Raw genomic sequence first — 47,991 nt, forward strand, 5'->3', positions numbered from 1 at the left:
GCGCAGCGCGCGGCGGCCTCGCCTGCGGCCTGCGCGCCGGTGGTGGGCTGGGCGAGCGCGGGCGCGGCGCCCAGCAGCATGAACACAAGGGTGTATTTCATAGCGATGCCCTCCCGGTGGCCAGCCGTGCCAGCACATCGACATGCACGTCGAGCGCGTCGATCACCCTGTAGCCCGGATCGTCGGTGCCGTCGAAGGCGAGCCCCAGATCGGTGCCCGCCAGCACGATGGCGTCGGCCCCGTGCGCGTCGACCATGCGGCGCCCGGCGTCAAAGAAGACCCGCCTGTCGGCGTCACTGCAGTGCCCGGCGACCGCCATGTCCTGATAGCGCTGGCCGAGGTCCTCTGTGTCGTCGTCGAGTGCCACCGCTTCGGTGCGGGTCAGCTGGCCGTAAAGCCGCGTGCGCATGACCACGCGAGTGCCCAACAGGCCGACGCGGCGCAGCCCTTCGGCGGCAAAATATGCATCGAGTGGCGCCACAGCCGAGACCAGAGGCAGCGGCGAGAGCGCCGCGGTCTCGTCAAAGCAGAAGTGCCCGCCCAGCGAGGTGATCGCGGCGCAATCGCAGCCTGCATCCGCCAACCGCCGCAGCAGCCGCGCATAGCTTTGTGCCTGCGCGTCGCGGTCGTCGGCGAGGTTGTTGCGGATCAGTTCTTGAACGTCGGCATGCACGATGGTCAGCTCCAGCGGCGCGTCCATCGCCGCCACGGCGGCGGTCAGCCGCTGGTAGTAGACCAGCGTCGCAGCGACGCCAATGCCGCCGATCAGCCCTATGTGCAGGGGTTTCGACATTCGCTCCTCCCTTAATCGGCAGGGGCGCGAACCGATGATGATCCGCGCCCCGTGGCCTTCGTCTAGATAGAAATATCCCGGGGGAGTCCGCGGTCAGCGGACGGGGGCAGCGCCCCCGACGCCCGGGACCGTGCCGCGCGTGGTTACGCCAGCGACAGCGAGGCCGCGCTTTCCGGCAGTTCCTCGTCAAAGCAGCGCTGGTAGAACTCGGCCACGGTCTGACGCTCAAGCTCGTCGCATTTGTTGAGGAACGACAGGCGGAAGGCGTAGCCGACGTCGCGGAAGATCTCCGAGTTGGCGGCCCATGCGATCACCGTCCGCGGCGACATCACGGTCGACAGCTCGCCGTTCATGAAGGCGCGGCGGGTGAAGTCCGCGACGGTGACCATCTGGCGGATGGTCTTGCGGCCCTTCTCGTTGTTGTAATGCGGCGCCTTGCTCAGCACGATGTTCACCTCGGCGTCGATGCTGAGGTAGTTCAGCGTCGCCACAAGGCTCCAGCGGTCCATCTGGCCTTGGTTGATCTGCTGGGTGCCGTGATAGAGCCCGGTGGTATCGCCAAGGCCGACGGTGTTGGCAGTGGCGAAGATGCGGAAGTATTTGTGCGGCGTGATCACCTGGTTCTGGTCCAGAAGGGTGAGCTTGCCGTCAGCTTCCAGCACGCGCTGGATCACGAACATCACATCGGCGCGGCCCGCGTCGTATTCGTCAAAGACGATGGCGGTGGGGTTGCGCAGGGCCCAGGGCAGGATGCCTTCTTGGAACTGCGTCACCTGCTTGCCGTCCACCAGCTTGATCGCGTCCTTGCCGATCAGGTCGATGCGCGAGATGTGGCTGTCGAGGTTGACGCGCACGCAGGGCCAGTTGAGGCGGGCGGCGACCTGCTCGATATGGGTTGACTTGCCGGTGCCGTGGTAGCCCTGGATCATCACGCGCCGGTTGTTGCGGAAGCCCGCGAGGATCGCCAGCGTGGTATCGGGGTCGAACTTGTAGGTGCTGTCGACGTCGGGAACGCGGTCGCTGTTCTCGGGGAAGCCGTGCACCACCATGTCCGTGTCGATGCCGAACACCTCGCGGACCGAAATTTCCTCGGTGGGTTTCGCATTGATGTCGATCGTGCCATCCGCCATGGTTCTGCCCTTGTCCGGTCGTTAAGAAAACTTGCGCACCGTCGTGCCCCATATCGGTGCCAAGGGCAAGGGGGCGGCGCGGGCTTTGCGGGTCGCCATGAAAAAGCCCCGCGATAGTGTTTGCGTGAGCGGCATATCGGGCATTAGGCTGCCCTCAACAGGCAAAGCAGGCAGGCACGGTTCTTGGCGAGTTCACCGCATCCCGACATCGAGGATCTGATTGCGCGCGTCGCGATGGGCGATCGGGCGGCCTTTGCCGCGCTCTACGAGCGTACCTCGGCGAAACTCTTCGGCGTGAGCCTGCGTGTCTTGCAGGACAGGGCGCAAGCCGAAGAGGCGCTGCAGGACACCTATGTGAAGATCTGGACACATGCCGGCAAGTACCGGGTCAATGGCTATTCCCCGATGACCTGGCTGATCACGCTGGCGCGCAATGCCGCCGTGGACCGGCGCCGCCGTCGCGATGTCGGCAAGCCGGTAGAGCCGATGGAGCTTGACGAGCGGCTTGCGGATCCGGGGCCGGGCCCGGCGCAACAGGCCGAGGCGCGGGGCGAGGCGCAGGCGTTGGCGCTATGCATGGAAGAGCTTCCGCCCGACCGGGCCGAAATGGTGCGTCGCGCCTATCTCGAAGGGGCGACCTATGCCGAGCTATCCGCCGCCACCGGGGTGAAGCTCAATACCGTAAGAACATGGCTGCGCCGCAGCCTGTTGAGCCTGAGGGAGTGCCTGAGCCGATGACCGGGCCACAGCAGCCAGATCTGCCGGGGGGCAACGAAGCCTCTGCGGCGGAGTATGTTCTCGGGCTTCTGCCCGAGGACGAGCTGCGCGCGTTCGAAGGGCAGTTGGCGCAGGACCGCGATCTGCAGCAGGACGTGGCCACATGGCGCGAGTATTTCGCCGCGCTCACCGATCCGATCACCGAAGAGACGCCGCGGGCCGAGGTCTTTCGTCTTATCGAGGCGCGGCTCTATGGGGCTGCGGCGCCGGCCCGGCGCGGACTTTTGCGGCAGCTGATGCCCTATCTTCTGGGGGCTGTGGCGGCGGGCGCGATTGCGTGGGCGGCGATGGTCTCTGGACTGCTGACCATAGGCGAGCCGGAGCCGCATCTCTATGCGGATCTTGTCGCGGGCGAACAGGGGCTGCAACTGCTGGCGCATTACGCGCCGGACAGCGGCACCTTCATGGTGCGCCGCGACGCGGGGGATTATCCGGCGGACCGCAGCCTAGAGGTCTGGCTGCTGTCGGATGCAGAGCAGGCGCCGGTGTCGATCGGGCTTGTCGACCGCGAGGGCCTGACGGAGATCCCGCTTGATGCGGATTTCGCGGCGCAGCTCGGCGGGGCCACCATCGCGCTCTCTGAAGAGCCGGCTGGCGGCTCGCCCACGGGCCAGCCCACGGGCCCGGTGATCGCTCTGGGGCAACTCGCCGCGCGGTGAGCGCCAACCGAACGGCGGGGCCTCACGCCGACGTTATCCGATTTCTCGAAACTTTCGCGCGCCGGGCTGCGTGGCTTCCGATAACCCCGCCGGACGAGCGGTGGGGAAGGAGGAGGATAAGAGATGACAATCAAGACCCTTGCTGCCGCGCTTCTGGCCCTGCCGATGGCGATGCCAGCCTTTGCCGCAGACAACCCGATGGTCGGCGGTGCCGCGATGTACCCCGACAAGACCATCGTTGAGAACGCGGTGAACTCTGCCGACCATGAAACCTTGGTGGCCGCGGTGAAACAGGCCGGACTCGTCGAGACGCTGAGTTCGCAAGGGCCGTTCACCGTTTTCGCGCCCACCGATGCCGCCTTCGACAAGATCTCGGACGAGAGCCTGTCGCAGTTGATGATGGACCAGCACAAGGACCAGCTGGCGCAGATCCTGACCTGCCATGTGGTCGCCACCAACGCCATGTCCGACGCCATCGCCGGGATGATCGCCGATGATGGCGGCATGCATCCGGTGCCCACGGTCGGCGGCTGCACGCTGCAGGCGAAGATGGAGGGCGGCACGATCACCCTCACCGATGAACAGGGGCGCAGCGCCAATGTCACCATCGCCGACGTGCGCCAGTCGAACGGCGTCATCCATGTCATCGACCGGGTGCTTCTGCCGGCGATGTAAGCGAATCCCGTCCGGTCGCCAGCCCCACCGCGTCTGCGGGGCGGCTGGACGGGTCAGCGTCACCGCGGAGCGGAATTGTGTGAGTGTCTCCGTTGTTCCGTATCCGTCTCCCCGGCGGCGCGCTGCTCCCGGCTTGACCTTGGTTGGGCCGGGGGCACATGTTTTAGGGCAGGAGGAAAAGGAGGAAAGCCATGCGACGCAGGGGATTTCTGGCCGCGCTCGCCGCGGCGTTCGGCTCCGGTCAGGCCGCGCGTGCAGCCGCCGGGTTCGAGGTGTCGCGCAGCCCGGAGGCGTGGCGCGCCCGGCTCAGCGAGGCCGAGTACCGCGTGATGCGCGAGATGGGCACAGAGCGCGCCTACAGCTCGCCGCTGAACGACGAGAAACGCGCCGGCACCTATCAGTGCAAGGGCTGCGATCTGCCGCTCTACAGATCTGAGACCAAATTCGACAGCGGCACTGGCTGGCCCAGCTTCTACGAGGCGCTGCCCGGCGCCATCGGCACCAAGCCCGATCGCTCGCTTTTCATGTCTCGCACCGAGTGCCACTGCAGCCGGTGCGGCTCGCATATGGGGCATGTGTTTGACGATGGCCCACCGCCGACGGGCAAACGCCACTGCATCAATGGCATTGCACTGCGGTTCGTCGCAAGCTGACTGAAGAATAGAGGAGTGGGCCTGCACGACCGGGGGAGGGGCATGCAGGCCCTGTGGTGGTACGTGTGTGCCCACGACAGGGAGCTCGGGCCACAGCTGTGCCAGCGTCTAAATTCCGCTGACAAAGCGAAGGTGGCACAACCCTAAGAGTTGTGTCAAACGAAATACACCAATAAGTTGTCAATTCCCGCTGCCCGGGCCGGATGCCTTGTCTTCGTGGTGGAAAACCGCGCAGCCTGAAAAAGCAAACGCCCCTCGAAGCCGGCTTCGAGAGGCGTTTGACAAAAGCCAGCCGCGCTTACTTGAAGTTGCGGCTTTCCTTGATCTGATCCCACGCCCAGACCACTTCCTGCAGCTGCTCTTCCTGAGAGCGGTCGCCGCCGTTCATGTCGGGGTGCAGCACCTTGATCAGCTTCTTGTACGCCTTGCGCACTTCGGCCTTGGTCTCGGCCTTTTCGACCTCGAGGATTTCCAGCGCGCGCTTCTCGGTGGGGGGCAGACGGCGACCACCGCCCGGTGCCTTGCGGCCGGGGTTGCGGGTCGCGTTGTCGCCCAGAACCTGATGCGCGTCCTCGATCCCCAGCCGGGCCCAGGCCCGCTGCTCGGGATCGCGGTAATCCTTGGTCTTGCGCTCCCACACCTTGTCGGAGCTTTGCTGGGCGTTCATCTCGGCTTCGGTCTTGCCGTCGAAGAACGACCATTTCTGGTTGTACTCGCGCACGTGGTCCTTGCAGAACCAATAGAATTCGTCGAGCACATCCGGTGCCTTTGGAGCGCGGAACTTGCCCGGCTCCTGACAGCCCTCGTGTTCACACACGCGGGTAGAGGTTTCCTGTTCACCAGTCATGCTCCGCCGGCCGCGCGGATTCTTCTTCTTGGCCGACTTGATCGACATGTCGAAACCGAAGGGGTCGGGTCTGCTCATGGTCTCACCTTTTCGACTCGGACGAGGGAGTTTAGACAATCCTGACCGAACTTGAAGAGGCAGGAGCCAAAAATGTCGCGAGCGAATGAGATCGAAACCCGGCTGCGCGAGGCGTTCGACCCGGCCGAACTTGAGGTGCTGGACGAGAGCCAGAAACACATCGGTCACGCCGGCTATCAGGAGGGCGGCGAGAGCCATTTTCACGTGCGCATGCGGGCCGAGGGGCTTGGCGGAATGACGCGCATCCAGCGCCACCGCGCGGTGCACACGGCCCTTGGCGCTGATCTGGTCGGGCAAATTCACGCGCTGTCGCTCGACCTGCAGGGCTGAGGGTCGAGGGGGGTGGTCCCGGGCAAGGCCGCCCGCAAGGTGAGGTGCGCGGGATGAGCCCGGACACTCTGGATCGGGATGCGGAAGGTTACGTGGCGACAATTCTATAGGCCGATTTTACCCCGTGTCCCGCAAGCCCTCGGCCATCGTCTCTAGGGCAGATTTCTATGCGCGCCGTTCGAGTTGTGTTTGGCGGTCGTTTGATCTGCAGCCCATGGCCACTTTGTCGGGCCTATGGGTCTGACGTTTGGGCCGGGTCGGGCGTTTCCGGCGGCGTCAGCGCCGTGACCGTAGGCTCGTGTTTGAACGTGGCGGGACTCTCGCTGGCCGGAACAGGGCGGCGGAAGACGAGCACCGTGCGCCAGACGGTCTGGCTCGAGGTCAGGCCGCTGCGCTCTTCGCTGGGCAGCGTGTCGGCGCGAAGATACTCCCAGCCCTGCGCCGCCAACTCGTTGAGGAGGCGGTCCATTGCCGCCGCGAATTTCGCTTCGGCGCCTTTGATCGCCTTGGCCTTCTCGCCCTTGGTCGGCGCAGGGATCACCTTGTATTCGTGGGTTTTCATCGCGGCAGGATCCCTTCTGAAGAGTGTTAGTCAAGGGGTAAGGCCCGGGCGCAGGCAAGTAAAGCCGCGTCAGGTCGGGCCGACGCCGGACGTCGCAGCCGGCTCAGCCGCGCTTGGGCAGGCGCACAGCCAGAACGATGCCGCCGAGAACCAGCCCCCAGACCGCGGCACCAAGGCCCCAGAGGGTGATCCCCGAGGCGGTGACGAGGAAGGTGACCGCTGCCGCCTCGCGGCTGTCCTCGGCCTGCAGCGCGCCTTGCGCCGACGCGGCAAAGACCGGCAGCAGCGCGACCCCGGCCAGCACCTGAAGTGTCATCGCAGGCGCGAGGGCGGCGACAGCGGTCACCGCCACTGCAAAGAGCCCGAAGATCGCGTAGAACACGCCGCCCATCACCGCAGACCAGTACCGCCGGGCGGGGTCGGGGTGGCTGTCGGCGTTCGAGCACATGCTGGCGGTGATCGCCGCAAGGCAGGTGGCCGGGTTGCCCAAGGGGGCGGTGAGCAGCGAAATGCCTCCGACACCGGCCAGCAGCGGTCCCGGCGGCGGCGTGTAGCCAAAGCTGCGCAGCACGGCGACGGCGGGGATGTTCTGCGTTGCCATGGTGACGATGAAAAGCGGCAGGCCAAGGCCCAGCACCGCTTCGAGCGAAAACACCGGCGTCACCCAGACCGGGTGGCTCAGCCACGGCCCGCTCATCGGCAGCGCGAAATCATGCGCCCAGAGCGTCACCCCAAGCGCCGCGGCCACGGCGGCGGGCACGGCCAGAATGCGCTTGATCCGTCCCACCAAGAACCAACTCAGCAGGATCGGCAGCGCCACCTCGGGGGCGTCGACCAGCGCCCGGAACGGCGCCATGCACAGCCCTGCCAGAACCCCCGCCAGCATCGCCTGCGCCAGCGCCGTTGGCACTGATGTGACCAGACGCGCCAGTGCGGGCCAAAGCCCGGCGAGCGTGATGAGCCCGCCCGCGACGATGAAGGCGGCAACCGCGCCGGGGAACCCGTCTGCCAAGGGCTGCGACGCAGCCAGAAGAGCGACGGCGGGGGTCGACCACGCGCACGACACGGGCTCGCGCCGCCACCACGCAAGCACGATGCCAGCGATCGCCATGGAGATCGCCGCCGCGGCCAGCCCGGCACCGGCCTGATCGGGTGTCGCGCCCACGGCCGACAGCCCTTGCAGCACGATGGGGAAGGAACTGAACACGCCAACGATCGCCACCATTGCCCCGGTTGTCACGTTCTGCAGGTCGGGTCCGGGTCGGCGCATGGGAGGGTCCTTACGTTGGGGCGTCATTCGCCCATAGGCAGAGCAACCGGGAAGTGCAAGCGGGAGCGGCTTGCGTTTTCCCGCCAAGCAGCGCTATGAGATGTTATAACGTAATAACCCAGGAGGCCCGAGATGATCCTTTCCTTGCAAGCAGATGTCCCGGTTTCCCTGCGCTGTTTGTCTGAGGAGGCATGGTCATGAGGCCGGGGCGCGCGGCAAATCTCGGAGCGCCGGCACGCCGGCGGCGCGAGGGGGATCCGATGTCGGCCTTCGACCGGTTGCCGGCCGAGTTGCGCGCATGGCTGAGCACGGCGGCGCTGCCGTGGTCACCGCGCTCGGCGTTGCGGGCGTGGCGCAAGGCGCTGCGCGACACCGGCTGTGCAGAGGCGGCGGCGGCCCGGCTCAGCACCATCGAGGCCGGGCAGTTGGCACGGCAGGCGCCGCGGGTCTGGGGCGTGTCCTAGATCGCAGATAGTCAGCACGTCCCGTCGAGTTCTCGCAAGATGACCGGGCGCGTCGTACCGGCGCGCCCGGAGATCACGGCAGCCGACTTCAGGCCGCGGCGTCCTTGCTTTTCTCCCAAGCGAACTTCTGCATCACCGCATCCACCGGCGTTTCGGCCAGATGGTTGGTGTAGTTCGACATCACCTTCTGCGCCACGCCAAGGATCACCTCGAGGATCTGCTGCCGGGTGAAGCCGGCGTCGAGGAATGCCTCCACCTGCTCGGCGCTCAGATCGCCGCGTTGACGCACGACCTGCAACGTGAAGGTCCGCAGCGCTTCGAGCCGCGCGTTGGGCAGCGGCGTTTCGTTGCGCAGCGCCTCTGTGATCTTGTCGTCCACCTTCATCATCTTGGCGATGCCGGTGTGCGCGGGCACGCAGTAATGGCATGCGTGTTCGACGTTGATGGCCTGCCAGACCACTGTGATCTCGTCCTTGTCGAAGCTGGTGGCCTCGGCAAAGAGCTTGTGAAGATGCTTGTAGCCGTCGAGCAGGGCCGGCGCTTCGGCCATCACCGCATGCAGGCCCGGCACGCGGCCAAAGCTGTTTTTGGAATCCTCGAGCAGGGGGCGACTGGCCTCGGGGGCGCTGTCGAGCGTGTGAAGCGTGAAGTCGGTCATTGGGTCGGTCTCCGATTCTTGAGTGATTGCTCAAATTCACACCGCAGAGGTAGCTTTACCTGAACGATCACTCAAGATATATTTTGAGCAATCACTCAAATGAGCGGAAAGGAGCGCGCCCGCGGCATGGCAAGACAGGCACGGCACGATCGGCAGCAGGTGCTGGAGAAGGCGCTCGCCCTGTTCTGGGCGAAGGGGTATCACGCCACATCGCTGAAGGACCTCGAGGCGGCGCTCGACATGCGGCCGGGCTCGATCTATGCCGCCTTCGGCTCGAAGGAGGCGCTGTTCGCCGAGGCGCTGCGGCTCTACGCCGAAACCTCCAAGGCGCAGTTTCACGAGATGATCGGTCGCGGTCCGACACCGCTCGGCGCGCTGGCAAGCCACGTGCGCAGCCTTGGCTGCAGCGAGGCGCGGCAGGCACCCTCGCGCGCCTGCATGCTGGTCAAGACCCTGCTTGAAACGCCAGACGACGATCCGGGGCTGCGCGCGCAAACCGAGGACCTGATGCGGCGGATGGAGGCGGCCTTTGCCGAGGTCTACCGCGACGCGCAGCGGCGTGGCGACCTTGGCGCCGACGCCGATCCCGACCGTCTTGCGAGCCGCCTTCAAGCGGAGATTTTCGGCCTGCGCGCCTATGCGCAGCGCACCGACTCGCAGGCGCGGGTGGCGCAACTGGCCGAGGATATCGCGAAGGATATCGAGGCACTGGCAACGGGCTGACCTTCAGGCGGGCCGGGGCCGTGATCGGCGAAGCCTTGCCCATCTTGACGCCGGGGAATTGCTGCCGCGCAGAAACGTGCCACATAGCGATCACAGACATGCAGTTTCCGGAGCCTCCTATGTCCGCTGACACTCTCGATCGCCGCGCCTTCCTGACCTCCGCTCTTGGTGCAGGCGCATTCTGCCTGTTGCCGGAACTGGCCCGCGCCCAAAGTGGCGCCATTGCCTCGGGCATCGCGCTCGGCCCGCCCGAGAGTTTTTCCTTCGACGGTCTGAAGGAACTGGCGGGCAACCTCGCGAAAGAGAGCTTCACGCCGATGGCGGTGCCCGATCGCGAGATCCTGCAAGAGATCGACTACGATGCCCATGGCGCGATCCGCTTCCGCAAGGACAAGGCGCTCTGGGCCGATCAGGGGGATGCGCAGCCGGTCCGGTTCTTCTTTCCCGGGCGCTATTTCCCCGAGCCGGTGCATGTGTACGCGCTGGAAAACGGCACCGCGCGCGAGGTGCCGTTCTCGCGCGATCTGTTCGAGATCCCGGTGGGCAACCCGGCCAACCGACTGGAAAAGACCGAAGGGTTCGCTGGATTTGCGGTGCAGGATCCCGAAGAGCGGCTCGACTGGATGGCCTTCCTTGGTGCCTCCTACTGGCGCACGGCGGGCTATTCGGGGCAGTTCGGCCTGTCGGTGCGCGGGCTGGCGATGGACACCGCGATCCCCGATGGCCCCGAGGAGTTCCCGCGCTTCACCCGCTTCTGGCTGGAGCAGGGAGAGGGCGGCGCATTGACCACCCACGCCCTGCTCGAAAGCCCGCGGGCGACGGGGGCGTATCGCATCGCCTCGCACCGCGACAACGGGGTAATCCAAGACATCTCCGCCGAGATCTTCCTGCGCGGCGATGTCGAACGGCTGGGGCTGGCGCCGCTGACGTCGATGTATTGGTACGGCAAGCCCGACCGCCACATCGCCGCCGACTGGCGCCCCGAAGTGCACGACAGCGATGGGCTGGAAATTCACACCGGCAACGGCGAGCGCATCTGGCGGCCCTTGGGCAATCCGCCGCGGGTGATGGCCAACAGCTTCGCCACCACCGATCCAGAGGGCTTTGGCCTGATGCAGCGCGAGCGTGATTTTGCGCAGTATCAGGATGATGGCGTATTCTACGAGCGCCGCGCCTCGGCGTGGGTGGCACCCAAGGGCGGATGGGGCGAGGGGGCAGTGACGCTGATTGAACTGCCCACCGACGACGAGATCCACGACAATATCGTCGCTTTCTGGACGCCCTCCGAAGCAGCGGTGGCGGGGGGCTCGTTCAACGTCGAGTATCAGCTGACGTGGCTTGAGGATTGCCCGGTGCCACCGCGCAGCGCGCGGTTCCGCGCCGTGCGCATTGGCCGCGGCGGCATCCCCGGCCAGCCACGTCCGGCGGACACGGTAAAGATCGTCTGCGATTTCGAGCCCATGGGCATGGATGGCATCGAGCGCGGACCCGAAACCCTGCCGGTGGTCAGTGCCTCGCGCGGCGAGATCTCGGGCGAGGCGGCCTATCAGGTGGTCGACGCCGAGAACTGGCGCGCGATGTTCGATTTGGATTTCTCGGCGCTGGCAGAGGACGACGACGAGCCCATCGATCTGCGGGTCTATGTCGCGCACGCGGGCGAAGCGAAGACCGAGACGATGATCCTGCAACTCTTCCCCAGCCAGTTGCGGGCGCTGCTCGACGCCACCGGCTGACCCGGGTGCGACGTTAGGGAGAAGTTGCGGCGCGCGGCGTCTGGTCTAGGTTTCTCTGCGAGAGGAGGACCAAACGATGGATGCGTTTTGGATCACCGAGCAGGGCTCCGAAGGGGCGGGGCAGCCGGATCGTCTGTTTCCCTATTGGAGCTTCACCAAGACCGTTCTGGCCATCTGCGCGCTGCGGCTGACCGAGGATGGCGAGCTTGATCTGGATGCGCGGGTCGCGGATGCACCCTGCACCTTGCGGCAGCTTCTGGATCACAGCGGCGGTCTGCCTGATTACGGCCCGCTTCCGGCCTATCGTCACGCGGTTGCGGCGGATGAAGAGCCTTGGCCCGTCGAGACTTTGTTTCGTCGGACCATGGCGCAGGGCGTGCGGTTCCCGCCCGGACAGGGCTGGGCGTACTCCAACCTTGGTTACATGCTGGCGCGGCAGCACATTGAGGAGGCCGCCGGGCAGGGCTTCGGCGCGCTGTTTCGCGATGTGATCGCCGCGCCGCTTGGCCTGCGGCGCTGCACGCTGGCCGAAAACCGCGAAGATTTTGCGCAGGTGCACTGGCCCGCCGCGCGCGGCTATCATCCGGGCTGGGTGTATCATGGTTGCCTGATCGGCCCGGCGGATGCGGCGGCTGTGATCCTGCACGCCCTGTTCGATGGGCGGCTGCTGTCCGACCCCAGCCTTGCGCAGATGCTGCACCGGCACGATCTGGGCGGCGCTCTTGAGGGCAGGCCCTGGACGCGCTGCGGCTATGGACTTGGGGTGATGAGCGGCGAGCTTGGTCCAGCGGGGCGGGCCATTGGGCATTCGGGCGCGGGGCCGTTCAGCGTCAACGCGGTGTATCACTTTCCAGACCTGCCGCGGCCGGTGACGGTGGCCTGTTTCACCGATGGCCGCGATGAGGGCGTGGCCGAGGTTGAAGCCAAGCGCATCGCGCTGCGCGAAGGCGGCAAAGACGCCTGACGTGCCAGCGTGCCGGGCGCTCGGGCGTAGGCGCGCTGCGACCAGCATAGGGTGGTGGATAGAAAAAGGCCGCCCGGATCGGGCGGCCTTTGTTTTCTTTGCCGTGCGGTGCGCTCAGAGGCCCAGCTTGGCCGCGACTATCTCGTTGACCGCCTTGGGGTTGGCCTTGCCGCCGGTGGCTTTCATCACCTGACCGACGAACCAGCCCGCCAGCTTGGGATTCTGCTTGGCCTTTTCGACCTGCGCCGGGTTGGCCGCGATCACCTCGTCCACAGCGGTTTCGATCGCGCCGGTGTCGGTGACCTGCTTGAGGCCCTTTTCCTCGACGATCTGCGCCGGGTCGCCGCCTTCGGTGTAGACGATCTCGAAGACGTCCTTGCCGATCTTGCCCGAGATGTCGCCCTTCTTGATCAGCGCGATGATCCCCGCCAGCTGCGCCGGAGACACCGGGCTTTCGGTGATGTCGTGGCCCTCTTTCTTGAGGCGGCCGAAAAGCTCGTTGATCACCCAGTTGGCGGCCAGCTTGCCGTCGTTGCAGGCGGTGACCACCTCTTCGAAATAGGCCGAGTTCACCACTTCGGCGGTCAGCACGCCGGCGTCGTATTCCGACAGGCCGAACTCTTTGACGAAGCGCGTCTTCTTCTCGTCCGGCAGTTCCGGAAGCGAGGCGGCGATGTCGTCCACCCAGCCTTGTTCGATTTCCAGCGGCAGCAGGTCGGGGTCGGGGAAGTAGCGGTAGTCGTGCGCCTCTTCCTTCGAACGCATGGAGCGCGTTTCGCCCTTGTCGGGATCGTAAAGCCGGGTCTCCTGATCCACCGAGCCGCCGTTTTCGAGGATGGCGATCTGGCGCCGCGCCTCGTAGTCGATGGCCTGCTGGATGAAGCGCATGGAGTTCATGTTCTTGATCTCGCAGCGCGTGCCGAGGTGGCTGAAGTCCTGCGTTTCCTGATACTTCTCGTATTGGCCGGGGCGGCAGACCGAGACGTTCACATCGGCCCGCAGGTTGCCGTTCTGCATGTTGCCGTCGCAGGTGCCCAGATAGCGCAAAATCTGGCGCAGCTTGACCACATAGGCCGCCGCTTCCTCGGGGCCGCGGATGTCGGGGCGGCTGACGATCTCCATCAGCGCCACGCCGGTGCGGTTGAGGTCGACGAAAGACATCGACGGGTCCATGTCGTGGATCGATTTGCCGGCGTCCTGCTCGACGTGGATGCGTTCGATGCGCACCTTGCGGGCGATGCCCGGCTCCATGTCGACGATCACTTCGCCTTCGCCCACCAGCGGATGGTACAATTGCGAAATCTGATAGCCTTGCGGCAGGTCGGGGTAGAAGTAGTTCTTGCGGTCGAAGGCGGATTTCAGATTGATCTCGGCCTTCAGTCCCAGCCCGGTGCGCACAGCCTGTTCAATGCAGTACTCGTTGATCACCGGCAGCATGCCGGGCATCGCCGCGTCCACGAAGGACACGTTCGAGTTGGGTTCGGCGCCGAACTGGGTGGAGGCGCCGGAGAACAGCTTTGCCTCGGTGGAAATCTGGGCGTGAATCTCCATCCCGATCACCAGCTCCCAATCGTGTTTGGCGCCGGCAATGACCTTGGGTTTGGGGGGCTCGAAGCTCAGGTCAAGCATGGGGGGTCCTCGTCTCTCAGGTTGCGACGGGGATACGCCAGAGCGGGACAGGGGGCAAGGGTGCAGGCGCCGCCCGGGGCAGGCTTCAGGCGGATCCCGGATTCGGTGAAGATCACGCTGCGTCCGCGCGCCACGTCAGCGGCGAAATGTTCGGCCAGAGCCGAGCGGGCGCGGCTGGTTCCGATCTGTGCGGCGACGCCGGGATCGGGGCATCCGGGCAGGGGGCGGGCGGCGGCCCAGACCTCAGGATGAATCTCGCGCAGGTGGTCTTGAACGATCCAGTCGAAACAGCCGGTGATGCGCGCACGTGCCGAGCCGGGCGCCGCGGCTTTGGCGAGGACAAGACCGCAATAGGCGGCGAGCTTATTGGCCATGTGTTGACCCGGTTGTTGCTCCGGTTGTTGACCAGGTTTCTGGCTAGGCCGTGCCTGCATGATGTCGTGCAGCCCTGCGACGAAATATTCGGCATCCACATGCGCAAATCCGCCGGGCTGGCGTGCCAGCACATCCCACCACATCCAAGCGTAGGCGCCGCTGCCCCAATGGTCGGCGGTCAGCATCGCCATGCGCCGCGCCGCCCGGTCGAGCGCGGGCCATGTGCCGAACCGCGCGGGGGAGAGATCGACGCCGTAGGCGCGCAGATGCGGTGGGCAGGCGGGCTCGGCAGCGATAAGCGCTTCGTAGTCCGCAGCAAGTCGCACCGGGGTCGAGGGCAGAAGCTCCACCACCTTGCAGCGCGCCGCCGCCAGCGCCGCAGACCCGAGCGAAGGGGCATCGTGCGGGCGCAACGCCATCAGCGCGGCCTCCAGATGATCCAGCGCGGCGGCACGACGCAACGGGGCCGGATCGGCGGTGCATTCCGTGCCGCGCCAGAGTGCCGCGACCTCGATATGCGCGCTGGCCAGTAGCAGCGCCCGCCATGGCGCGTGCACGGTTGGTCCGAGGGCAGCGGCCCAATCAAGCAGGATGCGGCGGGTGGCCTCGGCATCGCCGCGCGCCGCGGACCTGCGCGCACAGGCGAGCCGGTCGGTCGCGGCACCTTCGCACAGCAGGCGCGCCACGGGCATGCCGCCGAGGGTGCGCGCGCGGCCGAGGTCGGCCTCGCGCAGCATGTCTGTCAACGCATCCCAACGCTCCTGACGGGCGAGGCGGCTGGCCTTTTGTCGGTACGCCTCGCGCGCGTGGGTTTCCGGCGCGGGGCTGCGCAGCGGCACCTCGATCGTCGGCGCAGCGGTTTTGCGCGCGGCGCAAGGCGGCGCGGCGTCGGGCTGCAAACCACCTGCCAGCCTGCCGAGACGGGCAAGCAAAGGTGCGCGCGTGGGCGCGGAGTTTGGCAGAGAGTGCGGCTGCGGAGCGGGCTGATCCTTGGGCATGGTGGTCATCATGCGGCGAGATTCGGGCGCAGCGGCGGCGTGCTTCCGCTCATGGAATGGCGAATTGTTCGACGTTTAGCCAGCGCTACCACCCTGCTGTGGGCAAAAATCCATCGAAGATTCAAACGGTTCCTCGGTTAATCGGCGATCCGTCGCGCATCGGGCGCCCGTGGGCTTGTCGGAAATGTCCGGGATGGGCAAGTTTCGCCGCATGCTGAACCGTTTCATTCCAGCCCTCGCGGCGCTCATGATCGTGCCATCGGTTGCATCGGTGGCTCAGGCCAACACCGGTCCCGCGCAGGCGGCGCTCGCCGTCGCGGAGCCGACGATGCCCCGGGTCTCGCCGCATGCGATGCCCGACGCTCCGGAGTCGCTGCAGGCGGTCTCCGTTTCGCCGCGTCCTCTGGCGCGCCGCGTGACAATCCCAAAGGCGCGCTGGGGCACCTCGGGCGGGCGCAGCACGTGGTCGCTGGCGGTGCTGTCGTCGCTGCGCGGCCCGGCCAACGCGCTGACCGACGTGGTGCCGGCGGATATCGACACGTGGTGCCCGGCCTATGAAAGCGGATCGCGCGAGCAGCGCGAGGCGTTCTGGCTCGGCCTCGTCTCGTCGCTGGTGAAGCACGAGAGCACGTTCCGCCCGACCGCTGTGGGTGGCGGCGGCAAATGGATCGGCCTGATGCAAATCCTGCCCTCGACAGCGCGGCTTTACGGCTGTCAGGCGACCAGCGTCTCGGCGCTGAAGAACCCGCGTGCCAACCTGTCGTGCGGCCTGCGGATCATGGCCCGCACCGTGGCGCGCGATGGCGTGGTCAGCCACAACATGCGCGGCGTCGCTGCCGACTGGGGCCCGTTTCATTCGCGCAAAAAGCGCGAGGACATGATCGCTTGGACGCGGTCGCAGGCATATTGCACCGGCATGGGCCGCTCGCTGCGCCCGGTCGAACGCCCGGTGAGCTTGCTGCCCGGGATCATGGCGGCGAACGAGCCCGGTCCGGCGACCAGCCCGCTGGAACATTCGCGCTCGCTGGATGCGAGCTACGCCCATGCGTTTTTCTCGACGCAGGGACGTTTGATTGACGGCAAAGACTGATCTGCTGAAGATCGCTTCAAGGTGCAAACGGGCGGGGCCGGAAATGGTTCCGCCCGTTTTGCGTTTGGGCCTTGCGGCCGTGCAGGGGCTCCTCAGGGCCTCCCGAAATTGACCGCGCGCAACGGGCGCATGCCACCGAGCGGGTATCCTTCGGCCCACCCTGTGTGACAGGGCAAGAGGAGGAAACCCCATGTGCAACTCCATGTGTAAATCCATCTTGATGGCGGGCGCGGCCTGCGCCAGCCTGACCATTGGCGCCGGTCCGGGGCTGAGTGCGGACATGAGCCTTGGCGAGTTCGAATATATGAACAGCTGCGCGGCCTGCCACGGTGCCAAAGGTCAAGGTGACGGCCCGATTGCAACCTTTCTGGACACGCAGACTTTGCCCGTGCTGACGATGCTGCAAAAGAACAATGACGGCGTCTTCCCGGTGCAGCGGGTTTACGAGGTCATAGAAGGCAGCGAGGACGTAAGCATCCACGGCGCGCGCGACATGCCTGTGTGGGGCCAGCGCTACCGGGCACGGGTGAACGACTCCGGCGAGGATTACGATTTCGGTCCAGCCCAGACGGAAGCCTACGTGCGGACCCGCATTCTGGCGTTGATCGAGTATCTCTCGACCATTCAGGAGGAATGACGCGCGGGGCGACGCCGCGACCGCGCTGTGCAGGTGTCACCGGCGGCATATCTCTGCCGCCGGCGTATCTGGCAGATCAGCGCCCGCCGCCCACGTCCAGCAGCGTGCGGGTGACATAGCCAGCGCGGTCCGACAGCAACCATAGTATGCTCTCGGCGACCTCGTCGGCGGTGCCCGCGCGGCCCAGCGGCGGCGTGTGGCCGATGCGTGTCAGCCGGTCCGGCTCGCCACCCTTGGCGTGGATCTCGGTCTCGATCAGGCCGGGCCGCACGGCGTTGACCCGGATGTTCTCGGGGGCCAGTTCATCTGCAAGGCCAAGCGTGAACGTGTCGATCGCGCCCTTGCTGGCGGCATAGTCCATATACTGCCGGGCCGATCCCAGACGCGCCGCCACAGAGCTGACGTTGACGATGCCGCCGCCGGCATGGGCGCGCATGTAAGAGACCGCCTGCCGCGCCACCTCGATGGCGCCTAGGACATTTACTTCGAACACCCGGCGCACCCGCTCTGGCGTGAGATCGGCAAGCGCGCCGGTGGGCGCGACGATCCCGGCGTTGTTGACCAGATCAAGCGGTCCCGGCGCCAGCGCGGTCAGCTCGGCAAAGAGCTGCGCCACCTGCGCGTGGTCCGAGACATCGGCGCCCACCACATGCGCCTCGGCACCCTGCGCGCGGACCTCTTCGGCGACGCGCTCGGCGCCGGCCTTGTCGCGGCCATAGTGGACGACGACACGCTCCCAGCCGCGCGCCGGGGCGAGGCGGCAGGTTGCCGCCCCGATGCCAGCGCTGCCGCCGGTGACCAGCAGCAGCCGGCTCATGAAAGCAGCCGCGTGACCATTTCGGTCACGTCCCGTGACAGGCCCGGTTTGGCGGCGATGCGTTCCAGCTGCGCTTTCATCAGGCCGCGGCGCGTCTCGTCATAGCGCTTCCATGTCTGGAAGGCCGAGCACATGCGTGCCGTGGTCTGCGGGTTCTTCTCGTCGAGCTTGATCAGCCAATCGGCCAGCAGCTGGTAGCCCGCGCCGTCGATCCGGTGGAACCCCGCGTGGTTCATTGCCAGCGCGCCCATCACTGCGCGGAAGCGGTTGGGGTTCTTCATGTCGAAGTCCGGATCCTCGGTCAGCGCCTTGGCGCGGTCGGCGGTTTCCGACGGGCCGGAGGCCGCGACCTGCAGGCCGAACCACTTGTCCATCACCAGCCGGTCGCCGTTCCACTGGGCGCGGAACTTCGCCAGCGCGTCCTCGCCCGCACCGGCCTGCACCAGACACGCCAGCGCCGAAAGTTGCAGCGTCATGTTGTCGGCGCTGTCGAACTGCGCTTTGGCCGCCTCGCCGCCGTCGAGCCGGCTGGTCAGCGCCAGAACGGCGGAGCCAAGCGCGCGCTTGCCGGACTGTTCGGCGTCGGGTTGGTAGGGGGCGGTGACCTTGGCCTCTTCGGCAAGCTGCGGCAGCAGCGCCGACCAGCGCTCGGCGCGGGTCTTCTTCAGCGTCTCGGTGGCGGTCCAGATCGCATCGGGATCGGGGGTCACGCCGCGCTGGTGCAGCACCTGCGCCAGTTCCGATTGCGTCGGCAGCCCCAGCATCAGCGCGCGATAGGCCGGGTCGAGCGCGCTGTCGCGGATCACCGCCTCCAGCCCGTCGAGCCATGCGGTGTCGGGCTCTGCGCCCTCGGTGATCATCGCCACGAGGCATTCGCGTGCCAGATCACGGCTCGCTTCCCAGCGGTTGAACGTGTCGGTGTCATGCGCCAGCAGGAAGGCGCGCTCGTCCTTCGAGGTTTCGCGCTCCAGCACCACAGGCGCCGAGAATCCGCGCAGGATCGAGGGCACCGGCTTGGCCGACAGCCCTTCGAAGGTGAAGCTCTGCTCGGCCTCGGTCAGTTCCAGCACCTTGGTCGGCACCACCTCGTCGCCATTCGGCGACAGCAGGCCGACCGCCACCGGGATCACCTGCGGCGCCTTGTCGGGCTGGCCGGGGGTGGGGGGCGTGTGCTGCTTGAGGGTCAGCGTGTAGGTGCCATCTTCGAAGGCCTCGGAGACAGCCACATGCGGCGTCCCGGCCTGCGAATACCACCGCTTGAACTGCGTCAGATCGCGCCCGGTGGCATCTTCAAAGACCTTCAGCCAGTCCTCGATGGTGGCGGCATCCCCGTCGTGCCGCTCGAAGTAGAGATCGAGCGCCTTGGCATAGGCATCGTCCCCGACCAGCGTCTTGAGCATGCCGATCACCTCGGCGCCTTTCTCGTAGACGGTGGCGGTGTAGAAGTTGTTGATCTCCTGAAAGCTCTCGGGGCGCACGGGGTGCGAAAGCGGGCCCTGATCCTCGGGGAACTGGCGACCGCGCAGGTCGATCACGTCGGAGATGCGTTTCACCTCTTCGCTGCGCATGTCGGAGGTGAACTGCGCATCGCGGAACACCGTCAGCCCTTCTTTCAGGCACAGCTGGAACCAGTCGCGGCAGGTGATGCGGTTGCCGGTCCAGTTGTGGAAATACTCATGCGCGATGATCGCCTCGATGCGCTCGAAGTTGGCGTCGGTCGAGGTTTCGGGCGAGGCGAGCACGGCGGAGGAGTTGAAGATGTTCAGCCCCTTGTTCTCCATCGCGCCCATGTTGAAATCATCGACCGCGACGATGTTGAAGATGTCGAGGTCGTACTCGCGACCATAGACCTCCTCGTCCCATTTCATCGACTTTTTCAGCGCTTCCATGCCGAAGGCGCATTTGCCCTCGTCGCCGGGGCGCACCCAGAGGTTCAATTCGACCTCGCGGCCGGACATGGTGGTGAAGCTGCCGGGGTGGTTGACCAGATCGCCCGCCACCAGCGCAAAGAGGTACGCGGGTTTGGGCCACGGGTCGTGCCACTCGGCCCAGCCTTCTCCCTTGCCCTGCGGGTTGCCGTTCGACAGTTTGACCGTCTCGTCGCCCTCGACGCGCACGGTGAACACCGACATCACGTCGGGGCGGTCGGGGTAGAAGGTGATCTTGCGGAAGCCCTCGGCCTCGCATTGCGTGCAATACATGCCGTTCGACATGTAGAGCCCTTCGAGCGCGAAGTTCTCCACTGGCGCGATCTCGACCTCGGACTCCCAAGTGAAGGCGCCCTCGGGCACGGCGCAGGTGAGGCCGGTGTCGGTGATCTCGGGGGTGACCGGCGCACCGTCGATGGCGAAGGAGATCGGTTTGAGCTGCTCACCGTGCAGGAAGAACTCTTGCTTCGGCGCGTCGGGGTTGGGGGCAAAGCGGATGCGCGAGCGGACGCGGGTGGCCTTGGGCGCAAGCACGAAGGTCAGATGCACCTCTTCGGCGGTCCAGCCGAAGGGGGTGTAGTCCTTGAGGTAGATGGTCTGGGGGCTTGCGTCCTTCATGGGCGTCTCCTGGCCTTTGGGGTGGAGGGCTGTCGCGGTTATGGAACCGGCGCTTTGGCCGGACGTTATGCCCATGAGAGAGGCGCGGCAACCGCCCGCCTCGCGGAAAGTCCGGATGGCACACCGGATTGATCCCGGCCGGCCCTTTCCCTCGGGCCGGCCGGGCCGCTTTGCAAAATCGGAGGAGAAAACCCATGTCCGCACCCGATACGAATGTCGAAAAACAGGAACGTCAGCACCGTGGCCCGCTGTGGGGCATGTGGGGTGGCCTTGCCGTCGTCGCGATCCTGCTGGTGTGGTGGCTGTCCTATGCGCTGAACGGCGAGGAGCCCGAGGCCGGGCAGGCCGCGGTCCCGGCGGCAGAGGCCGAGCAGGCCGAAGGCGCGCCCGCCGCCGACTGACCGAACGTCATGATTTCAGATTGCTGCCGCCGGAGGGGTCCTTCGGCGGCTTTTTTGTGCGGTAAGATCAGGGGGGCGCGGCTGTCGGCTCAGGGCCGGTCACTCGCAGCGGGTGATGCCATTCTTGTCCGTCGTACAGCTTTGATTGCCGCGCCGAGTGGTGCTGGGCGGACGCGTGGGGCTGATCGTGCCGCCTCGGTCGGCGGTGGGGTCGCCGGGGGCGATGAAATAGCCGCCGCCCATGTTGTCGCGCACAATGCCGTTCTTGTCGGTGGTCTGCGGTGCGGCGCGGCGCTCGCGGGTGATGCCCAGATGGTCGGTGGAAAAGGTCGACGGGCCGGGACAGCGGGTTATGCCGTTCTTGTCGGCAACACAGCCCTTCATCTGCGCGGCAAGCGGGCCGGGCAGGGTGGTGCCTGCAGCGGTAAGGGCGAGGGCGATCAGCAACGGCTTCAAGGTGCGGCTCCCGGTCATGGGCGGGCGCCGACGCGGCGCCCGCCGATTTATATAGGGGCTGCGCGCCCGCCTGCCATGGGCAAGGTCATTCTGCCGCACGCATGGAGCTTGCGGCGCCCGGCCCGTTGCCTGTCGCCTCTGGGTCGTCCCAGAGGATCAGCGGCGCCTTCACCTTGCGCGCCTCGCGCTGCAGCGCCCAGTCCCGCGCCGCCCGGCTGCCGCGCCCGAAAGAGGCGATGGCCAGCAGCCGTGCCAGCCAATGCGCGTAGGTCGAAAGCCAGACCCGCAGCGCCAGCATCGCGGGGGTGAACACCAGCGTCAGAATTGTCGCCACTGCCAGGCCGAACACCACCGCCGAGGCCAGCGGTTTCCACCACAGCGAGGTCGGCGCGTTGAGCGTGTAGCCGCCGCCAAAGAAGTCGAGGCTGAGGCCGATCATCATCGGGAAGAGGCCTGCGATCGTGGTGATCGTGGTCAGCAGCACCGGGCGGATGCGGTCCTCTGCGGTGCGCACGATCGCCTCGAGCCGCGGCATGTAGCGCGCGTAGTCCTGAAAGGTGTCGATCAGCACGATATTGTTGTTCACCACGATCCCGGCCAGCGCTACCACACCGGTGCCCGACATGATGATCGAGAAGGTTTGGTCCAGCACGATCATCCCGAGGAAGACACCCGCGGTCGACAGGATCACCGCCAGCAACACCAGCACCGAGTTGTAGAAGCTGTTGAACTGCGCCAGCAGGATGATGAACATCAGTCCCAGCGCGGCGGCGAAGGCTTGGGTGAGGAAGGCTTGGCTCTCGGCTTCCTCCTCCTGATCGCCGGTCCATTCCCAACTGATGCCATCGGGCAGGGGCGCCTGCTGCAACCATGCGGTCAGCGCAGCGATGCGCTCGTTTGCGGTGACCGGGACGGAGGTCAGCGTGCCCGCCTGCGCCGCTTCAGCGATGGCCGTCTGCGCCACACCCGGCTCGGTGCGGGTCACGTCATAGGCGGTGCCGCGCAGGGTCACCGCGCCTTCGGTGCCCGCGACCACCTCGCGCCCATAGCCCAGCACCTCGCCGCCGGACGAGAATTTCACCAGCCCCTCATCCACCCCGGCCTTCACGTCGAAGTGGCGCTTGCGGCCCTCGCGGTTGATCTCGGCCAGCTTCGGCACGGGCGTGCGGGTGATGAAATGCGACAGCGGGATCAGCCCCTCGGTGGTGCGCACACGCAGGTTGTCGAGGGTGGACAGCACGCGGTTCTCTTCGGGCAGGCGGACGCGGATGTCGATCTCTTCGTCCGAGCTGTCCACCGGCATTGTGTCGAGCGTGACGCCGCGGGTGACCAGTTGCACCATTGCGCCCACGGTCGCCACGTCGGCGCCGTAGCGCCCGGCCTCCTGCACGTCGACGTCGATCTGCCAGTCGATTCCGGGCAGCGGGCGTGTGTCTTCTATCAGGCGCAGCCCGGCGGCCTCGTCAAAGCGCGTGCGGGCGGTGCCGGCGGCGACCAGCAGGTCTTCCCAGTTGTCGCCCTTGAGCCGCAGGTGCACCGGCTTGGCCGAAGCTGGCCCCATGGCGAGGTTGAGGATTTCGGTCTCGATCCCGGGAATGGTGGCAAGCTGGTCGGTCAGCTCGGCCAGCACGATATCGCCATCCAGTTCGGGCAGGTTGCGGCGGTCTTCCCACGGCACGACTTCAAGCTGGATCTGCCCGATGGTGTCGGTAGGCGGCTGCGCGCCGCCGGTGTTGGATTCCAGCCCGCCGTCACCCGCAAAGGCAAAGGCCGTCTCGATGCCCGGGTGCTGCAGCACGATGGTTTCGGCGCGTTTGACCAGCGCATCCTTCTCGGCCAGCGAGAGGTTGCCGCGGGCACGCACGTAGACGATGGCCTGCTCGGGCTCGCTTTCGGTGAAGAACTCGGTGCCGTTGTTGTTCTGCCCGTAGTAGCCGAAGACCGAGACGACAAAGAAGATCACGCCGCCGATGGTCACCAGCGGCATCACCGGGTTGCCGGTGACAAAGGCGATCACCCGGCCAAAGAGGGTGCGGCGGTAGGTCTTGCGCACGCGGGTGCGCTTGCGCTCGATCTGCGCGGCGTCGAGGGTGATCGAGGCCATCACCGCGAAGATCAGGAACAGCACGATCCCCGGCATCCGCGCGCCGCGCCCTTCGATCAGCGTGAAGCCGAGCAGCGATGGGTTCAGCACCAGCAGCGCACCAAGCAGCATGCCCGCCAGAGCGACGGGCACCAGCGCGGCGCGCGCGGGCCATGTGCGCACCGTCTTGCGCAGCCCCAGAGAGGCGTTGTGCAGCATGCGCGAAAATCGCCCCGACACGCCGCCCATCACCGGCAGGTAGACCAGCGCCACGATCAGCGAGGCCGACAGCACGAAGATCAGCGTCACCGGCAGCATGCCCATGAACTCCCCCGCCACTCCGGGCCAGAACAGCATCGGAAGAAAGGCGCAGAGCGTGGTGGCGGTGGAACTGACCACCGGCCAGAACATGCGCTTGGCCGCCTCCACATAGGCGTGCATTGGGCCGACGCCCTCGGTGATGCGCTTGTCGGCGTATTCCACCACCACGATGGCGCCATCCACCAGCATGCCCACCGCAAGGATCAGCCCGAACATCACGATGTTGGAGATGGTGATGCCCATCACTGCCAGCAGCACGAAGCACAGCAGGAACGAGGTGGGGATGGCAAAGCCCACCAGCAGCGCGGCGCGGGTGCCGAGCGAGCCCAGCACCACGATCATCACCAGCGCGATGGCGGTCAGCACCGCGCCTTCAAGCTGGCTGACCATGGAATCCACGATGCGCGACTGGTCGTTGCTTTCCTCGACGACCACCGTGGCGCGCAGCTCGTCGGGCCAGCCCTCCTGCGCGTCGGCCACGGTCTGGCGCACCAATGCGGCGGTGTCGATCAGGTTGTAGCCCTTGCGTTTGACCACCTGCAGCGCCACCGCCGTGTCGCCGTTGAAACGCGCGGTGCCGGTGCGGTCCTCGAAGGTGAGCCGGATGTCCGCCAGATCGCCCAGCGTGACCACCCGGTCGCCGTTGACCTTGATCGGCAGATCGAAGATGTCCTGCGCCTCACGGAAGCTGGAGGGGATCTTCACCGAGAAGGTGCCCTGTTCGGTGCGCACTTCCCCGGCGGCGATCAGTTGGTTGTTGTTCTGGACGGTCTGGATCAGCTCGTTGGCGGTGACGTTGTAGCTTTCGAGCTTCAGCGGGTCGATCACCACCTCCAGCATCTCGTCCCGGTTGCCGGCGATGCCCGCCTCAAGCACCGAGTCGAGCGCCTCCACCCGGTCCTGCAGGTCCTTGGCGACCTGCGCCATGGTGCGCTCGGGCAGGGGGCCGGTCAGCGAGACGATGATGATCGGGAATTCCGAAAAGTTGATCTCGTTGATCGAATACTGCTCGGCGCCTTCCGGGAACTTCGCCTCGGCCTTGGTCATCGCGTCGCGCACTTCGGCCATGGTTTCCGAGCGGTTCCAGCCAAACTCGAACTCCATGGCGACCCCGGCATAGCCCTCCGACGCAACGCCGCTGATCTTGTCGAGCCCGTCGATGTCGGAAAGCTCGGTCTCCATCGGTTTGACCAGAAGCGTCTCGGAATCCTCGGCCGAGATGCCGGGGAAGGGCACCGAAACGAACAGCGCGGGGATCTCGATGTCGGGCTCGCCCTCTTTGGGCAGCGTGGCGTAAGCAAAGGCCCCGGCTGTGATCGACAGGAAAATGAACGCCAGCACCATCCGGGCGCGCTGCGCGGCCCAGTCGACGATGCCGGTCATTGGCTGATCTCCTCGGGGATGATCTCCTGATAGCTCGGAGCCACCGGCACGCCATCAGTGACATATTCCTGCCCGAGCGTGATGACATCCACCTCATCGGGCAGCCCAGCCACCCAGACCCCTTCGGGCGTGTCGCGCAGCACGCTGACAGGAACGAATTGTGCGGTCTGCTCGGCGCTTACGATGCGTAGCCCCATGCGGCCATCATCATTCAGCGTCAGCGCGCTCTGCGGCAGCAAATGCGCCATGGCACCATCGGCGGCGATCAGGATGCGCGCGGTCTGCCCGGCGCGCAGGATCAGATCGGGGTTGGGCAGGGTAACCTCGATGCGGAAGGTGCGGGTGGTCTCATCGGCCTGACGCGAGACGAAGGTGACCTCGCCCTGCCACATCTTTCCGGCGATCTGCGCCCCGGCGCGCGCGCCCAGCTTCACCCGCGTGATATCGGCCTCTGGCGCGTAGCCCACCAGCCGGATCGGGTCGAGTTGCAGGATATGCGCGCAGGTGGCATTGCCGGTGGTGCTCATCAGCAGGCCCAACTCGGCGGTATCGCTTTCCAGCACCCCGGCGAAGGGGGCGGTGATGGTCAGGTTCTGCACTGCCTTGCGGGCGCTGGCGACGGCGGCTTCGGCGCTTTGGATCAAGGCCTCGAGGCTGTCCGTTCCGGCGCGGGCCGCTTCCAGCCCGGCCTCGGCGCTGCGCACGCTGGCCTCGGCAGAGCGCATCTTGGCCTCGGCAGAGGCAACGGTGGTGCGTGAGGAATAGCCGCCCTGCGACAGTTCCTGCGCCGCGGTGAGGTTGATCTCGGCCTCGGCCACGGCGGCCTGCGCCTGCGCCAGAACCGCTTCAGCCTCGGGCAGCGCGGCCTCGACCTGCGGACGCTGCGCGCGCGCCTCTGCCAGCCGCGCCTCCGCCTCGATCAGCGCCGCGCCGGTGGTGCCGGGGTCAAGCTTGCACAGCACCTCGCCCGCCTCGACCATGGTGCCCTTGCGGATCGGTTCGGAAATCACCCGGCCACCGGCTTCGGCCAGCACCTCCACCTCGCGTGAGGCCTGCGTTTCGCCGCGCAGCAGCACCGCGTCATCGATCTCCTGCGCCTGAGAATGGCGGGCCATGACCGCCACAGCGCCGCTTTGCGCGGCTTCCGTATCGTCATCTTCGGGCTTGGCGGCGGTAGCCTCAGCCTCAGCGGTCGTTTGCTCATCGGCAGGCGCGCCGCCGCGCGCCCAGCCCATCAGCCGCTCGCGGTCGAGCACCAACGCATAAAGCGCTGCGGCAACCGCAAGGGCAGTGAGAATGGAGATAAGTCTCATACTGGGCTTCCCGTGTTCGCTGCCGCGCTAGAGCGTGGCAGGGCGGTTGCCCCATTTGCGCGGGGCCGCGCGAAGATGTGACTGAACTGACCAGTTCAGAATACGGAGAATTCGGAAACCGTTCAAGCGGCGTTCTGCCGCGCCTTCGGCGGGGTTGGGGAAGTGGCAATGGCTACGTGGGCTTGGCCTTGGCAGCCTGCGCCAGCCGCGTTAAGAGAGGGCAACATTCGAAAGACGAGGCAGCCCGTGAGCAATACCGACAGTTTCATCGATGAGGTGACCGAGGAGGTGCGTCGTGACCGGCTCTATGCGCTGCTCAAGCGCTATGGCTGGATCGGCGTGGTGGTGGTGCTGGCCATCGTCGGCGGCGCCGCGTACCGAGAATACAGCGCGGTGCAGCGCCAAGCGCAGGCCGAGGCCTTTGGCGACGCGCTGCGCAGCGCCATCGACGCCGAGGCTCCGGCAGACCGTGCCGACGCGCTGCAGGCGGTCACCGCCCCCAGCGCGGAAGCCGAGGCGGTGACCGACATGCTGGCCGCCAGCGAACTGGTCAACGCCGAAGACCCGGCCGCAGCGGCGGCGCTGCTCGAACAGGCGGCCTCAAGCGAGGGGCTCCCCGAGATTTACCGCGAGATCGCCGCCTTCAAGGCCGTCAGCCGCTCGGATTCGGGCCTGTCGGACGACGAGCGCCGCATCCGGCTGGAGGCGCTGGCGGTGCCCGGCAAGCCGCTGCGTCTGCTGGCCGAGGAACAGCTTGCGCTGCTCGACATCAAGGCCGGTGACAGCGCTGCCGCGCTGGAAAGGCTGCAGCGTATCACGCAGGATTCCGAGATCACCGCGGGCTTGCGCCAGCGCGCCACGCAGTTGATTGTGGCGCTCGGTGGCGAGCCCGATGCGGCCTGAGCCGCGCCGCGACGCGGCAGTGACAAAGTTTGACGGGAGCAGTGTTTTGCGCATCACCACGATTTCCGCCGCGCTTCTGGGGCTGACGGCGCTGAGCGCCTGCGAGCGGCCCGAAGCGGTGCTGACCGGCGAACGGCTGGGTGTCCACGAGGTGCTCGAGGGCGGCTCGGCAGAGACGACCCCCGCCAACCGCGCGCTGCCGATCTCGCTTGGCGCGGCGACCGGCGGGATCGCGGCGCAAAGCCCCGTGTCGCCTTTTGCGCGCAGCGACCACGCCGCGCTGAGCCTGCCGCTGCGCGAGGTCTTCGCCACGTCGATCGGGGCGGGTGACAGCAAGCGCGCGCGGCTCAACGTCGATCCGGTGGCCGCAGGCGGACGCATCTTCACCATGGATTCGGCGCATACGGTCAGCGCCGTGGGCACCGATGGCCGCATGCTGTGGCAAAAGAGCATGGTGCCGAGCCGCGATCAGGCGAAACAGGCACAGGGCGGCGGTCTCGCGGTCGAGGGCAACCGGCTTTACGTTGCGTCGGGTTTCGGCAAGGTGACCGCACTCGACGCCGCCACCGGCGCAGAGGTCTGGACCCAGCAACTGGGTGGCACCGCCACCGGCGCCCCCACGGTGCGGGGCGGGCTGGTCTATCTCACCTCGGGCGATTCCGTCGGCTGGGCGATCGAGGCCGACACCGGCCGCGTCCGCTGGCGCATCGATTACCCCGAGGATTACAACAATGTCGCGGGGGCACCGGCTCCGGCCACCGACGGCGAGATCGTGGTCTTTGCCTTCGGCTCGGGCGCGGTGCAGGCGGCATTCCGTCAGGGCGGTCTGCGGCGCTGGAGCGTCGACGTGGCGGGCAGCCGCACCGGCAGCGCGCTGGCGTCGATCACCGACATCACCGGCGACCCGCTGATCGCGGGCGGCAAGGTCTTTGTCGGCAACCACTCGGGCCGGCTGGTGGCGCTGGATCTGGCCAGCGGCGAGCGGCAGTGGACCGCGCGCATGGGCGCGCTTGATGCGGTCTGGCCGGTTGGCGACTCGGTCTTCCTCGTCTCGGATCAGAACCAACTGGTGCGGCTCGATGCCGACACTGGCGCGCAGGTCTGGGCGGTGGACATGCCGGGCTACGAGCCGGTCCGTCGCCCGCAGAAGCGCCGCGACAGCGCCTTCGTGCATCATGGCCCGATCCTTGCGGGCGGACGGCTGATCATCGCCTCGTCGGACGGGGTGCTACGCGCCTTCGATCCGGCGTCCGGGCAACTGGTGGGGACGACGCCGATCGAAGATGGCGCGACCACCCGTCCGATCGTCTCGGGCGGTACGCTCTATGTCGTGTCGGGCGACGGAATGCTGCACGCCTATCGTTGAGCGACACGGTCTTTGACCATGTGAAAAGGGCGGCGCTGGAAACGGCGCCGCCCTTTTGCATTTGATGGCGAAGCGGGATCTGGCTCAGGCGTGCGACGGTTTGGGGCGCGACGCCGCCGCCGCCTTGCGCCGACAGGCTTCAAGCAACGGCAGAAGTTCTTCGCGAAGCTCCTGTGCGTCGGGTGTGTGGCGGTATTCGAACGCGCTTTGCCCGGGGCGCAGATGCGCCGCGAGCGTTTCGGCACCGGTGGCATAGACAATCACATCGGCATTGAGGAGCCGGGCGCTCGCCGCATCGCTGGCATCGCCGCGCACCACCATATCGAGCCGCGTCAAATGCGGCGCATAGCGCGCCATATTGGCCTTCATCATCGATACATAGGTGGGGAAATACGAATACCCCACGACCATCGCATCCGGCGGGATCGCCGCCAGCGCCACGCGCGTGGCCTCGTTTGGCAGCAGGGTGATGCCCATCACTTCGGTGTCCGGGAACAGGGCCCGCGCCTGCGGCAGCAGCGTGCGCGGGGTCAGAACCAGATCGTAGGCCCGCGGCGGCGCCTTGCCGATATCGTCGAGGAGCGCGGTTTCAATGCTGTCGCCAAGCGGCAGGTAGGGGCGCACCTCGGCGGCATAGTCGCGGGTGGCGGCGGTGAAATTGCCCAGCATCAGCAGCCGCAGGGCGTTGTCGCCGCTTGGCTTGTCCATGCCGATCCGCGTGGCAAGATCGGCGCGGCTGATGCCGCAGTCACGGGCGAGGGCGACGAGATCGCTGATCGCCTGTTCAAGCGCTTGGAACTTCTCGGGGTCGGCCACCGGCGCGTTGCGACTGACATAGGTGCCAGAGCCCACGCGCCCTTCGAGGTGGCCAGCGTCCTGCAGCGCCACATAGACGTTGCTGACGGTGACCGGCGACAGGCTGAGTTTGCGCGCCATACTGCGCACCGAGGGCAGGCGGGCGCCAATCGGAAGCTGGCCGGAGGCGATGCCGAATTCCAGCGCGCCGCGCAGTTGCTGCGGCACCGGAACGCTGGAGTCGCGGTCGATGGCGGCGGCAATGCGGGTCAAAGCCGCATCAAGTTGGGCCTGTTTACTGGTCATCGGAGGTCATTGGTCGAGGAGAATGAAATGAGCAAGTGATCCATCGGAATGTATGTTTTAAATTGAATGCGTAATAGAGCGAATGACACAGCTTAACATGTCTTCCGGCCAATTCTTGTCGCAATTTCGACCGGAGATGCCAAGCTTAGGGTGCTGGCGGCGGTGCACGCCGACAATAAGCCAACAAAAAGGGCGCCAAGAAGGCGCCCTTTGATCGCTTTCTAAGGTGCGAGTCGGTGCGTGGCGACGCGATGCAACCCCGCGCCGACCTGCTGTGTCAGACCAGACCTTCGGCCTGCACCCAGTCCCAACCGCGGTCCAGCGCCTTGCCGAGCCGTGCGAGGATCCGGTCGATGTCGTCTTCGGAGAGGATCAGCGGCGGGCAGAGCGCCACGGTCTCGTAGACGGCGCGCAGGATCAGACCCTCTTCGGCGCAGAATTTCACCACCTGAGGCGCCACCTTGCCGGCGGGCTCGAAGCTCTGGCGCTTCTCTTTGTCCTTGGCCAGTTCAAGACCGGCGATCAGCCCGACGCCACGCACTTCGCCCACCAGCGGGTGATCGGCGAACTTGCGCAGACCTTCTTGGAACTTGGCTTCAAGGCGGGCGGCATTGCCCATCAGGTCCTGCTCTTCGATGATCTTGAGGTTCTCAAGACCCACGGCGCAGGCGACAGGGTGGCCGGAGGCGGTGAAGCCGTGGCCAAAGGTGCCCAGTTTGGCGGTGTGATCGGCGATGGCGTTGTAGACCTTGTCGTTCACGATGATCGCGGCAAGCGGCATGTAGGACGAGGTGAGCTGTTTGGAGGTCACCATGATGTCGGGGGTGAAGCCGTATTTCTCGCAGCCGAAGGGCGTGCCGCAGCGACCGAAACCGTTGATCACCTCGTCCGAGACCAGCAGGATATCGTATTTGTCGCAGAGCGCGCGGATGCCCGGCCAGTAGCCCTCGGGCGGGGTCATCACGCCGCCAGCGCCCATCACCGGCTCGCCGATGAAACCGGCGATGGTTTCGGGGCCTTCGGCAAGGATGGTGTCCTCGGCTTCTTTCAGCAGGCGCGCGGTGAACTCGGCCTCGGTCTCGCCGTCCTCGGCCCACTTCCAGTAGTGCGGGCAGGTCAGATGGGTCACCGGGATCGCCGGCAGGTCGAAATCCTTGTGGTTCGCCGGCAGGCCGGTCAGCGAGCCCGAGGCGATGGTGATGCCGTGATACGCCTTGTTGCGGGCGAGGAATTTCTTCTTCTCCGGGCGGCCAAGGGCGTTGTTGTAGAACCAGACCATCTTGATGACGGTGTCGTTCGCTTCGGAGCCGGAGTTGGTGAAGAACACGCGGTCCAGGCCCTCGGGGGTCATTTCGGCCAGTTTCTCGGCCAGGCGGATCGACGGCTCATGCGCCTTATGCGCGAAGCTGTGGTAGTAGGGCAGCTCGGCCATCTGCTTGGTGGCCGCTTCGACAAGGCGCGGCTGCGAGAAGCCGACGGCGACCGACCACAGACCGGCGAGCCCTTCGATGTATTCATTGCCTTCGGAATCGTAGACGTGGACGCCATCGCCACGCGTGATGATCATCGGCCCCTGTTCCTCATGCAGACGCATGTTGGTGTAGGGATGCATGCTGTGCGCGATGTCCGAAGCGTGCAGCGAGTTGGGGATCTTGTTCATATCTTCTGTCTCCGAATTCCAGATGCGTGCTGTCAGGCCGCGCGCGGGTCCTTGCCGAGAAAGCCGCCCATGAAGGCGGCGAGGGAGGTTGGCAGGTCCGGCGAGAGGTAGCCGCCTTCCTGCACGATCACCGTTGGCAGCCCCGCCGCGGCAACCCGGCGTCCGGCTTCGGCGAAACCATCGAAGCTGACCTTCATCCCGTCAAGGGGGTCGTTCTCATGCGCGTCCAGCCCGAGGCTGAGCACCAGCGCGCCCGGGGCATAGGCTTTGATCCGCGCGATCGCATCGTCCACGGCGGCGAGCCAGCCGGGCGTGGTGGTGGTGCGGGGCAGGGGCAGGTTGAGGTTGAAGCCCTGACCTTCGCCGGTGCCCGTTTCATGTGCGTAGCCGGTGTAGAACGGATAGTAGTTCGACGTCTCGGCGTGCACCGACACCATCAGCACATCCGAGCGGTCGTAGAAGATCGCCTGCGTGCCGTTGCCGTGGTGCACGTCGATATCGAGCACCGCCACATGCTCATGCGCCGTGCGCAGCCGCTGCGCGGCGATGGCGGTGACGTTCATCAGGCAATGGCCGCCCGCGACATCGGCGGTGGTGTGGTGGCCCGGCGGGCGGCAGAGCGCATAGGCCGCCGGCGCGCCGTCGATCACCGCGTCGGCGGCGGCCACGGCGCAATCGGCGGACCGGCGGGTTGCCTCCCAGCTTTTCGGCCCGATCGGCGCAGAGGTGTCGGACATGTGCCAGCCGGCGCGGGCGACGATGGTCTCGGGGTAGGTGGTGACCTCGCCGCGCGGAAAGACATTGGGCACCACCTCGGGGCCGGCGCCCGGCAGCTTTTGCCACTCGTCCCAGCCGGTTTCCAGAAAGCGCAGGAATTCGGACGTGTGCACCGCCTCGTAGGCGGCGCGCGGGGCTTCCGGCGGGGCTTCGGCGGCCAGCTCGACCCGCGCCAGCCCTTCCAGCAGCAACTTGGCGCGCTCGGCGCGCTCGGCATTGCGCACGACGGTGCCATTGGTCAGGCGGAACTGCGGGTCATGACCTTCGGTCTCGGGAGCGTAGAAACATCTCATGGGCTGGCGGGACCTCCGGTCTTGCAGTGTCATTCTGCCCCACGTGGTAGCGAGTCGGTTTTGCCTTGTCGATGGAACCGGTCCGGGTGCCGCCACGAAAGCACACCATTGCCTGCTTCTCGGGCATCGGGAAAGCTCTTCACGCTCAGACCTTTCCTTGACCTTCGCGCGGCTCTAGATTGGGCGCATGAGCCTCGCCGATGTGGTTGCTGAAGAACTGCCGCCGGAGATCAATCCGGCCCTGCCGCCGCCCGCCTTCACCGCGGAGCAGGCTGAGCATCTTATTGCCTGCCCCCTGTGCGACACGCTGCACGAAGAGCGCGACATCGCCCCCGGCGAGACCGCGCGCTGCATGCGCTGCCACGAGGTGCTGGAGGCGCCGCGCAATTCGGCGATGACCCGGATCATCATGCTGGCGCTTTCGGCGCTGGTGCTGATGGTGGCGGCAATCTTCTTTCCGTTTCTAGAGCTTAGCGTGGCGGGGCGGGTGCAGCGCAGCTCGTTGCTTGATGCGATCCTCGCCTTTTCGAACGGTATGACCGCGCCGCTGACCATCGCCATGGCGGCGCTGGTGGTGATCCTGCCGTCGATCCGCTTTGTGTCGCTGGTCTATGTCTTGGCGCCGATGGCCTTTGGGCATCGCCCGGCGCGCCACGCCGAGTTCTTTTTCCGCCTCGCCGATCATCTGCGGCCATGGGCGATGGCCGAGGTGTTCATCGTCGGCGTCGCGGTGGCGCTGGTGAAAGTGGCCGGGCTGGCGCATCTGTCGATTGGGCCGGCCTTCTGGGCCTTCGTGGCATTGGTTCTTGTGACCGTGCTGAAAGATACATTCATGTGCAGGGTGACCCTATGGAAGACGCTGGAAGCGCGCCGCGAGTCCTGACGGCGCGCGCCGCGGGCATGATCGCCTGCACCGAATGCGGCAAGGTGCACGTGCCGGGCCCCGAGCGTTGCGAGCGCTGCGGCTCACAGCTGTCGAGCCGTGACGACACGTCGCTGCAGCGGGTCTGGGCGTGGCTGGGCGCGGGGCTCGTGGTCTATGTGCCGGCCAATGTCTACCCGATGCTGAAGACCACGATGCTGGGCAAGACCACCAACAGCACGATCTTTGGAGGCGTGGTCGACCTCATCCACCACGGCAGCTACGGCATCGCGGGGATCGTGTTCTTTGCCTCGATCATGATCCCCGTCGCCAAGTTCATCGCCATCGCCTATCTGGCGCTGAGCGTGACCCACCGGGTGAAACTTTCGCCCGGGGCGCGCCAGCATCTTTACGAGGTGGTGGAATTCGTCGGCCGCTGGTCGATGATCGACGTCTTTGTGGTGGCCATTCTGACAGCGCTTGTGCAGTTGGATTTCGCCGCCGCCATCAATCCCGGCATAGCCGCCATCAGCTTTGCGCTTTCCGTTGCATTTACAATGCTTTCGGCGCAGAGCTTCGACCCGAGGCTGATCTGGGACGCGAGTGAGAGAAACACAGAATGAGTGATCCGAAACCGGCGCAGATGTCGGTCGAGTCCAAGCGCCGGTCTGTCTGGCGCAACCTTTCGCTGGTCTGGCTGGTGCCGCTGGCGGCCATCGCGGTGACGCTGTTCATCGCGTGGCAAAGCTTTGCAGAGCGCGGCGCGCTGATCGAGATCACCTTCGAGAATGCCGCCGGTATCACTGCCGAGGAAACCACCATCCGCTACCGCGACGTGATCATCGGTACGGTCGAGGAGGTGGAGTTCTCCGGCGACCTTGAGACCGTCGAGGTCAGCGCGCGCATTGATCGCAATGTCGCCGACTCGCTGCCGTCTGACGCCGAATTCTGGGTGGTGCGTCCCGAGGTGTCGGCCTCGGGCATTTCTGGCCTCTCGACGGTGCTCTCGGGCGTCTACATCGAGGCCGGGTTCACCCCGCAGGCCGAGGCGTCGGGCGCCAGTTCGTTCCGCGGTCTTGATGAGACGCCGCTTGTGCGCCCCGGGGTGCGGGGCACGCGCATCACCATCCGCGCCGAGGATGGCACGCAGCTTTCGCCCGGCGCGCCGATCTTCTTTCAGGGCATCGAAGTGGGCCGGATCGAAACGCCGCGCCTGCTCGAACGCGGCAACGGCGTGGCGGTGGATGCCTTCATCGAGGCGCCCAACGACCGCCGCATCACCACGGCAACCCGGTTTTGGGACACCTCCGGTTTCTCGGTCAACTTCGGTCCCGGCGGGCTTAACCTGTCGGTCGGCTCGGTGGCGGCGCTGATCCGGGGTGGCATCGCCTTCGATACGGTGGTGTCGGGCGGCAACCCGGTGCCGGCGGGCTATGCGTTCGATCTGTATGACGACGAAGAGTCGGCGCGCGACAGCCTGTTTTCCGAGACCATCTCGAACGCTGTGGAGCTTACCGCCGAGTTTGACGAGTCGGTGCGTGGCCTCGAGGTCGGCTCGGCGGTCAGCTATCGCGGCCTGCGCATTGGCCGGGTGACCGACATCGGTGCCTTCATCGACGGCGAGGGCGATCAGCAGACCGTGCGTCTGCGCACCACGCTGTCGATCGACCCGCGTGCGCTCGGCCTCGACGAAGAGGCGCCGCAGGCCGAGACCATCGCCTTCCTGTCGAACGCGGTGAACAACGGGCTGCGGGCGCGGCTTGCGGCGCAGAACCTGTTCAACCAATCGCTGGTGGTGGAACTGGCCGAGATCCCCGACGCAGAGCCCGCCACCTTTGGCATCTTCGCGCAGGACGCGCCGCTGATCCCCTCGGTGGCCTCCGATCTGCCCGACGTCACCGCCACCGCCGAAGGCCTGTTCCAGCGCATCAATGACCTGCCGGTCGAAGAATTGATGGATCAGGCGATCGAAACGCTGTCGTCGATCGAGGGCTTCGCCGGTGACCCGCGCCTGCGCGATGCGCCGGACGCTGTCATTGGCCTTGTGGAAGACGCGCGCGGCCTGCTGGGCAGCGACGAGATGCAGGCGATCCCGGGCGAGCTGCGCGGCGCTGTCGCCGATCTGCGCGGGGTGGTCGAGGACATGCGCAACGCCGGCGCGATCACCCAGCTTGTCTCGGCACTCGAAGCGGCCGAGGCCGCCGCCGAAGAGGTCACCTCCGTGGCCGGATCGGTGGAAGAGAGCGCCGCGGGTGTGCCGGGGCTGATCGAGGATCTGCGGGCGCTGACCCAGAAGGCCACGGCGCTCGATCTCGAAAGCTTCGTGGCCGAGGCCGAGCAATTCCTCGACGGTGCGGGCAGGTTCGTCGATCAGGACAGCACGCGCCAGTTGCCCTCTGACCTGTCGGCGATGCTTCAGGAGGCGCAGGGCGCGCTGGCCGAACTGCGCGCTGGTGGGGTGGTCGAAAACACCAACGCCACGCTGGCCTCGGCGCGCGATGCCGCCGCGGCGGTCGAAGAGGCGGTGGCCACGCTGCCTGACCTGTCGGCCCGCATCCAGCGCCTCGTGGCCGAGGCGGAGTCGGTGATCTCGGGCTACGACGGTCAATCGGCCTTCAACCGCCAGACCGTGTCGGCGCTGCGCGAAGTGCAAAGCGCCGCCGAGGCACTCAACCGGCTCGCCCGCTCGATCGAACGTAATCCCAATTCGCTGCTGTTCGGCCGCTGAGAGGAGACAAAACCATGACCCTGAAATACCTGCCGCTTCTCCTGCTGCCGCTGCTTGCCGCCTGTGGCACCGAGCCGCGCTATCGCATCGACAGCGCCGCGCCCGTGGCCAGCCAGCGCCTAGCGGTCTCGACGCTGGAGGTGCGCGAAGTGTCGCTGCCCACCTATGCCGAGGCCTCCGAGATCCTTATCGAGGATGAGACCGGCGCGCTGACGCAAGTGGAAAGCGCGCTTTGGGCCGACGATCCGCGTCGGGCGATGACCCAAAGCCTTGCCGAGCGTCTGGGCCGCATCAGCAATGCCACTGTCGCCGCCGAACCGTGGCCGCTCGAAGAGCCGTCGCAGGCGGCGGTGCACGTGCGTGTCTCGTCCATGGTGGCGCGGGTCAACGGCACGTTCGAATTGTCGGGGCAATACGCCTTATCGTCCTACGACAAGATCATCCGCGAGCGGGTGATCCGTTTCGACATCACCGTGCCGCTGGCGTCGGCTGGGGCGGCTGGCGTGGCCGCCGCCGCGGGCGCAGCGACCAACGAGCTTGCCGATCGCATTGCCGGTGACCTCGCGCGCTGAACCCGCTGATCGGTTCTACATCACCGCTGCGCCTGACACCGGGCGCGGCGTTTTGCGTTGTCGGAAAGAGTGGTCTCGCTCAAGAGGGAAAGCCAAAGGCGGACAAGCGGGCCGTCAGACCACCGTGGCGCGCCTCAGGGTTGAACTGCCCAGCGGCAAAAGTGTGGCATAGTTGCTTAGGTGCATGACCTTGCGGCAGGAGGGGGGCCTATCCGTCTTGTGAAAAGGTTAACAAGACATTACCGCGTTGATCATAAGAGGTGATTTTTCTTCGGGCCGGGATGTATGGCCGTCGAACCTCCCCATTTTTTCGTGGCGCATGGGCGTTCGCGCCGCCTTCCTGCCACGCGAGAAAAGGTTGGCTGGACGATCCTGCAATATTTCCGCACCGCCATGAAACGTCATTCAGCACTTGGTTAAAATAACAGGCGCGAGAGTAGAGGCAGTATGCTCAGAGACAAACGGAAATACCGACGCGAAGTGCCGGACACTTGGGTGGAAGTTCCTTCGGACTATACCGACTCGGCAAAATGGTCGCCTCGGATCGGCGAGTTCTTCCCGAATTTCTCGGGACCTTCGACCACGGGCACGCTCACCTTCCACCCCTATATCGACGGCAACTGGACGATCTTCTTCAGCATCGCCGATCCGTTCTCGCGCACTTGCACGAAGGAACTGGCGCGGATGGCCTCGATCCAGCCCAGCCTGCGCAGCGCCGGGGTGAAGACCGTCGGGATCGCGCGCAACACGGTGCCCGATCTGCAACGCTGGTGCGACACGGTCGCCGATCGCAGCGGCAAGGAGATCTCTTTTCCGATCATCTCCGATCCCGATGGCATGCTGTCGAACACGTTCGGCATGATCCATCCCCAAGAGGACGCCGATACGACGATCCGCAAGACGATCATCATCAATCCGCGCCTCAAGGTCAGCATGCTGTTCGAGTATCCGCTCTATATCAGCAGATCGACCAAGGAACTGTTGCGCACGCTGGCCGCCGCGCGCAGCCACAACCGTGATTTCGAGGCGCAGGGTGCGGCGATCTGAGCCCCGTGATCTGAGCCCAGCGTCCCGCGCTGACACACTGAGATGAAGCATGGCGCCGGGCGGAGAGGCCCGGCGCCATTGCACCTTGCCCCTGCTTGGGCTTATGTCCGGACATGACGTTTTCCTCCCTGTCGTTGCGCATGATCTTCACCACCGGATGCCTGCTGGCCGCCGGCGGTGTTGGCGGCGTCTTGGCGCAATGGGCGCACCTGCCCATGCCCTTCATGCTTGGCTCGCTGTTCACCTCCGGCCTCGCCGTGGCGCTGTTCCAGAACAGTGCGCTGGCCGACTACGGCTTTCCGATGAAATTCCGCACGGTGTTCATCGGGCTGATCGGCGTGATGATCGGCACGCAGGTGACGCCGCAGATCCTTGCGCTGCTGCCGGAACTGCCGCTGACCCTTGGGGCGCTGGCCGTCTTCGTGGTGCTCTGCCACAGCGGCAATTTCCTGATCTTCCGCAAGCTGGGCGGCTATGACCGGGCAACGGCCTTCTACGCGGGCACGCCCGGCGGGCTGATGGAAAGCCTCGTGCTGGGCGAGAAGGCAGGGGCCGACCTGCGCCTGCTCACCGCGCAGCAGTTCCTGCGGATCATTCTGGTGATCTCGATACTGCCCTCGGCGCTGTCGCTCTGGGTCGGTCATCCGGTCGGCAGCGCGGCGGGGCAGAGCGTCATGTCCGCAGGGCCGGTGAGCGCACGCGAACTGGGGCTGATCCTTCTGGCGGCAGTGGCGGGGCTGCTCATCGCCTCGCGCATCAAGCTGCCTGCGGGGCAGATTACCGGACCGCTGTTGTTGTCGGCGGGGCTGACGCTGACCGACGTGGTGGACATGCATCTGCCGTTCTGGCTGATCGCCGTGGCGCAGGTGGTGGTAGGCAGTTCACTGGGCGTGCGTTTCAGCGGCATGACCGCCGCAATGCTGCGCCGCTCGGCGTGGCTGAGCCTCGTGTCCGTGCTGTGGATGCTGGCGCTGGGGGGCAGTTTTGCGCTGGCGCTGACGGCGGCGACCGACATTCCCTTCCTGCACCTGATGATCTCTTATGCGCCGGGCGGCGTGACCGAGATGTCGATCATCGCGCTGTCTCTTGCGGCGAACCCGGCGCTGGTCAGCCTGCACCACGTGGTGCGCATTCTGTTGACCGTCGGCTTCATGGTGATCGCCGAAAAGCGCGTGCCGCTGGGCCAGCCGGGCGAGTAGGGCGAGAAGGGCGCAAGAGCCTGCGCAGGCTCTTGCAGGTTTCAGGGTCTCGCGGAGACGCGCGCCTTACGAGGCCTCTTCGGCCTTCTCCGCAAGTTCCAGCCATTCCTCCTCGGCGGCGGCGAGCTTTTGCTGCCGCTCGTCCAGCGCCTCGGTGGCCTTCTTGAACTTCACCGGCTCGCGGGTGAACAGATCGGGGTCGGCCATAAGTTCCTCGAGCTTGCCGATCTCGGCGGTCAGCCGGTCGATCAGCCCCGGCAGTTCTTCCAGCCGGTGCTTGTCCTTGAAGCTCATGCCCTTTTGCTGCGCCTTGGGTTTCGGCGCGGAGGCGCCATCCTTGGCGGGCTTGGCGGCGGGCTTCTCCTTGGGTGCGGCCTCTGCCTCGGCCTCGGCCTTCTGCGCCTGATAGTCGCTCCAGCCGCCGGCGTAGGTCACCGCGCGGCCGTCGCCTTCCATCGCGATGGTGGTGCTGGCCACCCGGTCGAGGAAGTCACGGTCGTGGCTGATCAGCAGCACGGTGCCGTCATACTCGCCCAGCAGATCCTGCAGCAGGTCGAGCGTTTCCACGTCAAGATCGTTGGTCGGTTCGTCGAGCACCAGCATGTTGCTCTCGCTGGCCATGATCTTGGCCAGCAGCAGCCGCGCCTTCTCGCCGCCCGAGAGGGAGCGCACGGGCGCGCGAGCCTGCCGTTCGTCGAAGAGGAACTCCTTGAGATAACCCACCACGTGTTTCGGCTGGCCGCGCACCAGCACCTGATCGGCCTTGCCCGAGACGCGCATCTCGGGGTCGCCGGTGAGGCTTTCCCACAGGCTCATATCCGGATCGAGACGGGCGCGGCTCTGGTCAAAGATGGCGGGCATCAGGTTGGTGCCCAGTTTGACATGGCCGGCATCGGGCGCGATCTCGCCCATCAGCATGCGGATGAGGGTGGTCTTGCCCACGCCGTTGGGGCCCACGAAGGCCACCCGGTCGCCGCGCATGACGGTCAGCGAGAAATCCTTGACGATCTGCTTGTCGCCAAAGCCCTTGGTCAGCGCCGTCGCCTCGATCACCTTCTTGCCCGAGGTCGGGCCGGACGACAGTTCCATCGCGGCGGTGCCCTGACGGCGAATTTGCGACGAACGTTCGGCACGCAGCGCCTGCAGCGCCCGCACCCGGCCTTGGTTGCGGGTGCGGCGGGCCGAGATGCCCTCGACGGCCCATTTCGCCTCGGCCTTGATCTTGCGGTCGAGCTTGTGGCGGGCCTCGTCCTCTTCGGCCCACGTCTTGTCGCGCCATTCCTCGAAACCGGCGAAGCCCTGTTCCTGACGGCGCACCGCACCGCGGTCGATCCACAGCGTGGCGCGGGTGAGGTTTTCGAGGAACCGCCGGTCGTGCGAGATCAGCACGAAGGCCTTGCGGGTGCGCTTGAGTTCCGCCTCGAGCCACGCGATGGCGGTGATGTCGAGGTGGTTGGTCGGCTCGTCGAGCAGCATGACGTCCGGATCCTCGGCCATCAGCTTGGCCAGCGCGGCGCGGCGGCGCTCACCGCCCGAGGCGGTGGCGACAGGGCGCTCGGGATCGAAGCCGAGCCCTTCGCCCGCGGCTTCGACCTTGTACATCTCCGCCGGGCCAAGGCCTTCGGAGGCGTACTCGCCCAGCGTCTCAAAGCCCGAAAGATCAGGCTCCTGCTCCATGTAGCCCACCGAGATGCCCGGCGGTACGATGCGCTCGCCGGTGTCGGGCTCGACGAGGCCCGCCATGACTTTCATCAGGGTGGATTTGCCCGAGCCGTTGCGACCGACCAGCGCGACGCGGTCGCCGGGCTGGACGTTGAGCGAGAGGCCGGAGAAGACCGGCTCGCCGCCGAAGGTGAGCGAGATATCGGAAAGCTGGAGAAGGGGTGCTTGTGCCATGCGCAGAGCGCTAGGGCCGTGCCGCGCAAAGGTCAAGTGGGCGCGTGTTTCCGTGGCACGAGACGTGGCGCGGCAAAGCCGCTGCATGGCGCCGCGCTGTCACCCTCGGGCAGCGTTCGGCGGGGGGAGCGCTGCGGCGTGGCGCCACACACGCAGCGTGCGACCGGGGCGCTGACGTCTCAGTTCAGGTCTTCCAGAAGCCTGCCATGCTGCCGCGTCTGTTCCACCACCGCGCCGAAGGTGGTCATCCCGCGCGCCTCCAGCATCGGCAGCATCCTGACCAGCACCTCGGCCGTGGCCTGCGCGTCGCCAAGCGCCGTGTGCCGCAATTCGGGCGGGATGGTGACGTCGAGCCGCTCGCACAGCGCGTCGAGCGTGTGGGTTTCCGTTGTGCCAAACAGCACCGCCGACAGCAGCACGGTGTCGAGGATCGGATTGCTCCAGTCGACCCCCATGCGCGCCTGATGACGGCGCAGGAAGGCCATGTCGAAGGGCGCATTATGCGCCACGATCACCGCGCCGCGGGCGAAATGATGAAACCGGCGACCGGCCTCGGTGATGTCCGGTTTGCCCTGCACCATGGCGTCGGTCACGCGGTGCACCTTGGTCGAGGAGGGCGGAATCGGGGTTCCGGGATCGACAAGCTGATCGATGCGCTCGCCCGGCACGATACGACCGCCCACGACACGGACCGCGCCGATCTGTACCACCTCGTCCTTGTGCGGCAGCAGCCCCGTCGTTTCGGTGTCGAACACCACATAGGTCAGTGCGCGCAGGGGCGTGTCCTCGATCGCCTCGGGCGCGGGGGCGGTGAGCAGCGAGAAATCAAACACCAGCGGGCGCTCGGCGTCCGGCGCGATGCTGGCGTGCGCACCTTCGATGATCAGCAGGTAGCCGCCGCCATCGAGCGGCTTCATCCGCCCATCGTAGCTTTGCGCCTCGTCGACCGAGCGCAGGGTGAGTGCCACCTCGCGCCCGGTGCGGTGCAGCTCGCGTACGGCGGCCTTGATCCCCGAGGCGAGGAAGTAATCGGTGATCGCCGCGTTGAGGCGGGGCACGTGAATTTGGCTCAGCACCTCGGCAGCCTGACCGTCATAGAGCACGATCTGCCCCTTGGGGCTGACCATGATCGTCGCCACGGGAATCTCGGTGAGCAGGGCGGTCAGCCGCGCCTTGTCGGCGGCGAGTTGCGCGGTCTCATCCGCCACCCGTTGCGCGCTTTGCAGCGCCGTCTCGCCCAGCTTGGCCGAGACCGCCTGCGCCGCGTGGGCCAGATCGCCGAGGTAGCGCGCGCCATGGGTGTCGACCTGCTTGTCGATGCCTGCATGGGCGCGTATGCGCATTTCGGCGGCGAGGCCTTCCACCGGCTTGGCGATATTCTCGTCGAACAGCAGCCAGATGCCGGTGCACAGCGCGACAAGGCCGAAGGTCGCGAGGATGCCCGCGAAGACAAAGCCATTGCCCGGCGACGTTTCCAGCGCCCGTCCGTACCCGAGCCAGAGCGACAGCGCCACAATCCCCGCGCCGCCCAAGGCGAGCCCCGCGAAGAACAGGAAGACGCGGAAGCGCAGGCTCAGCTTGGTCATGCGGCGCGCTCCGAGCAGACCGCCGAGAGGATCGCATCCTCGGCCCCGACGTCGCGCCAGCGCGGGCTGCCGCCGTCGCCGCCCATCGGGTCGGCCCGGCGCTGGCCGGGGCAGTCGACCATCACCTCGACCACCTGCGTCGGCTCCCAGCGGGCAAAGAAGTAGAGATCGGCGAGATAGAGCCCCGGCGTCTGCGTGTTCTCGCGCGCGCCTGCGGCATCGACCGCGATGAAACGGTCGGTCATTGGCCAGGCGTAGGTCCAGGGGCGCCAAGCGGCGCTTGAGGCGTGTGTTTCGACCACCTCGACGCCGCCCGGCAGGGCGCGCGCCGTGGCACCGTACCAGCCGTACTCGCTGGCGATGGAGGCGGCCAGCATTGCCAGCCCGGCGCCCACCGGGATGGCCCAGCGGGGCAGGCGTCCGCGCGTCGCCTTGTTCAGCAGCAGCACCACACCAGCACCGGCCACGCCTGCCACCAGCACCGCGATCAATTCGTAGAACATCTCTCCCCCCTCAGAACGGCGTCAGCTCAGCATGCCGCGCCCGTGGCCAATGGCCGATTGCATCGATTTGACCACCACGAAGGCGTCGCGCAGGTGGCTGCGCTCGAAATCCGACAGCGTGGTCGGCGCGAGGTAGTTGTCGGGCTTTTCCCCGCGTTTGACCAGACCCGCCTGATGCTCGAGCCGGGTTTCCGCAATCAGATCATAGGCATCCAGAAGATCCTGCCCGCCCGACCCAGACACCGCGCCAGCGGCGATCGCCGCCTCGATCCGGGCGCGTGTGCCAACCTCGGGCAGCCGCGCCTGCAGCGCGTAGACCCGCGCCAGATCGACCACCGGCACCACGCCGTTGTGCTTGAGATCGACGGTGTTCTTGTGCTCGCCCGAGCGGATCGTGGCAAAGCCGCGCAGCAGCCCCAGCGGTGGCGTGTGCTTGAGCGAGTTGGAGATCATATGCGCGGTGAAGATCGAGTTCTTCGAGGCCGCCTGCAGCGTCTCGTCCTGCAGGTCCTCGTAGAGCGATTTGGTGCCGCCGATGGGGCGCAGGTCGAACATCACCGAGGCCAGCATTTGCGCCTCGGGGTCGGGCGTGCTGATCCAGCCGCGGAAATACTCGCGCCATGTCGAGACCGTCTGCAGCCAGCGCGGATTGGTCGCCATCATGTCGCCGGGGCAGTAGTAATATCCCGCTTTATCAAGACCATCGCAGACGAACTTCGCCATCTCCGCGAAGTATTCCATGTCGCGCTCGGTGGCGCTGTCGTCAAGGATCATGCAGTTGTCCTGATCCGAAACGCCGGTCTGTTCCTGCCGTCCCTGAGAGCCGCAGGCCAGCCACAGCCACGGCACCGGCGCGGTGCCGAGGTCTTCTTCGGCCATTGCCAGAAGGCGGCGGGTCACCGTGTCGGCGATGTCGGTGATCAGCCGGGTGGTCACCTCGTGACGGTTGCCGCCCGCCACCAGCTGCGCCAGCAGCTGCGGGATGCGGGCGGTGGTTTCGGCCATCTCTTCGGCGCTGCGGGCGCGCGAAATCGCGGCCACCAGTTCGGCGGAGCTGACCGCCTGAAAGCGGGTGAGGTCGGTCTGGGTGACGATGCCCACCAATTGCCCGGCCTCGGTGACCGGGACGTGGCCGATGCGCCGCTCGACCATCATGTGCAGCACGTCCGAGCCGATGGCAGAGGGCGGCAGGGTGACTGGCTCATAGGTCATGATCTCGGACACCGGCGTGTTGGTGTCGAGCCCGCCGGCAACCACCTTGTTGGAGATATCGCGGATGGTGACGATGCCAATGAGGTCGCGCCCATTGGTCACGCACAGCGATGAGACGCCTTCCTCGCGCATCAACAGCGCGGCCTCCTGCGCCGGTGTCTCGGGCGGCACGGTCAGCGGCGCGCGGGCCATCAGCGTCTCGACCCGGCTGTGCGCCAGATCGGTCTTTTGCGGACGCGCGGCGCGCGAGCGGTCAAAGAAGCGCCGGGCAGCGGTGTGCTCGGCGATCAGTTCGCGAAAGGCGTAGGCGGGCAGCAGCAGCAGCGTGGTGTCGTCCAGCGCACTGGCGGTGGTGGCGGCGGTGCCGTCGCGCATCAGTCCGCGTTCGCCGAAAGAGTTGCGCTGGCCCAGCAGCGAGACGGCGACGCCGTTCTCGTCGCGGATTTCCACCTGACCCGAAAGCACCAGATACAGGCCTTCAAGCTGCGCACCGGCGGCGTAGATTTCCTCGCCGGGCTTGTAATGCCGCGTCAGGAACTGCGGCACCAAAACGTCGAGCGCATCAGGATCCAGCGCGTCATAAGGGTGCACCGAGGTCAGGAAGCGGCGCAGGTCGTCGGGCTGAAGGGGCATGGAAAGCTCCGCAGGTGCCTATGGTTAAGAAAACTCCCGCCTCGGCATAGCGCGGGGCGGGAGCTTTGCATAGGGCATGGGCGCCGCGGCGCCCATGCTTTGATCGCTCAAGGATCAGTGATCCTGGGATCAGTGATCCTGGGCGGCACCCGCGCCGCGCGGCACGCGGACGCTTTCCACCAGCTCCGAGATTTCCTGCGGGATCGGCTTGGTCATCGCCGAAACGATGAAGGCCACCGCGAAGTTCACCATCGCCCCCACAGCGCCGAAAGAGGTCGACTTGATCGTGCCAAGCAGCGGATCGGCGTCGGTGAAGCTGTTGGTGTCGGGGATGAAGAACCAGCCCTTGTGCAGGAAGATATAGACCAGCGTGACCACAAGCCCGGTGACCATGCCTGCCACGGCGCCCTTGTTGTTCACCTTGGTGAAGATGCCCATCATCAGCGCCGGGAAGATCGAGGCTGCGGCAAGGCCGAAGGCCAGCGCCACGGTCTGCGCCGCGAAGCCCGGAGGGTTGAGCCCCAGCCACGTGGCGATGGCGATGGCAACCGCCATGGCGATCCGGGCCGACAGCAGTTCGCCTTTTTCCGAGATGCCCGGGTTCAGCTGCCCTTTGATCAGGTCGTGGCTGACTGCCGAGGAAATGGCGAGCAGAAGACCGGCGGCGGTCGACAGCGCGGCAGCAAGGCCACCGGCGGCGACAAGGCCGATCACCCAGCCCGGCAGGTTGGCGATCTCGGGGTTGGCAAGAACGAGGATGTCACGGTTGAAGTTGGTCAGCTCGTTGCCGGCCCAGCCTTCCGCCGCGGCGCGCTCTTCCATCGCCGGGTTGGCGTCGTTGTAGTACTGGATGCGGCCGTCGCCGTTCTTGTCGTCCCAGCCCAGAAGGCCGGTCTGCTGCCACGTCGCCATCCAGTCGTAGGCGGGATCGCTCTCGATGGTTTCCACCGACACCGCCTGACCCGCAGCGCCTTCCGGCCAGAACTGCTGGGTGATGTTGAGGCGAGCCATGGCGCCCACGGCCGGAGCCGTCAGGTAGAGCAGGGCGATGAACACCAGCGCCCAACCTGCCGACCAGCGTGCGTCGGCCACTTTCGGCACGGTAAAGAAGCGCATGATCACGTGCGGCAGACCGGCGGTGCCGATCATCAGCGACAGGGTGAACAGCACCATGTTGAAGGTGTCGCCATTGTGCGCCGTGTATTCGCCGAAGCCAAGATCGGTGACGATCTGGTCCAGCGTCTGCAGCAGCGGCGTGCCCGAGGTCTGCTCGGTGCCGAAGAGGCCAAGCGCCGGGATGGGGTTGCCGGTAAGCTGCAGCGAGATGAAGATCGCCGGGATCGTGTAGGCGAGGATCAGCACGCAGTATTGTGCCACCTGCGTGTAGGTCACGCCCTTCATGCCGCCGAACACCGCGTAGGCAAACACGATCACCGCGCCGATCAGCAGACCGGTGGTGCTCGACACCTCGAGGAAGCGGCCGAAGGCCACGCCGACGCCGGTCATCTGGCCGATCACATAGGTGGTCGAGGCGATGATCAGGCAGATCACGGCCACCAGACGCGCGGTGGGCGAGTAGAAGCGGTCGCCGATGAACTCGGAGACGGTGAATTTGCCGAACTTGCGCAGGTAGGGCGCCAGCAGCAGCGCCAGCAGCACGTAGCCACCGGTCCAGCCCATCAGATAGGTCGAGTTGTCGTAGCCGGTGAAGGCGATGAGACCCGCCATCGAGATGAACGAGGCCGCCGACATCCAGTCGGCCGCCGTGGCCATACCATTGGTGACCGGGTGCACGCCGCGTCCGGCGGCGTAAAACTCCGATGTAGAGCCCGCACGGGCCCAGATCGCGATGCCGATATAGAGCGCAAAGGAGGCGCCCACGAACAGCAGGTTGATGGTAAACTGATCCATTGCGCCTTACTCCTCGTCCACGCCGAATTCACGGTCGAGCTTGTTCATCCGCCAGGCGTAGAAGAAGATCAGCGCCAGAAAGACGATGATGCTGCCTTGCTGGGCGAACCAGAACCCAAGGTCCGAGCCGCCGACCGAAATGCCCGACAGCATCGGGCGCAGCAGGATGCCGAAGCCGAAGCTGCAGATTGCCCATATGATCAGGCTGATGATGATGAGCCGCAGGTTGGCAGACCAATAGGCCTTGCCGGACTCTGCTGCGCTGTGCGCGTGATGCGTCGATTGATCCGCCATGAGCGGGGTCCTCCTCCTCTGAAACTCCGCCGTCCCCGTGGAACCTCCCCACGAGGACGCGCGGGTGACGGTCAGCCCGTCGCCTTCTTTACGATCGCGCCGAGCCCGGCGGCGACCTCCTCGATCGCGCCCATCGCATCGATGCGGCTGAGCGCGCCCTGTTCTTCATAGTATCCGATGAGCGGCGCAGTCTGGGCATGATATGCCTCAAGTCGCGACGCGACCGTCTCGGCTTTGTCGTCGGAGCGCCGTTTCATCTCGGTGCCGCCGCATTGGTCGCAGACGCCGTCCTCCTTGGGTGTCTTGAACCTGTCGTGATAGCCCTCGCCGCAGGCGGCGCAGGTGTAGCGGCCCGAGATCCGGGTCACCATGGCCGCGTCATCGACCTCGAGGCTGATCGCCGCGTTGATGCGCTGGCCACGCGCACCCAGCAGGGTATCGAGAGCCTCGGCCTGCACGGTGGTGCGCGGGAAGCCGTCGAGGATCACCCCCTGCGCGCAATCGGGTTCGTCCAGCCGGTCGCGCAGGATCGCGATGACAATCTCGTCGCTGACCAGTCCGCCGGCCTCCATCACGGCCTTGGCCTGCTTGCCGGCCTCGGTGCCCTGCGCCACAGCGGCGCGCAGCAGGTCGCCCGTGGAAAGCTGTACCAGCCCGTATTTGTCTTCGAGCTTGCGCGCCTGGGTGCCTTTCCCGGCCCCCGGAGGGCCAAGAAGAATGAGCACGGGGGCGCGGGTCACGGTCTGTGCGTCCATCTCGCTCACCCCTTGTTGGCGCGGTTTTCGATGAGCTCGTCGACCACGGAAGGATCGGCGAGGGTCGAGGTGTCGCCAAGCGCGCCATAGTCGTTTTCGGCGATCTTGCGCAGGATGCGGCGCATGATCTTGCCGGAACGGGTCTTCGGCAGGCCGGGAGCCCATTGGATCAGGTCGGGGCTGGCGATCGGGCCGATCTCGGTGCGCACCCAGGTGCGCAGCTCTTTCTTCAGCTCATCGCTGGGCTCGATGTCGTTCATCAGGGTGATGTAGCAGTAGATGCCCTGACCCTTGACGCTGTGCGGGTAGCCGACCACTGCCGCCTCGG

The 47,991-nt window shown here is 66.3% G+C and carries 44 protein-coding genes; 20 read left to right on the top strand and 24 right to left on the bottom strand.

All coding sequences use genetic code 11. The features are described 5' to 3' along the window. Positions 1 to 97: 97 nt before the first annotated feature. A complete protein-coding gene (locus tag ACXAJT_RS25085; RefSeq protein WP_475240965.1) occupies positions 98 to 793 on the bottom strand; it encodes an aspartate/glutamate racemase family protein in 696 nt (231 codons plus the stop codon). Between the two features lie 143 nt (positions 794 to 936). Next, positions 937 to 1,923 carry a cobaltochelatase subunit CobS gene (gene cobS, locus ACXAJT_RS25090; RefSeq protein WP_475240967.1) on the bottom strand — a complete coding sequence of 329 codons (987 nt, stop codon included), beginning with the start codon at positions 1,921 to 1,923 and terminating at the stop codon, positions 937 to 939. Positions 1,924 to 2,157: 234 nt separating this feature from the next. Between cobS and ACXAJT_RS25095 the strand changes: the two genes are divergently transcribed. The 4 genes from ACXAJT_RS25095 (at position 2,158) to msrB (ending at position 4,687) form a co-directional block, all read left to right on the top strand. Beyond that, on the top strand, positions 2,158 to 2,661 hold the full coding sequence (locus ACXAJT_RS25095) for a sigma-70 family RNA polymerase sigma factor (RefSeq protein WP_475241089.1): 504 nt from the start codon (positions 2,158 to 2,160) through the stop codon (positions 2,659 to 2,661). Further along, entirely contained in the window at positions 2,658 to 3,359 is a 702-nt protein-coding gene (locus ACXAJT_RS25100) for an anti-sigma factor (protein ID WP_475240969.1), read from the top strand. The genes ACXAJT_RS25095 and ACXAJT_RS25100 overlap by 4 nt, the downstream gene beginning before the upstream one ends. A gap of 123 nt (positions 3,360 to 3,482) precedes the next feature. Further along, the gene (locus tag ACXAJT_RS25105) at positions 3,483 to 4,034 is read left to right on the top strand and encodes a fasciclin domain-containing protein (protein ID WP_475240973.1); all 552 of its coding nucleotides are present in this window, start codon (positions 3,483 to 3,485) and stop codon (positions 4,032 to 4,034) included. 191 nt (positions 4,035 to 4,225) lie between these two features. After that, positions 4,226 to 4,687, top strand: a complete 462-nt coding sequence (msrB, locus tag ACXAJT_RS25110; protein ID WP_475240977.1) for a peptide-methionine (R)-S-oxide reductase MsrB — start codon at positions 4,226 to 4,228, stop codon at positions 4,685 to 4,687. Positions 4,688 to 4,985: 298 nt separating this feature from the next. Here the strand turns inward: msrB and ACXAJT_RS25115 are convergent, their stop codons facing one another. Further along, positions 4,986 to 5,612: a DnaJ domain-containing protein gene (locus ACXAJT_RS25115; RefSeq protein WP_475240982.1), complete on the bottom strand. Its 627-nt coding sequence runs from the start codon at positions 5,610 to 5,612 to the stop codon at positions 4,986 to 4,988. A gap of 72 nt (positions 5,613 to 5,684) precedes the next feature. Here ACXAJT_RS25115 and ACXAJT_RS25120 point away from each other — a divergent pair, with 72 nt between their 5' ends. Further along, positions 5,685 to 5,942 (top strand): BolA family protein, encoded by a 258-nt coding sequence (locus ACXAJT_RS25120; protein ID WP_475240984.1) that lies wholly within the window; start codon positions 5,685 to 5,687, stop codon positions 5,940 to 5,942. Positions 5,943 to 6,174: 232 nt separating this feature from the next. Here ACXAJT_RS25120 and ACXAJT_RS25125 read toward each other — a convergent pair whose 3' ends face one another. Both ACXAJT_RS25125 and ACXAJT_RS25130 read right to left on the bottom strand, forming a co-directional pair. Next, positions 6,175 to 6,504: a DUF4177 domain-containing protein gene (locus ACXAJT_RS25125; RefSeq protein WP_475240986.1), complete on the bottom strand. Its 330-nt coding sequence runs from the start codon at positions 6,502 to 6,504 to the stop codon at positions 6,175 to 6,177. A 103-nt stretch (positions 6,505 to 6,607) separates the two neighbouring features. Further along, positions 6,608 to 7,774: a benzoate/H(+) symporter BenE family transporter gene (locus ACXAJT_RS25130; protein ID WP_475240988.1), complete on the bottom strand. Its 1,167-nt coding sequence runs from the start codon at positions 7,772 to 7,774 to the stop codon at positions 6,608 to 6,610. 197 nt (positions 7,775 to 7,971) lie between these two features. On the opposite strand from ACXAJT_RS25130, the gene ACXAJT_RS25135 reads away from it, so the two are divergent. Beyond that, positions 7,972 to 8,238 carry a DUF6525 family protein gene (locus tag ACXAJT_RS25135; protein WP_475240992.1) on the top strand — a complete coding sequence of 89 codons (267 nt, stop codon included), beginning with the start codon at positions 7,972 to 7,974 and terminating at the stop codon, positions 8,236 to 8,238. An 88-nt stretch (positions 8,239 to 8,326) separates the two neighbouring features. On the opposite strand, the gene ACXAJT_RS25140 is transcribed toward ACXAJT_RS25135, so the two are convergent. After that, positions 8,327 to 8,896 carry a carboxymuconolactone decarboxylase family protein gene (locus ACXAJT_RS25140; RefSeq protein WP_475240996.1) on the bottom strand — a complete coding sequence of 190 codons (570 nt, stop codon included), beginning with the start codon at positions 8,894 to 8,896 and terminating at the stop codon, positions 8,327 to 8,329. A gap of 126 nt (positions 8,897 to 9,022) precedes the next feature. Here ACXAJT_RS25140 and ACXAJT_RS25145 point away from each other — a divergent pair, with 126 nt between their 5' ends. From ACXAJT_RS25145 to ACXAJT_RS25155, 3 genes are all read left to right on the top strand, one after another. After that, complete coding sequence (locus ACXAJT_RS25145) at positions 9,023 to 9,619, top strand: TetR/AcrR family transcriptional regulator (RefSeq protein ID WP_475240998.1); 597 nt, start codon at positions 9,023 to 9,025, stop codon at positions 9,617 to 9,619. 119 nt (positions 9,620 to 9,738) lie between these two features. Beyond that, the gene (locus ACXAJT_RS25150) at positions 9,739 to 11,352 is read left to right on the top strand and encodes an OpgD/OpgG family glucan biosynthesis protein (protein WP_475241000.1); all 1,614 of its coding nucleotides are present in this window, start codon (positions 9,739 to 9,741) and stop codon (positions 11,350 to 11,352) included. A 76-nt stretch (positions 11,353 to 11,428) separates the two neighbouring features. Then, complete coding sequence (locus ACXAJT_RS25155; protein ID WP_475241002.1) at positions 11,429 to 12,316, top strand: serine hydrolase domain-containing protein; 888 nt, start codon at positions 11,429 to 11,431, stop codon at positions 12,314 to 12,316. Between the two features lie 114 nt (positions 12,317 to 12,430). On the opposite strand, the gene gatB is transcribed toward ACXAJT_RS25155, so the two are convergent. Both gatB and ACXAJT_RS25165 read right to left on the bottom strand, forming a co-directional pair. Next, positions 12,431 to 13,945, bottom strand: coding sequence for an Asp-tRNA(Asn)/Glu-tRNA(Gln) amidotransferase subunit GatB (gene gatB / locus ACXAJT_RS25160; RefSeq protein ID WP_475241006.1), 1,515 nt, complete (start codon positions 13,943 to 13,945; stop codon positions 12,431 to 12,433). Then, positions 13,933 to 15,330, bottom strand: a complete 1,398-nt coding sequence (locus ACXAJT_RS25165; protein WP_475241010.1) for a hypothetical protein — start codon at positions 15,328 to 15,330, stop codon at positions 13,933 to 13,935. Before ACXAJT_RS25165 ends, gatB begins: the two co-directional genes overlap by 13 nt. 181 nt (positions 15,331 to 15,511) lie before the next feature. Between ACXAJT_RS25165 and ACXAJT_RS25170 the strand changes: the two genes are divergently transcribed. Together ACXAJT_RS25170 and ACXAJT_RS25175 are read left to right on the top strand one after the other, a co-directional pair. Then, positions 15,512 to 16,408: a lytic transglycosylase domain-containing protein gene (locus ACXAJT_RS25170; RefSeq protein ID WP_475241012.1), complete on the top strand. Its 897-nt coding sequence runs from the start codon at positions 15,512 to 15,514 to the stop codon at positions 16,406 to 16,408. A 202-nt stretch (positions 16,409 to 16,610) separates the two neighbouring features. Continuing rightward, positions 16,611 to 17,045, top strand: a complete 435-nt coding sequence (locus ACXAJT_RS25175) for a c-type cytochrome (RefSeq protein ID WP_475241014.1) — start codon at positions 16,611 to 16,613, stop codon at positions 17,043 to 17,045. A 76-nt stretch (positions 17,046 to 17,121) separates the two neighbouring features. Here the strand turns inward: ACXAJT_RS25175 and ACXAJT_RS25180 are convergent, their stop codons facing one another. After that, the gene (locus ACXAJT_RS25180) at positions 17,122 to 17,862 is read right to left on the bottom strand and encodes an SDR family oxidoreductase (protein ID WP_475241018.1); all 741 of its coding nucleotides are present in this window, start codon (positions 17,860 to 17,862) and stop codon (positions 17,122 to 17,124) included. Further along, positions 17,859 to 20,408, bottom strand: a complete 2,550-nt coding sequence (gene pepN / locus ACXAJT_RS25185; protein ID WP_475241021.1) for an aminopeptidase N — start codon at positions 20,406 to 20,408, stop codon at positions 17,859 to 17,861. The genes ACXAJT_RS25180 and pepN overlap by 4 nt, the downstream gene beginning before the upstream one ends. 194 nt (positions 20,409 to 20,602) lie before the next feature. On the opposite strand from pepN, the gene ACXAJT_RS25190 reads away from it, so the two are divergent. After that, positions 20,603 to 20,809 (top strand): hypothetical protein, encoded by a 207-nt coding sequence (locus ACXAJT_RS25190; RefSeq protein WP_475241022.1) that lies wholly within the window; start codon positions 20,603 to 20,605, stop codon positions 20,807 to 20,809. A 99-nt stretch (positions 20,810 to 20,908) separates the two neighbouring features. On the opposite strand, the gene ACXAJT_RS25195 is transcribed toward ACXAJT_RS25190, so the two are convergent. The 3 genes from ACXAJT_RS25195 to ACXAJT_RS25205 all read right to left on the bottom strand — a co-directional run bounded on the left by ACXAJT_RS25195 (position 20,909) and on the right by ACXAJT_RS25205 (position 26,365). Continuing rightward, entirely contained in the window at positions 20,909 to 21,283 is a 375-nt protein-coding gene (locus ACXAJT_RS25195; RefSeq protein WP_475241025.1) for a hypothetical protein, read from the bottom strand. Between the two features lie 67 nt (positions 21,284 to 21,350). After that, entirely contained in the window at positions 21,351 to 25,052 is a 3,702-nt protein-coding gene (locus ACXAJT_RS25200; RefSeq protein ID WP_475241027.1) for an efflux RND transporter permease subunit, read from the bottom strand. Further along, positions 25,049 to 26,365, bottom strand: coding sequence for an efflux RND transporter periplasmic adaptor subunit (locus ACXAJT_RS25205; protein ID WP_475241029.1), 1,317 nt, complete (start codon positions 26,363 to 26,365; stop codon positions 25,049 to 25,051). Before ACXAJT_RS25205 ends, ACXAJT_RS25200 begins: the two co-directional genes overlap by 4 nt. A gap of 246 nt (positions 26,366 to 26,611) precedes the next feature. Here ACXAJT_RS25205 and ACXAJT_RS25210 point away from each other — a divergent pair, with 246 nt between their 5' ends. Continuing rightward, a complete protein-coding gene (locus ACXAJT_RS25210; RefSeq protein ID WP_475241032.1) occupies positions 26,612 to 27,268 on the top strand; it encodes a hypothetical protein in 657 nt (218 codons plus the stop codon). Positions 27,269 to 27,314: 46 nt separating this feature from the next. Then, complete coding sequence (locus tag ACXAJT_RS25215; protein ID WP_475241035.1) at positions 27,315 to 28,634, top strand: PQQ-like beta-propeller repeat protein; 1,320 nt, start codon at positions 27,315 to 27,317, stop codon at positions 28,632 to 28,634. Between the two features lie 84 nt (positions 28,635 to 28,718). On the opposite strand, the gene ACXAJT_RS25220 is transcribed toward ACXAJT_RS25215, so the two are convergent. From ACXAJT_RS25220 to ACXAJT_RS25230, 3 genes are all read right to left on the bottom strand, one after another. Then, entirely contained in the window at positions 28,719 to 29,735 is a 1,017-nt protein-coding gene (locus ACXAJT_RS25220) for a GntR family transcriptional regulator (protein ID WP_475241037.1), read from the bottom strand. A gap of 277 nt (positions 29,736 to 30,012) precedes the next feature. Beyond that, on the bottom strand, positions 30,013 to 31,395 hold the full coding sequence (locus ACXAJT_RS25225; protein ID WP_475241039.1) for an aspartate aminotransferase family protein: 1,383 nt from the start codon (positions 31,393 to 31,395) through the stop codon (positions 30,013 to 30,015). Positions 31,396 to 31,427: 32 nt separating this feature from the next. Further along, positions 31,428 to 32,465 carry a histone deacetylase family protein gene (locus tag ACXAJT_RS25230; RefSeq protein ID WP_475241041.1) on the bottom strand — a complete coding sequence of 346 codons (1,038 nt, stop codon included), beginning with the start codon at positions 32,463 to 32,465 and terminating at the stop codon, positions 31,428 to 31,430. 187 nt (positions 32,466 to 32,652) lie between these two features. On the opposite strand from ACXAJT_RS25230, the gene ACXAJT_RS25235 reads away from it, so the two are divergent. From ACXAJT_RS25235 to ACXAJT_RS25260, 6 genes are all read left to right on the top strand, one after another. Continuing rightward, complete coding sequence (locus tag ACXAJT_RS25235; protein WP_475241045.1) at positions 32,653 to 33,348, top strand: paraquat-inducible protein A; 696 nt, start codon at positions 32,653 to 32,655, stop codon at positions 33,346 to 33,348. Then, a complete protein-coding gene (locus tag ACXAJT_RS25240; protein ID WP_475241049.1) occupies positions 33,315 to 33,950 on the top strand; it encodes a paraquat-inducible protein A in 636 nt (211 codons plus the stop codon). The genes ACXAJT_RS25235 and ACXAJT_RS25240 overlap by 34 nt, the downstream gene beginning before the upstream one ends. Continuing rightward, a complete protein-coding gene (locus ACXAJT_RS25245; RefSeq protein WP_475241053.1) occupies positions 33,947 to 36,055 on the top strand; it encodes an MlaD family protein in 2,109 nt (702 codons plus the stop codon). Before ACXAJT_RS25240 ends, ACXAJT_RS25245 begins: the two co-directional genes overlap by 4 nt. 14 nt (positions 36,056 to 36,069) lie before the next feature. After that, positions 36,070 to 36,627: a PqiC family protein gene (locus ACXAJT_RS25250; protein ID WP_475241056.1), complete on the top strand. Its 558-nt coding sequence runs from the start codon at positions 36,070 to 36,072 to the stop codon at positions 36,625 to 36,627. Positions 36,628 to 37,074: 447 nt separating this feature from the next. Then, the gene (locus ACXAJT_RS25255; protein ID WP_475241060.1) at positions 37,075 to 37,674 is read left to right on the top strand and encodes a redoxin domain-containing protein; all 600 of its coding nucleotides are present in this window, start codon (positions 37,075 to 37,077) and stop codon (positions 37,672 to 37,674) included. A gap of 113 nt (positions 37,675 to 37,787) precedes the next feature. Then, positions 37,788 to 38,873 (top strand): AbrB family transcriptional regulator, encoded by a 1,086-nt coding sequence (locus ACXAJT_RS25260; RefSeq protein ID WP_475241063.1) that lies wholly within the window; start codon positions 37,788 to 37,790, stop codon positions 38,871 to 38,873. Positions 38,874 to 38,939: 66 nt separating this feature from the next. On the opposite strand, the gene ACXAJT_RS25265 is transcribed toward ACXAJT_RS25260, so the two are convergent. From ACXAJT_RS25265 to ACXAJT_RS25300, 8 genes are all read right to left on the bottom strand, one after another. After that, on the bottom strand, positions 38,940 to 40,769 hold the full coding sequence (locus ACXAJT_RS25265) for an ABC-F family ATP-binding cassette domain-containing protein (RefSeq protein ID WP_475241067.1): 1,830 nt from the start codon (positions 40,767 to 40,769) through the stop codon (positions 38,940 to 38,942). Positions 40,770 to 40,948: 179 nt separating this feature from the next. Further along, complete coding sequence (locus ACXAJT_RS25270; RefSeq protein WP_475241071.1) at positions 40,949 to 42,355, bottom strand: 3'-5' exonuclease; 1,407 nt, start codon at positions 42,353 to 42,355, stop codon at positions 40,949 to 40,951. Next, positions 42,352 to 42,858, bottom strand: a complete 507-nt coding sequence (locus ACXAJT_RS25275; protein WP_475241075.1) for a hypothetical protein — start codon at positions 42,856 to 42,858, stop codon at positions 42,352 to 42,354. Before ACXAJT_RS25275 ends, ACXAJT_RS25270 begins: the two co-directional genes overlap by 4 nt. Positions 42,859 to 42,879: 21 nt before the next feature. Further along, entirely contained in the window at positions 42,880 to 44,703 is a 1,824-nt protein-coding gene (locus ACXAJT_RS25280) for a DUF294 nucleotidyltransferase-like domain-containing protein (protein ID WP_475241077.1), read from the bottom strand. Positions 44,704 to 44,832: 129 nt separating this feature from the next. Next, positions 44,833 to 46,614, bottom strand: coding sequence for a sodium:solute symporter family protein (locus tag ACXAJT_RS25285; protein WP_475241079.1), 1,782 nt, complete (start codon positions 46,612 to 46,614; stop codon positions 44,833 to 44,835). Positions 46,615 to 46,620: 6 nt separating this feature from the next. After that, positions 46,621 to 46,908, bottom strand: a complete 288-nt coding sequence (locus ACXAJT_RS25290) for a DUF4212 domain-containing protein (RefSeq protein ID WP_475241082.1) — start codon at positions 46,906 to 46,908, stop codon at positions 46,621 to 46,623. 71 nt (positions 46,909 to 46,979) lie between these two features. Continuing rightward, entirely contained in the window at positions 46,980 to 47,663 is a 684-nt protein-coding gene (locus tag ACXAJT_RS25295; protein ID WP_475241084.1) for an adenylate kinase, read from the bottom strand. A gap of 5 nt (positions 47,664 to 47,668) precedes the next feature. Continuing rightward, the coding region (locus tag ACXAJT_RS25300) for an AMP-binding enzyme (RefSeq protein WP_475241087.1) at positions 47,669 to 47,991 on the bottom strand (323 nt) is incomplete at its 5' end.

The sequence above is a fragment of the Salipiger sp. ABF4_146 genome (assembly GCF_056161345.1).

What these genes read in the sequence shown, in the direction of transcription:
- ACXAJT_RS25265 (WP_475241067.1), bottom strand. Translation starts at nt 40,769, where the DNA reads ATGGCACAAGCACCCCTTCTCCAGCTTTCCGATATCTCGCTCACCTTC.
- ACXAJT_RS25095 (WP_475241089.1), top strand. Translation starts at nt 2,158, where the DNA reads ATGGGCGATCGGGCGGCCTTTGCCGCGCTCTACGAGCGTACCTCGGCG.
- ACXAJT_RS25145 (WP_475240998.1), top strand. Translation starts at nt 9,023, where the DNA reads ATGGCAAGACAGGCACGGCACGATCGGCAGCAGGTGCTGGAGAAGGCG.
- ACXAJT_RS25120 (WP_475240984.1), top strand. Translation starts at nt 5,685, where the DNA reads ATGTCGCGAGCGAATGAGATCGAAACCCGGCTGCGCGAGGCGTTCGAC.
- ACXAJT_RS25250 (WP_475241056.1), top strand. Translation starts at nt 36,070, where the DNA reads ATGACCCTGAAATACCTGCCGCTTCTCCTGCTGCCGCTGCTTGCCGCC.
- ACXAJT_RS25140 (WP_475240996.1), bottom strand. Translation starts at nt 8,896, where the DNA reads ATGACCGACTTCACGCTTCACACGCTCGACAGCGCCCCCGAGGCCAGT.
- ACXAJT_RS25085 (WP_475240965.1), bottom strand. Translation starts at nt 793, where the DNA reads ATGTCGAAACCCCTGCACATAGGGCTGATCGGCGGCATTGGCGTCGCT.
- ACXAJT_RS25220 (WP_475241037.1), bottom strand. Translation starts at nt 29,735, where the DNA reads ATGACCAGTAAACAGGCCCAACTTGATGCGGCTTTGACCCGCATTGCC.
- ACXAJT_RS25155 (WP_475241002.1), top strand. Translation starts at nt 11,429, where the DNA reads ATGGATGCGTTTTGGATCACCGAGCAGGGCTCCGAAGGGGCGGGGCAG.
- ACXAJT_RS25190 (WP_475241022.1), top strand. Translation starts at nt 20,603, where the DNA reads ATGTCCGCACCCGATACGAATGTCGAAAAACAGGAACGTCAGCACCGT.
- pepN (WP_475241021.1), bottom strand. Translation starts at nt 20,408, where the DNA reads ATGAAGGACGCAAGCCCCCAGACCATCTACCTCAAGGACTACACCCCC.
- ACXAJT_RS25195 (WP_475241025.1), bottom strand. Translation starts at nt 21,283, where the DNA reads ATGACCGGGAGCCGCACCTTGAAGCCGTTGCTGATCGCCCTCGCCCTT.
- ACXAJT_RS25240 (WP_475241049.1), top strand. Translation starts at nt 33,315, where the DNA reads ATGGAAGACGCTGGAAGCGCGCCGCGAGTCCTGACGGCGCGCGCCGCG.
- cobS (WP_475240967.1), bottom strand. Translation starts at nt 1,923, where the DNA reads ATGGCGGATGGCACGATCGACATCAATGCGAAACCCACCGAGGAAATT.
- ACXAJT_RS25255 (WP_475241060.1), top strand. Translation starts at nt 37,075, where the DNA reads ATGCTCAGAGACAAACGGAAATACCGACGCGAAGTGCCGGACACTTGG.
- gatB (WP_475241006.1), bottom strand. Translation starts at nt 13,945, where the DNA reads ATGCTTGACCTGAGCTTCGAGCCCCCCAAACCCAAGGTCATTGCCGGC.
- ACXAJT_RS25235 (WP_475241045.1), top strand. Translation starts at nt 32,653, where the DNA reads ATGAGCCTCGCCGATGTGGTTGCTGAAGAACTGCCGCCGGAGATCAAT.
- ACXAJT_RS25295 (WP_475241084.1), bottom strand. Translation starts at nt 47,663, where the DNA reads ATGGACGCACAGACCGTGACCCGCGCCCCCGTGCTCATTCTTCTTGGC.
- ACXAJT_RS25285 (WP_475241079.1), bottom strand. Translation starts at nt 46,614, where the DNA reads ATGGATCAGTTTACCATCAACCTGCTGTTCGTGGGCGCCTCCTTTGCG.
- ACXAJT_RS25125 (WP_475240986.1), bottom strand. Translation starts at nt 6,504, where the DNA reads ATGAAAACCCACGAATACAAGGTGATCCCTGCGCCGACCAAGGGCGAG.
- ACXAJT_RS25260 (WP_475241063.1), top strand. Translation starts at nt 37,788, where the DNA reads ATGACGTTTTCCTCCCTGTCGTTGCGCATGATCTTCACCACCGGATGC.
- ACXAJT_RS25230 (WP_475241041.1), bottom strand. Translation starts at nt 32,465, where the DNA reads ATGAGATGTTTCTACGCTCCCGAGACCGAAGGTCATGACCCGCAGTTC.
- ACXAJT_RS25180 (WP_475241018.1), bottom strand. Translation starts at nt 17,862, where the DNA reads ATGAGCCGGCTGCTGCTGGTCACCGGCGGCAGCGCTGGCATCGGGGCG.
- ACXAJT_RS25100 (WP_475240969.1), top strand. Translation starts at nt 2,658, where the DNA reads ATGACCGGGCCACAGCAGCCAGATCTGCCGGGGGGCAACGAAGCCTCT.
- ACXAJT_RS25245 (WP_475241053.1), top strand. Translation starts at nt 33,947, where the DNA reads ATGAGTGATCCGAAACCGGCGCAGATGTCGGTCGAGTCCAAGCGCCGG.
- ACXAJT_RS25290 (WP_475241082.1), bottom strand. Translation starts at nt 46,908, where the DNA reads ATGGCGGATCAATCGACGCATCACGCGCACAGCGCAGCAGAGTCCGGC.
- ACXAJT_RS25130 (WP_475240988.1), bottom strand. Translation starts at nt 7,774, where the DNA reads ATGCGCCGACCCGGACCCGACCTGCAGAACGTGACAACCGGGGCAATG.
- ACXAJT_RS25115 (WP_475240982.1), bottom strand. Translation starts at nt 5,612, where the DNA reads ATGAGCAGACCCGACCCCTTCGGTTTCGACATGTCGATCAAGTCGGCC.
- ACXAJT_RS25205 (WP_475241029.1), bottom strand. Translation starts at nt 26,365, where the DNA reads ATGAGACTTATCTCCATTCTCACTGCCCTTGCGGTTGCCGCAGCGCTT.
- ACXAJT_RS25135 (WP_475240992.1), top strand. Translation starts at nt 7,972, where the DNA reads ATGAGGCCGGGGCGCGCGGCAAATCTCGGAGCGCCGGCACGCCGGCGG.
- msrB (WP_475240977.1), top strand. Translation starts at nt 4,226, where the DNA reads ATGCGACGCAGGGGATTTCTGGCCGCGCTCGCCGCGGCGTTCGGCTCC.
- ACXAJT_RS25165 (WP_475241010.1), bottom strand. Translation starts at nt 15,330, where the DNA reads ATGATGACCACCATGCCCAAGGATCAGCCCGCTCCGCAGCCGCACTCT.
- ACXAJT_RS25200 (WP_475241027.1), bottom strand. Translation starts at nt 25,052, where the DNA reads ATGACCGGCATCGTCGACTGGGCCGCGCAGCGCGCCCGGATGGTGCTG.
- ACXAJT_RS25275 (WP_475241075.1), bottom strand. Translation starts at nt 42,858, where the DNA reads ATGTTCTACGAATTGATCGCGGTGCTGGTGGCAGGCGTGGCCGGTGCT.
- ACXAJT_RS25280 (WP_475241077.1), bottom strand. Translation starts at nt 44,703, where the DNA reads ATGCCCCTTCAGCCCGACGACCTGCGCCGCTTCCTGACCTCGGTGCAC.
- ACXAJT_RS25270 (WP_475241071.1), bottom strand. Translation starts at nt 42,355, where the DNA reads ATGACCAAGCTGAGCCTGCGCTTCCGCGTCTTCCTGTTCTTCGCGGGG.
- ACXAJT_RS25225 (WP_475241039.1), bottom strand. Translation starts at nt 31,395, where the DNA reads ATGAACAAGATCCCCAACTCGCTGCACGCTTCGGACATCGCGCACAGC.
- ACXAJT_RS25170 (WP_475241012.1), top strand. Translation starts at nt 15,512, where the DNA reads ATGGGCAAGTTTCGCCGCATGCTGAACCGTTTCATTCCAGCCCTCGCG.
- ACXAJT_RS25150 (WP_475241000.1), top strand. Translation starts at nt 9,739, where the DNA reads ATGTCCGCTGACACTCTCGATCGCCGCGCCTTCCTGACCTCCGCTCTT.
- ACXAJT_RS25175 (WP_475241014.1), top strand. Translation starts at nt 16,611, where the DNA reads ATGTGTAAATCCATCTTGATGGCGGGCGCGGCCTGCGCCAGCCTGACC.
- ACXAJT_RS25105 (WP_475240973.1), top strand. Translation starts at nt 3,483, where the DNA reads ATGACAATCAAGACCCTTGCTGCCGCGCTTCTGGCCCTGCCGATGGCG.